46 protein-coding genes, 6 pseudogenes and 1 riboswitch (2 of these 53 cut by a window edge) are annotated in these 56455 nt (G+C 65.8%); of the genes and pseudogenes, 20 read left to right on the forward strand and 32 right to left on the reverse strand.

Annotated features, from left to right (window positions below; all coding sequences use genetic code 11):
• Together CBP34_RS08515 and CBP34_RS08520 are read left to right on the forward strand one after the other, a co-directional pair.
• Positions 1-357: the end of an adenylate/guanylate cyclase domain-containing protein gene (locus CBP34_RS08515; protein WP_094097776.1), read on the forward strand. 573 nt of this gene lie to the left of the window's left edge; only the last 357 of its 930 coding nucleotides appear in the window; its start codon lies off the left edge, out of view; it ends in the stop codon at positions 355-357.
• A gap of 100 nt (positions 358-457) precedes the next feature.
• On the forward strand, positions 458-2998 hold the full coding sequence (locus CBP34_RS08520; RefSeq protein ID WP_094097777.1) for a penicillin acylase family protein: 2541 nt from the start codon (positions 458-460) through the stop codon (positions 2996-2998).
• A gap of 87 nt (positions 2999-3085) precedes the next feature.
• Here the strand turns inward: CBP34_RS08520 and CBP34_RS08525 are convergent, their stop codons facing one another.
• The 6 genes from CBP34_RS08525 to CBP34_RS08550 all read right to left on the reverse strand — a co-directional run bounded on the left by CBP34_RS08525 (position 3086) and on the right by CBP34_RS08550 (position 9565).
• On the reverse strand, positions 3086-3652 hold the full coding sequence (locus tag CBP34_RS08525; RefSeq protein ID WP_094099115.1) for a hypothetical protein: 567 nt from the start codon (positions 3650-3652) through the stop codon (positions 3086-3088).
• 176 nt (positions 3653-3828) lie between these two features.
• Complete coding sequence (locus tag CBP34_RS08530) at positions 3829-5103, reverse strand: acyl-CoA dehydrogenase family protein (protein ID WP_094097778.1); 1275 nt, start codon at positions 5101-5103, stop codon at positions 3829-3831.
• 48 nt (positions 5104-5151) lie between these two features.
• On the reverse strand, positions 5152-6237 hold the full coding sequence (locus CBP34_RS08535; protein WP_094097779.1) for a phosphotransferase: 1086 nt from the start codon (positions 6235-6237) through the stop codon (positions 5152-5154).
• 106 nt (positions 6238-6343) lie between these two features.
• A complete protein-coding gene (locus CBP34_RS08540; RefSeq protein WP_086912239.1) occupies positions 6344-7063 on the reverse strand; it encodes a Crp/Fnr family transcriptional regulator in 720 nt (239 codons plus the stop codon).
• A 165-nt stretch (positions 7064-7228) separates the two neighbouring features.
• Complete coding sequence (locus CBP34_RS08545; protein WP_094097780.1) at positions 7229-8008, reverse strand: oxepin-CoA hydrolase, alternative type; 780 nt, start codon at positions 8006-8008, stop codon at positions 7229-7231.
• Positions 8009-8041: 33 nt separating this feature from the next.
• Positions 8042-9565, reverse strand: a complete 1524-nt coding sequence (locus tag CBP34_RS08550; protein ID WP_094097781.1) for a 3-hydroxyacyl-CoA dehydrogenase — start codon at positions 9563-9565, stop codon at positions 8042-8044.
• A gap of 110 nt (positions 9566-9675) precedes the next feature.
• Between CBP34_RS08550 and CBP34_RS08555 the strand changes: the two genes are divergently transcribed.
• Positions 9676-11844: a hypothetical protein gene (locus tag CBP34_RS08555; RefSeq protein ID WP_094097782.1), complete on the forward strand. Its 2169-nt coding sequence runs from the start codon at positions 9676-9678 to the stop codon at positions 11842-11844.
• 113 nt (positions 11845-11957) lie between these two features.
• On the opposite strand, the gene CBP34_RS08560 is transcribed toward CBP34_RS08555, so the two are convergent.
• From CBP34_RS08560 to CBP34_RS08575, 4 genes are read right to left on the reverse strand one after another with little or no spacing between them, the layout of a single operon-like run.
• Positions 11958-12887, reverse strand: a complete 930-nt coding sequence (locus tag CBP34_RS08560) for a thiamine phosphate synthase (protein ID WP_094097783.1) — start codon at positions 12885-12887, stop codon at positions 11958-11960.
• A gap of 5 nt (positions 12888-12892) precedes the next feature.
• A complete protein-coding gene (locus CBP34_RS08565; RefSeq protein WP_094097784.1) occupies positions 12893-13702 on the reverse strand; it encodes a thiazole synthase in 810 nt (269 codons plus the stop codon).
• A 14-nt stretch (positions 13703-13716) separates the two neighbouring features.
• Positions 13717-13914: a sulfur carrier protein ThiS gene (thiS, locus tag CBP34_RS08570; protein WP_086912244.1), complete on the reverse strand. Its 198-nt coding sequence runs from the start codon at positions 13912-13914 to the stop codon at positions 13717-13719.
• Entirely contained in the window at positions 13911-15020 is a 1110-nt protein-coding gene (locus CBP34_RS08575; protein WP_094097785.1) for an FAD-dependent oxidoreductase, read from the reverse strand. The genes thiS and CBP34_RS08575 overlap by 4 nt, the downstream gene beginning before the upstream one ends.
• 256 nt (positions 15021-15276) lie before the next feature.
• Here CBP34_RS08575 and thiD point away from each other — a divergent pair, with 256 nt between their 5' ends.
• Positions 15277-16131, forward strand: coding sequence for a bifunctional hydroxymethylpyrimidine kinase/phosphomethylpyrimidine kinase (thiD, locus tag CBP34_RS08580; protein ID WP_094097786.1), 855 nt, complete (start codon positions 15277-15279; stop codon positions 16129-16131).
• A gap of 106 nt (positions 16132-16237) precedes the next feature.
• Here the strand turns inward: thiD and CBP34_RS08585 are convergent, their stop codons facing one another.
• The 13 genes and pseudogenes from CBP34_RS08585 to CBP34_RS08645 form a co-directional block, all read right to left on the reverse strand.
• On the reverse strand, positions 16238-17512 hold the full coding sequence (locus tag CBP34_RS08585; protein ID WP_086927495.1) for a purine-cytosine permease family protein: 1275 nt from the start codon (positions 17510-17512) through the stop codon (positions 16238-16240).
• A 68-nt stretch (positions 17513-17580) separates the two neighbouring features.
• Positions 17581-17686: riboswitch (TPP riboswitch) on the reverse strand.
• Between the two features lie 202 nt (positions 17687-17888).
• Positions 17889-18800 (reverse strand): bifunctional GNAT family N-acetyltransferase/nucleoside diphosphate kinase regulator, encoded by a 912-nt coding sequence (locus CBP34_RS08590; RefSeq protein WP_094097787.1) that lies wholly within the window; start codon positions 18798-18800, stop codon positions 17889-17891.
• Positions 18801-19098: 298 nt separating this feature from the next.
• Positions 19099-20169: an NAD(P)/FAD-dependent oxidoreductase gene (locus CBP34_RS08595; protein WP_236748543.1), complete on the reverse strand. Its 1071-nt coding sequence runs from the start codon at positions 20167-20169 to the stop codon at positions 19099-19101.
• A 35-nt stretch (positions 20170-20204) separates the two neighbouring features.
• Positions 20205-20534, reverse strand: coding sequence for a ferredoxin FdxA (gene fdxA, locus CBP34_RS08600; protein WP_086912250.1), 330 nt, complete (start codon positions 20532-20534; stop codon positions 20205-20207).
• Between the two features lie 104 nt (positions 20535-20638).
• On the reverse strand, positions 20639-22009 hold the full coding sequence (locus CBP34_RS08605; protein ID WP_094097788.1) for a sulfate adenylyltransferase subunit 1: 1371 nt from the start codon (positions 22007-22009) through the stop codon (positions 20639-20641).
• Positions 22009-22971 carry a sulfate adenylyltransferase subunit CysD gene (cysD, locus tag CBP34_RS08610; protein ID WP_086912252.1) on the reverse strand — a complete coding sequence of 321 codons (963 nt, stop codon included), beginning with the start codon at positions 22969-22971 and terminating at the stop codon, positions 22009-22011. Before cysD ends, CBP34_RS08605 begins: the two co-directional genes overlap by 1 nt.
• 19 nt (positions 22972-22990) lie before the next feature.
• Complete coding sequence (locus CBP34_RS08615) at positions 22991-23614, reverse strand: phosphoadenosine phosphosulfate reductase domain-containing protein (protein ID WP_094097789.1); 624 nt, start codon at positions 23612-23614, stop codon at positions 22991-22993.
• A complete protein-coding gene (locus tag CBP34_RS08620) occupies positions 23611-24018 on the reverse strand; it encodes a DUF934 domain-containing protein (protein ID WP_094097790.1) in 408 nt (135 codons plus the stop codon). Before CBP34_RS08620 ends, CBP34_RS08615 begins: the two co-directional genes overlap by 4 nt.
• Positions 24019-24023: 5 nt before the next feature.
• A pseudogene (locus CBP34_RS08625) lies at positions 24024-25828 on the reverse strand (nitrite/sulfite reductase).
• A gap of 15 nt (positions 25829-25843) precedes the next feature.
• Positions 25844-26647: a sulfite exporter TauE/SafE family protein gene (locus CBP34_RS08630; protein ID WP_094097791.1), complete on the reverse strand. Its 804-nt coding sequence runs from the start codon at positions 26645-26647 to the stop codon at positions 25844-25846.
• A gap of 147 nt (positions 26648-26794) precedes the next feature.
• Entirely contained in the window at positions 26795-28756 is a 1962-nt protein-coding gene (gene mnmC / locus CBP34_RS08635) for a bifunctional tRNA (5-methylaminomethyl-2-thiouridine)(34)-methyltransferase MnmC2/FAD-dependent 5-carboxymethylaminomethyl-2-thiouridine(34) oxidoreductase MnmC1 (RefSeq protein ID WP_094097792.1), read from the reverse strand.
• Positions 28757-28792: 36 nt separating this feature from the next.
• The gene (locus CBP34_RS08640) at positions 28793-29458 is read right to left on the reverse strand and encodes a trimeric intracellular cation channel family protein (protein WP_086914052.1); all 666 of its coding nucleotides are present in this window, start codon (positions 29456-29458) and stop codon (positions 28793-28795) included.
• A gap of 316 nt (positions 29459-29774) precedes the next feature.
• Positions 29775-30047: an oxidative damage protection protein gene (locus tag CBP34_RS08645; RefSeq protein WP_086912258.1), complete on the reverse strand. Its 273-nt coding sequence runs from the start codon at positions 30045-30047 to the stop codon at positions 29775-29777.
• 157 nt (positions 30048-30204) lie between these two features.
• On the opposite strand from CBP34_RS08645, the pseudogene CBP34_RS08650 reads away from it, so the two are divergent.
• The 11 genes and pseudogenes from CBP34_RS08650 to CBP34_RS08690 all read left to right on the forward strand — a co-directional run bounded on the left by CBP34_RS08650 (position 30205) and on the right by CBP34_RS08690 (position 38067).
• Positions 30205-31226, forward strand: a pseudogene (locus CBP34_RS08650) (sulfate ABC transporter substrate-binding protein).
• A 70-nt stretch (positions 31227-31296) separates the two neighbouring features.
• Positions 31297-31885 (forward strand): annotated as a pseudogene (ssuE, locus tag CBP34_RS08655) (NADPH-dependent FMN reductase).
• A gap of 131 nt (positions 31886-32016) precedes the next feature.
• Entirely contained in the window at positions 32017-32193 is a 177-nt protein-coding gene (locus CBP34_RS19405) for a hypothetical protein (protein ID WP_157896451.1), read from the forward strand.
• A 55-nt stretch (positions 32194-32248) separates the two neighbouring features.
• Positions 32249-33212, forward strand: a pseudogene (locus CBP34_RS08660) (sulfonate ABC transporter substrate-binding protein).
• Positions 33213-33236: 24 nt separating this feature from the next.
• Positions 33237-33377 carry a hypothetical protein gene (locus CBP34_RS19650; RefSeq protein WP_167372732.1) on the forward strand — a complete coding sequence of 47 codons (141 nt, stop codon included), beginning with the start codon at positions 33237-33239 and terminating at the stop codon, positions 33375-33377.
• 12 nt (positions 33378-33389) lie between these two features.
• Positions 33390-34552 (forward strand): annotated as a pseudogene (gene ssuD, locus CBP34_RS08665) (FMNH2-dependent alkanesulfonate monooxygenase).
• A gap of 23 nt (positions 34553-34575) precedes the next feature.
• A complete protein-coding gene (locus CBP34_RS08670; protein ID WP_094097793.1) occupies positions 34576-34950 on the forward strand; it encodes a VOC family protein in 375 nt (124 codons plus the stop codon).
• The gene (gene ssuC / locus CBP34_RS08675; protein WP_094097794.1) at positions 34947-35813 is read left to right on the forward strand and encodes an aliphatic sulfonate ABC transporter permease SsuC; all 867 of its coding nucleotides are present in this window, start codon (positions 34947-34949) and stop codon (positions 35811-35813) included. The genes CBP34_RS08670 and ssuC overlap by 4 nt, the downstream gene beginning before the upstream one ends.
• Positions 35814-35923: 110 nt before the next feature.
• Positions 35924-36733, forward strand: a complete 810-nt coding sequence (locus CBP34_RS08680; protein WP_094097795.1) for an ATP-binding cassette domain-containing protein — start codon at positions 35924-35926, stop codon at positions 36731-36733.
• A 60-nt stretch (positions 36734-36793) separates the two neighbouring features.
• Positions 36794-37009 carry a TOBE domain-containing protein gene (locus CBP34_RS08685; protein ID WP_094097796.1) on the forward strand — a complete coding sequence of 72 codons (216 nt, stop codon included), beginning with the start codon at positions 36794-36796 and terminating at the stop codon, positions 37007-37009.
• A 104-nt stretch (positions 37010-37113) separates the two neighbouring features.
• A complete protein-coding gene (locus CBP34_RS08690; protein ID WP_094097797.1) occupies positions 37114-38067 on the forward strand; it encodes a CysB family HTH-type transcriptional regulator in 954 nt (317 codons plus the stop codon).
• A 150-nt stretch (positions 38068-38217) separates the two neighbouring features.
• Here CBP34_RS08690 and CBP34_RS08695 read toward each other — a convergent pair whose 3' ends face one another.
• The 3 genes and pseudogenes from CBP34_RS08695 to CBP34_RS19990 form a co-directional block, all read right to left on the reverse strand.
• Complete coding sequence (locus CBP34_RS08695; RefSeq protein ID WP_094097798.1) at positions 38218-40605, reverse strand: ATP-dependent DNA helicase; 2388 nt, start codon at positions 40603-40605, stop codon at positions 38218-38220.
• Complete coding sequence (locus tag CBP34_RS08700) at positions 40602-41420, reverse strand: hypothetical protein (RefSeq protein WP_094099117.1); 819 nt, start codon at positions 41418-41420, stop codon at positions 40602-40604. The genes CBP34_RS08695 and CBP34_RS08700 overlap by 4 nt, the downstream gene beginning before the upstream one ends.
• Positions 41421-41639: 219 nt before the next feature.
• A pseudogene (locus CBP34_RS19990) lies at positions 41640-41790 on the reverse strand (rhodanese-like domain-containing protein); the annotation flags it as partial.
• Positions 41791-41964: 174 nt separating this feature from the next.
• On the opposite strand from CBP34_RS19990, the gene CBP34_RS08710 reads away from it, so the two are divergent.
• Entirely contained in the window at positions 41965-43314 is a 1350-nt protein-coding gene (locus tag CBP34_RS08710) for an LLM class flavin-dependent oxidoreductase (RefSeq protein WP_086912268.1), read from the forward strand.
• A gap of 46 nt (positions 43315-43360) precedes the next feature.
• Here the strand turns inward: CBP34_RS08710 and CBP34_RS08715 are convergent, their stop codons facing one another.
• The 6 genes from CBP34_RS08715 to CBP34_RS08740 all read right to left on the reverse strand — a co-directional run bounded on the left by CBP34_RS08715 (position 43361) and on the right by CBP34_RS08740 (position 49548).
• Positions 43361-44512: an acyl-CoA dehydrogenase family protein gene (locus CBP34_RS08715; protein WP_086912269.1), complete on the reverse strand. Its 1152-nt coding sequence runs from the start codon at positions 44510-44512 to the stop codon at positions 43361-43363.
• Between the two features lie 50 nt (positions 44513-44562).
• Positions 44563-45507 carry a transporter substrate-binding domain-containing protein gene (locus CBP34_RS08720; RefSeq protein WP_086912270.1) on the reverse strand — a complete coding sequence of 315 codons (945 nt, stop codon included), beginning with the start codon at positions 45505-45507 and terminating at the stop codon, positions 44563-44565.
• Positions 45500-46339, reverse strand: a complete 840-nt coding sequence (locus CBP34_RS08725; RefSeq protein WP_157896452.1) for an ABC transporter permease — start codon at positions 46337-46339, stop codon at positions 45500-45502. The genes CBP34_RS08720 and CBP34_RS08725 overlap by 8 nt, the downstream gene beginning before the upstream one ends.
• A complete protein-coding gene (locus CBP34_RS08730) occupies positions 46336-47205 on the reverse strand; it encodes an ABC transporter ATP-binding protein (protein WP_086912271.1) in 870 nt (289 codons plus the stop codon). Before CBP34_RS08730 ends, CBP34_RS08725 begins: the two co-directional genes overlap by 4 nt.
• 4 nt (positions 47206-47209) lie before the next feature.
• Entirely contained in the window at positions 47210-48238 is a 1029-nt protein-coding gene (locus CBP34_RS08735) for an ABC transporter substrate-binding protein (RefSeq protein ID WP_094097799.1), read from the reverse strand.
• Between the two features lie 236 nt (positions 48239-48474).
• Positions 48475-49548 carry an AI-2E family transporter gene (locus CBP34_RS08740; protein ID WP_094097800.1) on the reverse strand — a complete coding sequence of 358 codons (1074 nt, stop codon included), beginning with the start codon at positions 49546-49548 and terminating at the stop codon, positions 48475-48477.
• Between the two features lie 250 nt (positions 49549-49798).
• On the opposite strand from CBP34_RS08740, the gene CBP34_RS08745 reads away from it, so the two are divergent.
• From CBP34_RS08745 to zapE, 4 genes are all read left to right on the forward strand, one after another.
• The gene (locus CBP34_RS08745; protein WP_086912274.1) at positions 49799-52675 is read left to right on the forward strand and encodes a 2-oxoglutarate dehydrogenase E1 component; all 2877 of its coding nucleotides are present in this window, start codon (positions 49799-49801) and stop codon (positions 52673-52675) included.
• A 48-nt stretch (positions 52676-52723) separates the two neighbouring features.
• Positions 52724-53995, forward strand: coding sequence for a 2-oxoglutarate dehydrogenase complex dihydrolipoyllysine-residue succinyltransferase (gene odhB, locus CBP34_RS08750; protein ID WP_094097801.1), 1272 nt, complete (start codon positions 52724-52726; stop codon positions 53993-53995).
• A gap of 97 nt (positions 53996-54092) precedes the next feature.
• Positions 54093-55523 carry a dihydrolipoyl dehydrogenase gene (gene lpdA / locus CBP34_RS08755; RefSeq protein WP_094097802.1) on the forward strand — a complete coding sequence of 477 codons (1431 nt, stop codon included), beginning with the start codon at positions 54093-54095 and terminating at the stop codon, positions 55521-55523.
• 90 nt (positions 55524-55613) lie between these two features.
• A protein-coding gene (gene zapE, locus CBP34_RS08760; protein ID WP_086912277.1) for a cell division protein ZapE crosses the window boundary here: on the forward strand, positions 55614-56455 show its 5' portion. The gene runs 256 nt beyond the window's last position; only the first 842 of its 1098 coding nucleotides appear in the window; its start codon is at positions 55614-55616; the stop codon falls past the right edge of the window.

The following is a 56455-nucleotide window of genomic DNA, read 5'->3' on the forward strand; positions in this document are numbered from 1 at the left end:
GACTCGATCCTGGGGCAGATTCAGTTTTCGTGGCACGGAATCGACCTGTCCTTTACCTCAACCGACGTTCCTGTACATATCGGCCGTGCGACCGATGCCCGGTTGTGCATCAACGACCCGCGCGTTTCGCGCCTGCATGCGCGCATCGATTGGCGCAACACGGGCTTCGTGCTGACCGACATGAGCAGTTTTGGCACCTGGGTGCGCTTCGAGGGCAGTGATGTCCCCGTGCAGTTGCGTCGCGATGCCTGCATCCTGCATGGCATCGGCGAGATGGCTCTGGGGGTCTCATTCGCTGATTCGAGTGCGCCCGTCGTCAAATTCCAGGTGGCCGGAGGCAACGCGCACCTGGGTTGAGCATTCATGCCCACTGCGCCCAGCGGGGGCCAACGTGTCAGGCAATGCCGCACGCAACGGAGCGTGGCCCCCATCACCAGAGCTTGAGGAGACAGACACCATGGCGTGGGTACAGCGTGCGATCGTTGGATTGGTGGCGGCGGCCTTGCTGGCGGGTGCGGGGGGCGCGCTGTATGTGCAGCGTACATTCCCGGCGCTGGATGGGCAGATTGTGGTGGGCGGATTGCGCGATGGGGTGCGCGTGCAGCGCGATGCCGCCGATGTCACCCACATCCGGGCGCAGTCTGCGCGCGATGCGTGGTTCGCCATGGGTTACGTGCACGCGCAAGAGCGCACCTGGCAACTGGAATTCAACCGCCGGGTAATGCATGGCGAGCTGTCCGAAGTCTTCGGCCCCGCCACGCTCGAGACCGACAAACTGATGCGTGCGCTCGACATCATGGGCCATGCCCGCAAGCAGTATGCCGGCCTGCCTGCCCACGCCCGCGAGGCGCTGCAGGCCTACAGCCAGGGCATTCATGCGTTCCACAAAAACCTGCCGCAGGCGTTGCCGCCCGAGTTTCATGTTCTGGGGGTGAAGCCTGGCGGCGCAACCGGCGCCGTCTGGGAGCCCGAGGACAGTGTGGCCTGGGCGCTGATGATGGCGCTGGACCTGGGCGGCAACTGGGGCAACGAGTTTGCCCGCCTTTCCATGGCCAGAACGCTGGACACGGGGCGCCTGTGGCAACTGATGCCGCCCTATCCGGGCGAGACTCCCGCGGCATCGGCCGATCTGGCGGCACTGTACCGGCAACTGGGCATCTACCGTGATCCGGCGACGCCGCCAGCACCCGCCAACACCGAGGGAGACAAGCCTGTGGCAACGAGCGCCGGGCCGCAAGAAGCCGCAGGCATGCTTTCACGCCAGGTCAGCCAGGGCATGCTGGCCTGGGCTGAAGACCTCACGCGCAATGCCGGAACCCCGGAAGGCAAGGGCAGCAACAACTGGGTGCTGGCAGGCACGCGCACGGTCAGCGGCAAACCCTTGCTGGCCAACGACCCGCACCTGGGCCTGAGCGCGCCGGCCATCTGGTATTTCGCGCGGTTGCAGGCACCGGCCGGCGTTGCTGCCGACGGCACCGCCATAGGGGCCATGGATGCCATCGGCGCCACCTTGCCGGGGCTGCCCTTTGTGGTGCTGGGCCGCACGGACAGCGTGGCCTGGGGCTTCACCAACACCGGCCCTGATGTGCAAGACCTTTACCTGGAGCAGATCAATCCCGCCGACCCCAGCCAATATCGCACGCCGCAGGGCTGGATGCCGTTTGCGCTGCGCACAGAGGTTATTCGCGTCAAGGGGCAGCCCGATGTGGTGCTGGCGCTGCGCGCAACCCGCCACGGCCCGGTGCTGAGCGATGTGCAAAAGTCGCATGCCCAGGTGCTGGACCTGCGCAAATACGTGCTGGCGCTGCGCTGGAGCGCGCTCGATGCCGACAACCAGACCGTGCTTGCCGGTCTGCAGACCAACCAGGCGAAGTCGGTGCAGGAGCTATTTGAGGCACTGGAGCCTTACCACTCGCCCATGCAGAGCGTGGTGGCCGCCGATGTGCAGGGAAACATCCGCTTCAAGGCCATGGGCAAGGTGCCCGTGCGCCACGCAGGCAATGACATTCGCGGTGTGGCGCCGTCGCCCGGCTGGGATGCGCGCTACGACTGGCAAGGCTGGCTGCCCTTGGGCGAGACGCCCGAGGATGACGGTGGCAGCGGCTGGGTGGCAACCGCCAACCAACGCGTCACCGCGCCCGGCTATGCGCACTACCTCGCGCAAGACTGGGTTGTGCCCTACCGCCATGACCGGATAGCCCAGCTGATTGAGGCGACGCCCCGGCACGACAGGGCCAGCATGCAGGCGATCCAGGCCGATACCCTGTCGCTGGCCACGCAGCGGCTGCTGCCGCACTTGCGCAAGGCCGCGCCGCAGCACCCGCTGGCGGCGGCCGTGCAGGCGCTGCTGCGCGATTTTGATGGTGTGATGGATGCCGAGCGGGCCGCACCGCTGGTGTTTGCGGCCTGGACGGACGAACTGGCAAAAGGCGTGATCGCCTCGCGCGTGGGCCAGGACCGCTTCAAAGCCACCTACGGCAAACGCGACTACCGCGCGGCCCTGGAAGGCATTCTGGAGCGCGACGACGCCTGGTGGTGCCAGCCGCTGTCGTGCGCGGACCAGTCGGCCGCGGCGCTGGCGCGTGCTCTCGATCGCCTGCAGGCCGCCTATGGCGCCGACCCGGCACGGTGGCGCTGGGGTGACGCCCACCCCGCGCTCAGCAGCCACAGGCCTCTGGGCAACGTGGCCTTGCTGGCGCCGTATTTTGATGTCAGCGTAGCCTCGCCCGGCGACGCCTACACGGTGAACGTGGGCCAGTACAACGCGGGCGACGCGAAAGGCCCGTTTGTCAATCGCCATGCGGCTTCGCTGCGGGCTGTGTATGACCTGGCCGATCTGGAGCAGTCGCGGTTCATCTACCAGACGGGCCAGAGCGGGCTGGTGTTCTCACCGCGCTACCGCGACATGCACTCCAACTGGGTGCAGGCGGGCTACCGCCCCTTGCAGCGTGAGCCCGCACTCATGCGCCACGACTTGCGGCTGGTGCCCGCGCCATAGTGTCTCGCATGGCAATGTGCGCCTGCCCAGCGACACGATTCCGATGCCGCAGACACATGAATATGAGTCAATATTGCCGCTAGCGCTTCAGGGATAAGCGCTTGCAGCTATGAATATCGAAGCAAATGGCTCCGTGTCTGGTAGCACGTAAACCACGCCGCTGGTGCGACCCAGCAAGGGATCAATCCATCGGTTGTAGAAAGCCACGGGCGCGTTGATGCAGCCGTAGCTGATGCGCTTGTCTTGTGTGCCGCTGCTGGCCAGGCGCTGCAGGCGCCGCTCGGCCGCGCTGACGCTGCGCACGCGGTGCAGTGAAACCGCAGCGTCATAGTCAATCCACACGATGTCTTCGCCGCGCAGGTTGCGGCCGGGCTCGGTCACAAAACGGCCGGCCGGGGTGGTGCGCTCTTCGGGCCGGACCTGGGCCAGCGGGCGCTGGCCAATGCCGGGCACCGAATGGTCGCCGCGTGCCGCACCCAGCAGCACGGGGGCGGTGCCCAGCCACTGGGCCTGGGCGGAAAACACATGGATGCGGGCGGCCAGCTTGTCCACCACGGCAAACGCCAGGCCCTGGTTGTCGCCCGTGCCTTCGATCCAGCGCACCAGCTGGCGGGCATCCGGGCTGAGGCCGGCAGCAGACCGGGCGCTCGCCACAGCGCTTGCGTCTGCAGTTTGATCTGATGGCGAAGCCTGCGCCGCCGGCCACGCGGCGCCAGCCAGCCACGCCCCTGCACCGCACAGCATGGCGCGGCGGTTGAGGGCGGTGGGTTGAAGAATGGGCGCATGGTGCCTTCCATCCTAATGGCTTGCCCCGTGGCGGGCTCTCGTGCTCAGCAGCCGCGCGTGACGGGTGGGTGCAACTCGTGCTTTGGCGCCGCGTATTTGCCCAGTTCCCATTTGGCGATGGCATTGCGGTGCACTTCGTCCGGACCGTCGGCAAAGCGCAGCGTGCGCGCGCCGGCGTAGGCGTAGGCCAGCGGGAAGTCGTCGCACATGCCGCCGCCGCCATGCACTTGCATGGCCCAGTCGATCACCTGGCAGGCCATGCTGGGCGCCACCACCTTGATCATGGCGATTTCGGTGCGCGCGACCTTGTTGCCGGCGTTGTCCATCAGCCACGCAGCCTTGAGGGTGAGCAGGCGGGCCATGTCGATCTTGCAGCGGGCCTCGGCAATGCGCTCTTGCGTCACCGTTTGTTGGGCCACGGTCTTGCCGAAGGCCGTGCGGGAGCTGGCGCGCTTGCACATCAGCTCGAGTGCGCGCTCGGCCAGGCCGATCAGTCGCATGCAGTGGTGGATGCGTCCGGGGCCCAGGCGCCCTTGTGCGATCTCAAAGCCGCGGCCCTCGCCCAGCAGGATGTTGCTGACCGGCACGCGCACGTTGTCGAACGTCATCTCGACGTGGCCGTGCGGCGCATCGTCGTAGCCGAACACATTGAGCGGGCGGATGATGGTGATGCCCTTGGTGTCGGCGGGCACCAGCACCATGCTCTGCTGCGAGTGCCTTGGGGCATCAGGGTCGGTTTTGCCCATGGTCACGAAGACGGCGCAGCGGGGGTCGGCGGCGCCAGAGATCCACCACTTGCGACCGTTGATGACGTAGTCGTCGCCCTCGCGCGTGATGCGGGTTTCGATGTTGGTGGCGTCGCTCGATGCCACGTCGGGTTCCGTCATGGCGAAGGCCGAGCGGATCTTGCCCTCCAGCAGGGGCTTGAGCCAGCGGGCCTTGTTGGTGTCGTCGCCGTAGCGGGCGATGGTTTCCATGTTGCCCGTATCAGGGGCCGAGCAATTGAACACCTCGCTGGCCCATGGCACACGGCCCATGATTTCAGCCAGGGGGGCGTACTCTTGGTTGGTCAGGCCAGCACCGTCGTAGCCCGACGCGGCCGCGCTATCGACCGGCAGGAACAGGTTCCACAAACCGGCGGCCTGTGCCTTGGGCTTGAGCTTTTCGATGGTGTGGAGTGCACTCCAGCGCTTGCCTGCGGCGGTGTTGGCCGCCAGTTCGGCGCTGTATTCGGCCTCGGCTGGGTAGATGTGCTCGTCCATGAAACGGAGCAGTTTGGCCTGCAGTTCCTTGGTCTTGGGGGAGTAGTCAAAGTCCATGGGGATCTCCGTCAAAAAATGCGGGGGTGGGTGAGTGGGGCCTGGTGGTTAGCTGCGCTGGGCAAACGACCAGGCCAGCTGGGCCATGGGGCGCGCCGTGTCGCCCGAGGCCTTGGCTTGGGCGCTGGAGGCCGTGCCGGCTTCCACCCGCTTGGCAATGCCCTGCAGGATGGCGGCAATGCGGAACATGTTGTAGGCGAGGTAGAAGTTCCAGTCGGCACGCAGCGCTTCGGGTGTGGCAATGCCCGTGCGCTCGCAGTACAGGCGGATGTAGCTGTCTTCGTCGGGAATGCCCAGCGCCGCAATGTCCTGGCCGGCAATGCCGCGGCCCAGGGCTGCCGGGATATGCCAGCTCATGCAGTGGTAGCTGAAATCCGCCAGCGGGTGGCCGAGCGTGGACAGCTCCCAGTCGAGCACGGCGATCACGCGGGGCTCGGTCGGATGGAACATGAGGTTGTCGAGCCGGTAGTCGCCGTGCACGATGGAAACCTTGCTTTCATCGCGCGCGCTGGCCGGCATGTGCGCGGGAAGCCATTCCATCAGGCGGTCCATCTCGTCGATGGGCTGGGTGATGGAGGCCACGTACTGCTTGCTCCAGCGGCCAATCTGGCGGTCAAAGTAGTTGCCGGGCTTGCCGTAGCCTGCCAGCCCCCTGTCCGCAAATTTCACGGTGTGCAGGGCCGCGATCACGCGGTTCATCTCGTTGTAGATGGCGCCGCGCTCGGCGGGTGTCATGCCGGGCAGGGACTGGTCCCACAGCACGCGGCCCTGCATGCACTCCATGACATAAAAGGCGCGGCCGATCACCGATTCGTCCTCGCACAGCACATGCATGCGCGGCACGGGAACGTCGGTGCCGTACAGGCCGCTCATCACGGCAAATTCGCGCTCGATGGCATGGGCCGAAGGCAGCAGCTTGGCGACCGGGCCAGGCTTGGCGCGCATCACGTAGCTGGCGCCGGGGGTGATGAGTTTGTAGGTGGGGTTGGATTGCCCACCCTTGAACATCTCGACTGTCATGGGGCCGGTGAAGCCCTGCATGTTGCGGGTGAGCCAGGCGGTCAGGGTGTCGATGTCGAACGCGTGCTGCTCCGAGACCGGGCGCGTGCCGACGAAGTGGTCAAAGTTGTTCATTGGGTTTGGGGAGTTGTCACGCGGGTGAGTGCATGTCGGCCGCGCTGCCAGAGGGGGCGGGGCAGCGGGCGTAAAAAGATCCGGGAAGGGCGGTGCCCAAGAGACGTCAGTTGTCGGTTTCGGCAATGCGCATCAGGGCTGCGCGGTCGCGCACCACCAGGCCACCCGGCTCGATGCGAATGGCGTCCTCGCGTTCCATGGCCTTGAGTTCCTGGTTCACACGCTGGCGCGATGCGCCCAGCAGCTGTGCCAGTTCTTCCTGCGCCAATTGCAGGCCGATGCGCATTTCGCTTCCGTCCGACAGGCTGGGCACCCCATAGCTGCGCACCAGGTGCACCAGCTGCTTGGCCAGGCGCGATCGCAAGGGCAGGGTGTTGAGGTCTTCCACCAGCCCGAACAGCTGGCGAATGCGCCGCGCATGCAGGCGCAACATGGCTTCGTACAGCTCGGTGTGCGCAGCCAGGATCTTCTTGAAGTCGGCCTTGGCCACACACAGGATGGTGGTGTCGCCATGTGCATAGGCGTCGTGCGTGCGCCGGTCGCCGTCGAAAATCGCCACGTCGCCGAACCAGATGCCCGGCTCGACATAGGTCAGCGTGATCTGCTTGCCGGAAATGGAGGTGGAGCTCACCCGCACCGCACCGCGCGCGCACGCAATCCACTCCTCGGGCGGATCGCCGCGGGCGGCTATGAGGCCGCCATCCTTGAAGCGTTTGACGTAGGCACATCGCAGGATGTCGTGTCGAAGGGATGGTGAGAGGGATGAAAACCAGCGACCTGAGTTGATCGCTTCACGTTCTTCGATAGTAAGAATCGGGTCGTCCATGGTCTGTCTTGTGTGTGACTAGAAACACGGCCATTGTCGCGTCAGGGACGGGTGCCAACTGTCAGGGTTGTCACCTGCGTGTCTGCCGTTCGCGCAGAACAAAAAAACCCCGAAGCCTTGCGGGCGTCGGGGTGTGCAGGGATGTATGTGCAATGGGCGAGGGCGCTATTCGTAAACTGGCATGCGCTTGTCCAGAAAGGCCGCAATGCCGACCCCAGCGTTGACATGGTGCAGGTTTTTCACGAAATGGTCCCGCTCGCTTGCCAGGTGCGTGGCGAGCTGGTTGTGGGGCGCGTCGCCCACCAGTTCCTTGATGCTGGCCAGCACGTTGGGTGCCCGCGCGTTGAGTTGCTCTGCCAGCGCCAGGGCCATCGTCAAGGCGCCGCCGGGTTCGGCCAGGCGGTTGACGACACCCAGGGCGTGCAGGCGCTCTGCCGCAATGCGGTCGCCGCACATGAGGATCTCGGTGGCCAGCTGGCGCGGCAGCGACTGCGCCAGGCTCCAGCTGGCACCGCCATCGGGCGACAGGGCCACATTGCTGTCAGCCATCATGAACACCGTATTGCGGGCCGCCACCACCATGTCGCAGGCAAGGGCCAGCGAAAATCCGGCTCCAGCCGCTGTGCCTTCGACCGCTGCAATGACGGGCTTGGGAAAGGTGCGAATGGTCTCGATCCAGCTGTGCAGGCCTTCGATGTTCTGCGCCTGCACCTGCGGATCGGCCTGCCGGTGGGCTTGCAGGCGCATCAGATCGCTGCCCGAGCAGAACATGCCCGCCGCGCCGGTGATGACGACGCTGCGCACGTCGGTGCTGCTCTCGGCGACGTTGAGCGCTTCGATGCCCGCGGCGTACATGACGGGGTCGATGGCGTTGCGCTGCTCCGCGTTGCTGAGGGTCAGAACCAGAGTCTGGCCCTCGCGGGAGGCTTGAAGTTGTGCGGGCATGGGGTTTTGCAGGCGGTGGGGTTAAGGGCGGCCTCAGTGCTCTTCAACATGTGCCAGGCTCAGGCCAATCGCACCGCGCCGGCGCAGCCAGGGGCTGGGGCGATACCGTGGATCGCCATAAACCGTCTGCATGTTGAACAGCACTTCCAGGATGTTGGTCGGCCCCCAGCGGTCCCCCATGGCCAGCGGCCCGAGCGGATAGCCCAGCCCCAGCGTGACCGCGGTTTCCAGGTCACGCGGGCTGCAGATCTGCTGCTGGCAGATATCACTGGCAATGTTCACGATGGTGGCCACCACGCGCTGGGTGACGAAGCCACCGCTGTCACGGATCACGCTCACCGCCTTGCCATCACGGGCGAAGAGGGCATGGGCTGCGTCACGAATATCCACGCGGGTGGCCGGGTTGGTGGCAAGCACGCGCCGCCGCGTTGCGGCGTCGTCGATCAGCATGTCGATGCCGATGGTGCGCGCGGGATCGAGCCGCTCCACCACGGCCACCGTGGTGATGTCGAAACCCAGCGGTGCCACCAGCGAGATGGCCGTCTGCGAGGGTGAAGCGCCCGTTTCGATGGTGGCGCCCAGGTCCTTGAGCAGTTGGTAAAGCTCTGCACGGCGCGCTGCGCGCGTCGATACCCACACTGGCGGAATGCTGGCCACCTCGGGAGTGGCCGGCTCGGCGGGGACCTGCGCCACGCCGCTCTCATAGCGATAAAACCCTTCGCCAACTTTTTTACCAACCAATCCGCCCGCCAGACGCTGCGCGGTGATGACGCTGGGGCGAAAACGTGGTTCTTCGTAATACTGGTGGTAGATGGATTCCATCACGGGGTGGGACACATCCAGTGCCGTCAGGTCCATGAGCTCGAACGGGCCGAGCTTGAAGCCCACCTGGTCACGCAGGATGCGGTCGATGGTGGCGAAGTCGGCCACGCCCTCGCTGACGATGCGCAAGGCCTCGGTGCCGAATCCCCGTCCGGCATGGTTGACGATGAATCCCGGAGTGTCTTGCGCCTGCACCGGGGTGTGGCCCATCTGGCGTGCGTACTGGGCAAGTGCTTCGCACACTGCCGGGGCGGTCTTGAGTCCGGCGATCACCTCCACCACCTTCATCAACGGCACCGGGTTGAAGAAGTGAAAGCCTGCCAGCTGTTGGGGCCGCTGCAACGCGGCACCGATGGCGGTAACCGCCAGCGACGAGGTGTTGGTTGCCAGAACGGCCTGCGGCCCCACCACGGCCTCCAGCTGCTTGATGAGTGCCTGCTTGGCATCCAGGCGCTCCACGATGGCTTCGATGACCAGGTCGCATGAAGCCAGGTCGTTTAAGGCGGCAACCGGCTGAAGTCGATTGCCCCAGTCAGCGGCCTGCTCAACGGAAATGCGTCCTTTTTCCAGCAGGCGTTGCCATTGGGCCAGGATGCTGCTGCGCGCCGATTCGGCGGCATTCGGTTGCATGTCCAGCAAAAGAACCTGGCTGCCGGCCTGGGCAGCGATCTGAGCAATGCCACGGCCCATGGCGCCCGCGCCTACGATGCCGACAATGGGAAACTGATTTTTCATGGCGGCATTATGGCGTTGGTGTTTCAATGCACTTGTGTGCAAAAATGATCACGGCAAAAAAAGAAATTGTTGTGAATATACGTAACGTAATTTTTGGGGTCGGTTGTTGGATGGCGGTCGGTGGTGCCGCTGCCATCTCGCTCGGGCAGAGCCGGGGATCCGTCATCCTTGGTGCACCGGTCGACCTCGCATTCGATGTGCAGCCCGATGCGGGATCCGACATCGCCTCGTCCTGCATTACGGCAGATGTGGCTTTCGGCGACGCCCCTGTCGGTGACGCCAGAGTCCGGGTGTCACCGCTTCCCGTGATGCCGGGGCGCTCGCCATCTGTGCGGGTTCAAGTGGTCGGCTCGGTGAATGAACCGGTCATCACCGTCACGTTGTCGGCTGGTTGCTCGGGCAAAGTTACGCGCACCTACACTTTCCTGGCCGACCTTCCCGTCGCACATGTTCCTGGCCGCGTGGTGAATATTGACCAGCTGGCGTCGGTTCCCGCTGCAGGGGCCCGTGGTTCCGAGGCGGGTGTCGACCGCCCGGTGTCGCCATCCGCCATGCGCCGCCGCGTTGTGCAGGCACCTGCCGATCCCCTGGAACAGCGTGAAGCAGCAGCTTCGGTCCCCATCAGACCGCAGGCCGCAAGGCCAACCGCCCGCATGGCACCACCGCGCGCGCCGCGGGAGGTTGTGCGCAAAGCACCTGAACGCGAAGAGCGCACCGCCAAGGTGACCACGCCGCCGCTTCCGCCAGTGCGAGAGCGCTCGAGGCTGGTCATGGAGCCGCTGGATGCCCTGGCTGAACCGTCGCTTGGCCTGCGGCCTTCCGCCGACATGGGTGCCGTGCCTTCGCAGGCGTCGGCCTCACAGCGGCAGGAGGCGGCAGCAGCCTGGAAGGCCATGAATGCGCCCCTGGACGGGGTGCCGCAAGACGACGAGCGTGTTCGTGCGCTGGAGGCCGAGATGGCTGCTATGCGTGCCAAATCGACCGCCGAGCGCGCCTCGATGGCCGAGCTCCAGCAGCGACTTGCGTTGATCGAGGACCAGCGCTTTTCCTCCGGGCTGGTCTATGCCTTGATGGCTGCGTTGGCGCTGGCTCTGGGCGTGCTGGCCTGGGTCTGGACCCGGGCGCGCCGTGATTCCCTCCTGGCCATCCAGGCCTGGCGAGATTCGGTGGCGTTGAGCGCCAGACACACCGATGCAGGACGGCACGACGCCCATGACCCTCATGGCCTGACGCCGCATCCCCATGACACCTGGGTGCCAGAAGACTCGTCTCCGTTTGGCGACGATACCTACCTCCTCCATTCGGAAAAGCCGACCTTCCATGCAACGGTAGTTTCGGCGGCATCCACGCCAGAGCGCACGCCGCAGCCAGTATCGGTGCCAGAAACCGGTCCTCGCCTCGAAACCCCCTCCCAAATCGTCAACCCGGAAGAGCTATTTGACATTCAGCAGCAGGCGGAGTTTTTTGTTTCTGTGGGAGAGCACGATCAGGCCGTGGATGTGCTGAAAAAGCACATTGCCGCGCATCAGCAAACCTCGCCGTCGGCCTATCGGGAACTCCTGCGGCTCTATCACAAGCTCGGTCGCGCCGATGACTTTGCCCAGCTTCGTGAGCAGTTCTGCCGCCACTTCAATGCGCAAGTCCCCGAGTTTCCCGCGTTCAGCAACAAGGGCCGAGCCCTGGAGGACTACATCGACGAACTGGCCGCCATCGAGGCAGTGTGGACCTCGTCTTCGGTGCTGCAGTTGCTCGAAAAGTTTCTGTTCCTGAAGGACGGCCGCGCCACTGTTGCTCCGTTTGACCTGGCTGCGTTTGACGACCTGCTATTGCTGCGGGCCATTGCCCAGACCACCCCGGCCAGCGCGCGCGGGGCTCCCCCTCCACGCATGCGCACCACACCGCTGGCGTTGCCGTTTGACCGCCCGGGGGTGTCAGCGCCTGCCGGCCGCAAGCCTGTGGCTTCTGCGGTGGCTGCTGTCGATCTGCCCCTGGATTCGCTGGCAGCCAGCCTGGAGTTTGATTTTGGCCAGCATGTACCCTCGGCAGGTGATCCTGGGAACGTGGCCTCGCAAGCCAGCGCACGCCCGGATTCGCCCAGGTTGGAGTTGGAACTGGACCTGGATCTGTCCGATCCTCCGCATCTGACGCTGAGCGACCTGCCACCCGCACCGGTCACTGCGCCGCCGCCGCCAGGCCAGCCCATCGGTTTTGGCATCGCCAACGATCTGGTGGAAGCGCGCCTCGAACTCGACCAACCCAAAACAGAACCCAAGGCGTGAGGTGCTGTTGCCCTGCGCGGCCCGGCGCGATGGGTTGGTGTTGCCATGCGCGGGATACATCCGCTGTCATCTGGCGTGGCAGCGCCCCCGACTTACCGCGCTGCATGGTTAACTCATGGCGCTGATTCTGGCTGAATGCGCTGCGGCGCGGCCAGGCGAGCCATCAACGCACGGGCCGCCGCTTCCGGATCGGGTGCGTTGACCAGCGCCCGTACCACAGCGATGGAGCCCACGCCGGTGCCCAGCACTTCGCCAAACTGCTCGGCGCCAATGCCTCCAATGGCGACCAGCGGATATCCCCCCATGAGGCGCGCGTAAGCCGCCAGGCGCCCCACGCCTTGCGGCGCAGTGGCCATCTTCTTGAGCGTGGTGGGAAACACCGCTCCCAATGCGACATAGCTGGGCCCCACAGCGTCAGCGCGCACCATTTCGGCGTAGCCATGCGTGCTGATCCCCAGCCGCAGACCCGATGCCTGGAGCTCCTGAAGGTCGCTGGGGTGCAGGGCGTCGAGATCTTCCTGCCCCAGATGCACGCCATAGGCGCCGGCCTCAATGGCTTGGCGCCAGTGGTCGTTGATGAACAGCAGCGCGGGCGTGCCTTGCACCGCCTGCACGGCCGCTGCCACCTCGCGCGCCACGGCGGCCGGGTCGTCCGACTTGAAGCGCAACTGCACGGTGGGTACGCCCGCCCGGGCCATGCGCCCCACCCACGCGGCATCGGGCAGCACGGCATACAGCCCCAACTGCCGCGGACACGGCGCAAAAGCAATGCGCCGTGGGGCAGGCTGCAGGCCGAAATCCTGGGGCTCATCAGGCCAGGGCGTTGGTGCGAAGCGGCCGGTGCGCACGCTGCGTGCCTGCCAGGCGCGGGCCACGCACTCTGCATCGTGGGCAATGAACCCGAGGGCGCTGCATGCCTGCAAGGCCGCTTGGTACACCGGATCTGGCGATGTGGACGCTGGCGTGGGCTGGGCAGGAAAGCCGGGAAACGCGGCGGCATGGTTCTGCAAAATCTGTTGCAGCATGGCGTGGACATCACTCATGGGTGTCATTCGTGGGCGTGGTGCCAGAAGGGAGTGCCAAGCACCGGGGTGCTGGCCTGTGCGGTGTCTTGGGCCGCCATGGCGCCTGCCTTGCGGGCGGACCGCCCCGCCCGCACGGCATCGGCAAAAGCCCCTGCCATGGTGACGGGGTCTTGCGCCAGTGCAACGGCAGTGTTCAGCAGCACGCCGTCGTAACCCCATTCCATGACCTGGCAAGCGTGCGAGGGCAGGCCCAGGCCGGCGTCCACCAGCAGCGGCACCTCCAGGCGCTCGCGCAGCAGCTGCAGCGCATAGGGATTGACCGGTCCGCGCCCGGTGCCAATGGGGGCGGCCCAGGGCATCACGGCCTGGCAGCCCACATCCACCAGGCGCTGGCACAGCACGAGGTCCTCGGTGCAATAGGGCAGCACCTGAAAGCCGTCCTTGATGAGCTGCGCGGCGGCTTCCACAAGGTTGAGCGTGTCGGGCTGCAGCGTGTAGTCGTCGCCAATCAGCTCCAGCTTGATCCAGGGGGTGTTGAACACCTCGCGCGCCATGTGCGCTGTCGTGATGGCCTCTTGAACGCTGTGGCAGCCGGCGGTGTTGGGCAGGATGGGCACGTTCATGCGGCGCAGCAGCTCCCAGAAGCTGGTGCCTGCCTCGGCGCCATGGCTGCCCTGGCGGCGCAGCGATGCCGTGAGCATGGCCGGGCGTGCGCGCTGCACCGCGGCCTCCAGCACGCTCGGTGATGGATAGCGGGCCGTGCCCAGCAGCAGGCGGCTGGTAAAAGACTGGCCATAAAGGACCAGGGTGTCATCGGAGTTAGAAGGGGTCATGGCAAGCGGTGGCGTCAGCCACCCGTCACAGGAGAGATGATTTCCACGCGGTCGCCCGCCTGCAGCAGTTGCTGGGCGTAGCGGGTGTTGGGCACGAAAACGGTGTTGACCGCAACCGCGAAGGGCGGCCGCGCCGCCACGGTGGCGATGGCATCGGCCAGCGTGGCGCCGTCAGGCAGTTCGTGGGGCGTCTGGTTGATCAGAATGTTCATGGCAACGCGCGCGTGTCGTCTCCGGTGGGCAAGGCAAGATCAAAGCGGGAGGCCAGCGGCGACTGGCCCGTGGCCATGAGTTGCAGCACCACATCGAGCATGGCCGGGGCGATCATGAAGCCGTGGCGGTACAGGCCGTTGACTTCCAGCACCTGGGGGCGCGGCTGGCGCACGGCAGGCAGATTGTCGGGCAAGGTGGGGCGGCACTGGGTGGCGATTTCCACAATGCGGGCTTCGGCAAAGCCTGTGTGCACGGCGTAGGCAGCGCTCAGCAGCTCCAGGGTCGACCGCACGCTGGCTGGCGACAGATCGTCGGACTCGATTTCCGTGGCGCCGATCACAAACAGGTGGTCTTCCTTGGGCGCAATGTAGATTGGGTAGCGCGGGTGCACCACCCGGGTGGGGCGCCGCAGCGTGACTTCGGGCGCGTGCAGGCGCACCACTTCGCCGCGCACGCCGCGCAGGGCACGCCATTGGCCGCGCGCGCCCAGGCCGCGGCAGTCGAGCAGCCAGTCGGCCTGCCCGGGTGTGCCGGGCGAGAATTCACCGGGGTCGCGCGGCGTGTGCCAGTGGCAGCGCACCTGCAGGCGGTCCATCTCGTGCGCCAGGGCGGCCAGCAACTGGCGGTTGTCGAGCTGGCCTTCGCCGGGCAGATAAAGCCCCTGCGTAAAGCGGTGTGCCAGGGTGGGTTCCGCCGCCGTCACGCCCGCGCCATCAAGCACCTGCATCGCGGGCAGATCGGGAATAGTGGTCTGGGTGGCCTCCAGCAGGCGCTTCAGGCGCTGCGCCTCGGCGGCGTCCTGGCGGTGCCAGACGATCAGCGTGCCTTCTTGCTGAAAGAACACCGGTTGCGCCAGCGCGGCCAGCATCTCGCGCCAGCGCGGCAGGGAATACTGGCCCATGCGCACGACACCCGGCTCGGTCACGGCCGATTCGGCCAGCGGCGCCAGCATGGCGGCGGCAACGGGCGCTGCGGCATGTTCGGCCGCGGGCCCGCCGCTATCGAAAACCTCGACCGCGTGGCCCTGGCGGGCCAGCTCAACAGCCAGCAGCCGACCCATGAGGCCGGCACCCAGAATGACAATGGAGGAAGGTTGGAGATTCATGCGTCCTTCTGTGGGCAACAGGAGGACAAAACGGGGCTGTGCCGTTGCTGGAAACTCCCCACGCCAGCATGACCTGGATCGGGTAGCGGAGCCCAGCACCTGCAGGCGCTGTGAGAACTTGTCGTCTCGTGGCTCCAGGGTCTTTCTCAGTCGCGCGCCACACTGGCGGGACACCCCTGTTTCGTCCGTAAGCGGGAATTACAGCATATCCCTCTGCGCGCCGAATTGACCTGGCGCATAGGCCATAATTTTTGCCATGACAATTCCAACGACCCCCGTTTTGGCGCAGCCGCGCTACGTGCGCGTGCTGTCCATCGCCGGCTCTGACAGCGGCGGCGGCGCGGGCATCCAGGCCGACCTCAAGACCTTCAGCGCCCTGGGCTGCTACGGCATGACGGCCATCACGGCCATCACCGCGCAGAACACGCTGGGCGTGACGGGCATTCATGGAGTTCCGCCCGACATGCTGCGCGCACAGATCGACGCCGTGGCGCAGGACATTGGGGTGGACGCGGTCAAGATCGGCATGTTGGCGACGCCCGAAGTGGTGCGCGTGGTGGCGCAGGCCATCCGCGCTCACCGCCTTCCCCACGTGGTGCTTGACCCGGTGATGGTGGCCACCAGCGGCGACCGGCTGATCGCCAGTGAAACCGTGGAGGTGCTGGTGAACGAGCTGTTTCCGCTGGCCACCGTGGTCACGCCCAATCTTGACGAAGCCGCGCTGCTGCTGGGCCGTGAGATCGAAGGCATCGGTGCGCTCGACGACGCCGCGCAAGACCTGCTGGCCCTCGGAGCACCCGCTGTGCTGCTCAAGGGCGGGCACCTGAAAGGCGAGCTTGTGGTGGACCTGCTGGCCACGCGGGGTGGCCTGCGCAAGCGCCTCGAAAGCGCCCGCATCGCCACGCACAACGGTCACGGCACGGGTTGCACGCTGTCGTCGGCCATTGCGGCATTTTTGGCACAGGGCCACGAACTGCCGCAGGCGGTGGAAAAGGCCCGCGCCTACATCCTGGGCGCCATTGCCGCCGGTGCCGACGTACACACCGGCCAGGGCCACGGGCCGCTGAACCACGGGTATGCGCCGGTGGTGCAGCTGGTTTTGCGCGGCTGAAGGCTGGTTTTGGGTGTTTTATGCCTCTAGCGCTTTTGGAATAAGCGCTAGCAGCTATCAAAAATGTAGTGAACTTGCGCAGACCCAGGCGAGCTGCCAGGGCTTCTCATGCCTGCCGTGGACGCGTCACCCAGGCCAGCAGAAAGCTCAGCACCAACGTCGGCAAGGCGGAACCCAACCCGGGCACCAGTTTGGGCGCCAGGTGATACATCGCAATGCCCTGCAACCACAGCACCACGGGGGTCGAATGGATGGGGCGGGCCCTTGCCAGCAACGCCGGTGCATTGGCGCCAAAAGCCAGGCGCCCCAGAATGACGCCGAACAAGGGCACGAACACCGAGCTCAGCAGCAGTAAAAACGGCTCCAGGCTGTGCATGGGCAACACCAGCGCCAGGGCAGTGCACAACGCCGTCACGGCCAGGCCCCAGCGGCGCACGCTCCAGCGCGGCAGCAGGCTGTGGGCTGACACGGCGCCCGAATAGGTGTCGCCATAGGCGTTGTCCACTTCGTCAATCAATATCAGCGACAGCGCAATCAGCCCGCCCTGGGCCAGCAGCAAGGCCTGCACCAGGTCCTTGCTGGGCAAGGTCAGCGCCACCAGCACACCGAGGCCATAGCACCACATGTTGGCCAGCGCATAGCCCAGCCAGGTGCCGCGCAGGGCGGCGCCGCCGCTTTTGCCATGGCGGGCGTAGTCGGCCACCAGCGGCAGCCACGAGATCGGCATGGCAATTACCAGATCGAGCGCGGGCAGCACGCCCATGCCGCCGTCACCCTTGCGGTTCCACAGCGCTTCAAAACCGTGGGCCTGCGCCAGCGACACAAACTGCCAGCTCAGCCACAGCAGCGACAGCACCACCAGCGGCAGCGCCACGCGCGCGATCACCTTGCGCACCAGTTGCACCATCGAGCCGCTGATCAGCAGCATCACCACGCCGCCCCACAGCAGCGTGGCCAGCACCGGCCAATGTTCGCCCGCCATGGTGCCCGACTGCTGACCGATGGCCACCGTGGCATCGCGCATCACCACCAGCTCGAACGTGCCCCAGCCCACCAGTTGCACGATGTTCAGGATGATGGGCAGCCCCGCAAAGGTGCGGCCATACACCGCGTGCATCAGGCCCGCGCTGGCCAGTCCGCTGTCGCAGCCCAGCCTGGCCACCCAGCCCAGCAAGCCAGCTCCCAGAATGGAGCCAGCCACGATGGCCCACAGGGCCTCCCTGGTTCCGAGGGCGGGCATGAGATAGGCGCCCACCTGCATCACCAGCAGGCCCACGCCCAGGCTGAACCACAGCGAGGCGTGGTCGTGCCAGCCAAAGACGCGCCGCTCGCTGGAAACGGGTGTCAGCGCCTCGTTGGCGGATGGGGTGCGGGTGCTCATGCGGATTCCTTGGCAGTGCCGTGCGTTGCAGCGCAAGGAAGACCCCGGCCACGCGCGGTCAAGGGCGTGAAATGAGGGGCGGGCTTCCCTGCGCGAGGATGATCTCAATCAGGTTCAAAGGGACTGTCTCAGCCCGTGCAGCATTGGCGCTGCCGGGCACCCCCAGCGGTGCAGCGCCTTGCGGCGGTGCGGGGCGCATTCTATCGGGGCGGGGAAATATGCTGTGGAGGGTGGCCAGCTATCGGCCAGGAGTCATTTACCCCGCTGCACTCCGTGACGGCGCTGTGCGTGCGTCCGGCACAATCCACTTGACCGCTGAATCTCAAGCTGCCCACGCGCCCACGCGCGATCTGCGGCAGTGGCGCAGTGTGCAGACTTACAGGTGGAAATCGCCGGCAGCTTCCGGCTGGTAAAGCACTTTCGCAATCCGGATATGGCAGGTTCGGTTCGGAATACGCCAGCTGAATGCATCGCCCGCCTTGTAGCCCAGGATCGCGGTGCCGATGCCGGAGCAAACCGACAGTTTCCCGGCTCGGTCGTCTGCATCCTCCGGGTACACCAGCGCCACTTCCATTTCCTGGTTGTCCACCTGCAGCAAGGCCTTGGAGTTCATCGTGACGACATCCTGCGCCACTTGCCGTGGATCGACGACGATGGCCCGCTCGATCTCATGCTCCAGTTCAAAAATATCCGAACCCCGTTCGAGCTCGACCAGACTCCTGAGCCGGGCCTGGTCGATCTCCGTGATGTAGATGTCGGAGGTGTGCGCCGCCGGGCTTTCGCGCAAGAGCCGGAAGTAGCGCTCCGAGTTCATGACGAGAGAATTCATCGCAGGCGTTTCGCCTTGCAGCAAGAAGCCGCTGTGCAGGAAGGCCTTCAGCGATCGCGCATTGTCGGGGTGAATTTTTGCGATGAGCTTCTCGGCACGCATGTCGAAGAACGCGAGCTTCATGCCTTCGCGGATGGCGCTGGCGCCGAGCTTGCGGCCCCAGTTGTCGCGGTTGCCAATGACCAGAACCATTTCGCAGTCCGGGCCTGCCTTGACGAGGCGCACGAAGCCAACCGGCACGTCCTGCTGGTCGTAGGCCATGAAGAACCGGCCACCCTGGTTGAACAAATGGGTCAGGATCGGTAGCTGGACCCGGCCGATGACCTGCTCGATGAACCGGGAGACGTGGCGCGAATCGCTCAGGTAGCGGGTGACGTCCTCGTCTTCCAGCCAGTCCATCAGAGTCAGCGCGTTGGCCCGGGTGATCTCGGGGCACAGAGAAATGAAAGGCTTGTTCATCTTCACCACCTTTGGTTTCAAGAATGAAAGCCTTCCATGGCCGCGGCCATGACGGTTCTTTCGCTAACCATTCATTTTACAGCGGTGCGCGAGCGGGGTAGTTCGACGCCATGCAAAGCACGTACTTTGCGTGCCGCAGATGGGCCTGTTGCGCCGAAAACCGTCATGCGTTGCACAGACCGAATTCACCGGCAGGCGACGGCGTGGGCCTTTGGTGTGAATTGCTGCAACGGGTCGAAACCCGCCATCGACCATGAAACCCGCACCCCGCACCCCCGCAACGGGCAAAACCCCGTTGTCAGTTCCCCGGTTTCCACACCCCCAACAACCCCTGCAATCTCTCGCTGCTCGTCGTGTACTCCAGCGGCAGCTTGTGCCCCGCCAGCCATTCGGCGGCGGCGAAGGCGGCGAGGGTGGCTTCGTGAAAACCGCTCAGGATGAGCTTGCGCTTGCCGGGATAGGTGATGGCGTCGCCCACGGCGTGGATGCCGGGCGTGCTGGTGGCGAAGGTGGCGGGGTCCACCACGAGCTGTTTGCGCTCTAGTTGCAGGCCCCATTCGGTAATGGGGCCCAGGCGCGGCACCAGGCCCAGGCGCACCAGCAGCAGGTCCAGCGGCAGGCGCAGCGGCTGGCCCTCGGGCGTGGTCAGCTCCAGCGCTGTGAGGCGCCCCTGTTCTTCGACGATGCCGCTGGCCACGCCGATGGCGACCTCGATGCGGCCCGCGGCGCGCAGGGTTTGCAGTTGCTCCAGCAGGGCGGGCGGTGCGTCGAATACGTCGCGGCGGTGTTGCAGCGTGGTGCGGGCGGGGCGTTGTGCCTCGGGGGCGGTGGCGCAGGCAATGGCTTGCTGCACGGCGGGTTCGTCGCCCCCGTGCACCACCACGCGCTGGCCGGCGAGGCTGGTGCCTTCGTCCACGCGGTAGCGCAGCTGGCCACCCTCGTAAGCCTCCAGGCCGGGCAGCTTGAGGGCGCGCGGCATGAAGGCGCCCACGCCAGCGGCGATGAACACGGTGCGCGCCAGCAGCTGGGTGCCTTGCGCGGTGCCGACGAGGAAGCCGCCGCCCGGCTGGGCCTGCACGGTGTTCACCTGCTGGTCGAGGTGGAACGTGGGGGCAAAGGGCTCGATCTGCGCGTACAAGCGTTGCACCAGCTCGTTACCGGTGCAGACCTGAATGGCGGGAATGTCGTAGATGGGTTTGTCGCCGTACAGCTCGGCGCACTGGCCGCCGGGGTGGTGCAGCGCGTCGATGACGTGGGCGCGCAGGCCGTGCAGGCCCAGCTGGAAAACCTGAAAAAGCCCGACAGGCCCCGCGCCGATGACGACGGCGTCAGCAGCAGTGGGGGCCAGATGGGAGGTGGCGGTGTTCAAGCGGTGGGGCGCAGGTATGGGCGCCGCGGGCGCAATCAGCGGATCAGGTCGTTGACCTTGCCGGGCTTGCCATTCCACTCGTCGGCGTCGGGCAGGGCGGGCTTGCGCTTGGTGATGCTCTTCCAGCCGTCGGCAAAAGCCAGGTCGGCGTTGAGCTTGATGAAGGCGAGCTGGTCGGCCGGCAGGTCTTCTTCGGCAAAGATGGCGTTGGCCGGGCACTCGGGGATGCACACGGCGCAATCGATGCACTCATCGGGATCGATGACGAGCATGTTCGGGCCTTCGCGGAAGCAGTCCACGGGGCACACGTCCACACAATCGGTGTACTTGCACTTGATGCAGTTTTCGGAAACGACGTGGGTCATGGCAGAAGTTGTGTGGGTCGGTGAAAACCCTTTATTTTAGAAGCTTTCACCGACGAGATTAGAGGGGCCTTGCGGCCAGTGTGGGTTCAGTGGATTGATGCAGGTCAGTTGATCAGCACCGCTCCGGCCGTCTTGTGGCTGGCGGTGTCCACCAGGATCAGCGAGCCGAGGACACGCGCCTTGCTGAATGCGGCTGCGGGAATGGCCTCTTGCAGCACGAGCTGAACATGGCCGATGGCGTTGGGGTCGAGCTGCGTGGCCGATTCCTCGGCCAGCGTGTTGATGTTGAGCTTGTGCACCACGGCTTTCACCTTGGCCTTGACCCAGCGGTGGCCATGCAGTGCCCAGTACACGCGGCCTGCGACCAGGGGCTCGTCGTCCATCCAGGCCACGGTGGTGCGCAGCTCGCGGCTGGCGGGCCATGCGGGCACGGCCGCTGGGGTGTCGCCAAAGTCGTCCTCGGCAGGGGTTGCTGCGGCGGTGGGCGCGGCCAGAATCCAGTCGCCGCGCGATACGTCCACCTCGCGGTCGAGGATGATGCCTGCGCTGGTGCCTGCGGGCACGTCCTTGGGGCGGCGGGCGTGGTCCAGCACCTGGGCCACCGTGGCGAGCTGGCCGCTGGGGAAGATCTGCACCGCCGTGCCGGGCGCAAAACTGCCGGCGGCCACGCGGCCCCAGAAAATACGACGACCCTGAGAGGTGTCGGACGAGGATGAGAACTTTTCGACCCACTGCACAGGGAAGGCCGGTGCCAGCGCTGTGTCGGCGGGGGTGTTGGGCAGTTCTTCCAATACTTGCAGCAGGGTAGGACCGTCATAGCCGCACCAGCCAGCGTGGGCGTTCACCACGTTCCAGCCCTTGAGGGCCGACACGGGCACCGTCGCGCGCACGGCAATGCCTGCGGCCTGGGCAAACGCCGCCAGTGCGCCCTGAATGTGTTTGAAGGCCAGCACGGGGTCTTGCACCGCATCGAGCTTGTTCACGGCAAACACCAGCGAGTGCACGCGCAGCAGGTGGGCCAGCAGGCTGTGGCGGCGGGTTTGGGGCAGCAGGGCGAGCTCGGGGTTTTTCCAGTCGAGCTTGGTGGCATCGACCAGTACCACGGCCGCATCGGCGCTGCTGGCGGCCGTGACCATGTTGCGGGTGTACTGCTCGTGGCCGGGCGCGTCGCCGATGATGAACTTGCGCGTTTCGGTGGCGAAGTAGCGGTAGGCCACGTCGATGGTGATGCCTTGCTCGCGCTCGGCGCTGAGGCCGTCGGTCAGCAGGGCCAGGTCGGTTTCACCGCCGCGCTGCACGCCGGCCAGGTGGTCTTGCAGCACGGCCTTGCTGTCCACCAGCAGGCGGCCGATCAGCGTGCTCTTGCCATCGTCCACGCTGCCGCAGGTGATGAACTTCAGCGCAGAAATATGGTCGTTTTGGCCAATAGCGCTTGATGGATAAGCGCTGGCAGCTATCGAATTGTTAGTGGTCATCAGAAATACCCGTCTTTCTTGCGCTTTTCCATCGACGCGTCGCTGGTCTTGTCGTCCATGCGGGTGGCGCCGCGTTCGCTCACGTCGGCGGCCAGGGTCTCGATGACGATCTCGGCCGGGGTGGCGGCGGTGCTCTCCACCGGTGCGGTGCAGGTGATGTCGCCCACGGTGCGGAAGCGCACGTCGCGTGTTTCCACCACGTCGCCTTCCCGTGGTGGGGTCAGCTCGGTCACGGGCATCAAGAGGCCCTTTTTGTCCACCACCTGGCGCTTGTGCGTGTAGTAGATGCTGGGCAGGCCGATCTGCTCGCGGTCGATGTACTGCCACACGTCCAGCTCGGTCCAGTTGCTGATGGGGAACACGCGAAAGTGCTCGCCGGGCTGCAGGCGGGTGTTGAACAGTGTCCACAACTCGGGGCGCTGGGCCTTGGGCTGCCATTGGCCGAAGCTGTCGCGGTGCGAAAAGATGCGCTCCTTGGCGCGGGCCTTTTCTTCGTCGCGGCGGGCGCCGCCGATCAGGGCGTCAAAGCGGAATTCTTCAATCGCTTCGAGCAGCGTGACCGACTGGTGCACGTTGCGCGATTCGCCGGGGTGCGCCAGGCGCACGGTGCCGCGCGCCATCGAATCTTCCACACTGCGCACGATGAGTTCCGCGCCCAGCTCCTGCGCCCGGAAGTCGCGGAAGTCCGTCACTTCGGGGAAGTTGTGACCCGTGTCGATCATGAGCAGCGGATAAGGGATGCCGCCACCGCTGGCCTTGGTGCCAAAGGCTTTTTCGGCGCACTTGAGCATGACCAGCGAATCCTTGCCGCCCGAAAACAGCAGGGCGGGGCGCTCGAAGGCGGCGGCCACTTCGCGCAGGATGAAGATGGTTTCTTCCTCCAGGGCATCGAGGTGCGAGTTGTTGAGGTGGTAGCTCATGTGGTTGTTCTGCAGCAGCGCAGCATCGGTGCGGGCGTTCATGGTGAGACGAGCGTTGGGGTTAGTGGGCGAGGTGCAGGCCGCACTCGCGGTTGTCTTCGCCCTTGGTCGGGTCCACGTAGTCGAAGTTGTTGGGCAGGCCGTGTTGCACGCAGTATTCGTGCAGGTCCTTGGACGACCAGTGCAGCAGCGGCGCGACCTTGATCAGGCCATCGGGGTTGATGCTCACGGGGTCCATCTGCGCGCGCACGGCGGTGTCGGTGGCGCGCAGCGCGGTGAACCACACCCTGGGCGCGGTTTCGCGCAGCGCGCGGGCGAAGGGTTCCAGCTTCACTTCAGCGGTGAACGCCGCGTGCCGCGGGTCATCGAGCGCGGGCGTGGGGCCGTCCACCGCCTCGCGGTGTGCGCGCGAGCGGCGCGGCAGGTAGATCTGCAGATTCAGGCCCAACTGCTTCGTCACCGCGTCGGCATAGCGGTAGGTGGCCTCGGTGTTGTAGCCGTTGTCCATCCACACCACGGGCACATGGGGGCTCACCTGCGTGACCATGTGCAGGATCACCGCCTCGAACGGGCGGAAGTTGGTGGTGACTATGGAAGTCTGGTCCAGGCCGAGTGCCCACTTCACCAGGCCGGGGGCGTCGTGGCCGAGCGTGGCGTTGATGTCCGCGAGATCGTGCTGGATCATGCGGCCTCCCGCGCAACCGTCCGCGCAAACAGGGGGCGCGGCTCCAGCGCGTCGCCCTGGTAGAAGGCACGGTAGCGCGCGAACTGGCGCTCGGCCGCCTCGGGGTTCTGGCCTTCGGCCAGCACGGCGCTGGTGAAGCCGCTGCGCGCCATCTGCACCAGTTGGTCGATCAGCACGTCGCCCGTGGCGCGGATGTCGCCCGCAAAGCCGTAGCGGCGGCGCAGCAGCACGGCCTGACTGAAAGCGCGGCCGTCGGTGAACTTGGGGAAGCTCAGGTCGATGCGCTCCACGCCCTGCAGGGCGCCGCTGGCGGCCAGCGCGGCCAGGTCGGCATCGTTGGCGATTTGCAGCAATTTTTCGGTTTCTGCGCTGGTGGGTATTGCGCTGGAAGCTATTATTTTCATAGTAATTACTCGCTTGCGTGCTCGGTAACGGTTTCTTCCTGGGCCTGCTTGGGGTGGCGTGCGCCGTTGGCGGCGGCCTTGAATGGCTCGTGGCCGATGCGGCGCAGCGCGTCGATGAAGAACTCGCCGGGCTTGCGCAGTTCGCGGAAGGTGGTGAGCACGGCTTCGATCACGTCGGGCACTTCGGAGGCCGAGAACGAGGGCCCCACCGCCTTGCCCGCCAGGGCCGGGCCGGACAGCTGGCTGCCGTCTGCGCCGCCCAGCGTGATCTGGTACCACTCCTTGCCATCTTTATCCACACCGAGGATGCCGATGTGGCCGCTGTGGTGGTGGCCGCAGGAGTTGATGCAGCCGCTGATGTGCAGGTCGATGGGACCCAGGTCGAAGACCTCGTCCAGGTCCTGGTAGCGCTCGGTCAGTGCCGCCGCGATGGGCAGCGAGCGCGCGTTGGCCAGCGAGCAGAAGTCGCCGCCGGGCAGGCGATCAGGTCGGTCAGCAGGCCGATGTTGGGCTGGGCCAGGCCCAGCTTGCGAGCGGCCTCGTACAGCGCGGGCAGGTCGCTCTCGAAGACCCAGGGCAGCATCAGGTTCTGCTCGTGCGTGAGACGCGCCTCACCGGCTGAAAACTGGTCGGCCAGCTGCGCCAGGGCGGCGATGGTGTCGGCATCGGCATCGCCAGGCGCGAAGCCCACGCGCTTGAACGACAGCGTGACCGCCTTCATGCCGGGCAGGCGGTGGCCGCGCACGTTCTGCTGCAGCCAGCGCTGGTAGAGCTGGCCGGAGGTGGCAACGCTCGACGGCAGGTTGGCGGGTTTCAGTTCGGGCACCACGAAGAAGGCCTGCACGCGGTCGAGTTCGGCCTGGGTGATGGTGTGCGGGGCGCCGTCCTGCTCCACGATGGCCTTGTATTCGGCCTCCACCGCGTCGATGAACTGCTGGCCCTCGGCCTTCACCAGGATCTTGATGCGGGCCTTCCACTTGTTGTCGCGGCGGCCGTAGCCGTTGTAGACGCGGATCACGGCCTCGATGAAGTTGAGCAGCTGGTCCCAGGGCAGAAACTCGCGCACCACGCTGCCAATGATGGGCGTGCGGCCCATGCCGCCGCCCACCTTGACGGTGAAGCCCACCTCGCCCGCTGCATTTTTGGTGGCCTGCACGCCGATGTCGTACCAGCCGGTGGCGGCGCGGTCCTCAGAGGAGCCGTTGAAGGCGATCTTGAACTTGCGCGGCAGGAAGGCGAACTCGGGGTGCAGCGTGCTCCACTGGCGCGCAATCTCGGCGAAGGGGCGCGTATCGACGATGCCGTCCTCGGCAATGCCTTCATACGCCTCGGTGGTGATGTTGCGGATGGTGTTGCCGCTGGTCTGGATGCCGTGCATGCCCACGCTGGCCAGCAGGTCCATCACGTCGGCGGCCTGGGTGATCGGAATCCAGTTGAACTGCACATTGGTGCGGGTGGTGAAGTGGCCGTATCCGTACTGCAGCGGCGCGGCGTGCAGCGTGAGGCCGGGCTGGGCGGCCTGCAGCTCGTCCTGGGTGGCCTGGGCGTGTGCCAGCAGCTCAGGGCTGGGCTTGTCGTAGTCGCGGGCGATGCGCGCCAGCATGCGCAATTGCGTGCTGCTGATCTCGCCATAGGGCACGGCGATGCGTGCCATGGGTGCGTAGCGCTGGATGTACCAGCCGTTTTGCAGACGCAGCGGCAAAAGCTGTTCGTCGGTCAGCTCGCCGCGCTGCCAGCGTTCGATCTGGTCGCGGAACTGCTGGGCGCGCAGCTGGACGAATTGCTTGTCGAAGTGGGTGTATTGGTACATGGGGCAATGAGCCTCTTAAATCAAAACGAGTTTGGCGCCCGCCCAGGCGAGCAGCAGTGAAAGGGCCGAGCGGATCAGGCGCTCCGGCGTGCGGGAAACCAGGCGCGAGCCCAGCCAGATGCCGGGCAGCGAGCCGGCCAGCAGTTGCGCCAGCAGTGGCCAATCGACCGAGCCCAGCGACGCGTGGCCCAGGCCCGCCACCAGCGTGAGCGGCACGGCGTAGGCGATGTCGGCGGCGATGATACGCGGCAGCGGCAGGTGCGGAAACACCAGCAGCAGCACGGTGACGCCGATGGCCCCCGCGCCCACCGAGGTGAAGGTGACCAGCGTGCCGATCACCGCACCCAGCAGCACCGGCAGGCTCCAATGGCGCGGCTCCGCGGCATTGGCTGCGTTGGCACGGCGCGCGGCCAGTTCTGCGGCCTGGCGTTGGGGCGAGAACGCCAGCACCTTGTAGGCCGTTGCAGCAGCCGTGAGCAACAGTGCGATGCCCAGCGTGCTGGTCATGAGATTTTGTGCCTGCGCCGTGGCCGGCCCCATGCGGTGCAGCAGCCACAGCGCCGCCAGCGCCGCCGGAATGCTGCCCGCGCACAACAGGCCCACCACGCGCCAGGGCACCAGACGCTGGCGCGCCATGCTCACGGTGCCGCCCATCTTGGTGAAGGCGGCGAACAGCAGGTCGGTGCCAATGGCCAGATGGGGTTTCACACCAAAGAAGAAAATCAGTACAGGCGTCATCAGCGAGCCGCCGCCCACGCCGGTCAGACCCACAATCAGCCCAACGGCAAAGCCCGCAAAAACAAACGCGAAATCATGCATGGCTGCGAATGTAGGGTGCAGGCTTATGAATGCAAACTATTGTTTTGTCCTGCCAATATGCTTTTTTGTTTATAAGCAAGGCTTGGCGCGGGTTTGCGAGCGTTTTGGGCTGGTGCAGGGTTTGTGGCAAGCCTGACACCTGCCTGCCTATTGCAGACGCTCGGTGCCCAGCGCTTTGGCAAGCTTTGCGTCCAGCGGCAGCGGCTCGCCCTGCAGGCGGGCTGCCAGCAGTTCGCCGCACAAGAGGGCCAACGAAAGCCCACGGGCCCCCATGGCCGTGCAGACCCACAGGCCCGGCAGGTTGGAGGCGTCGACCGGGCCCACGATGGGCAAGCGGTCTGGCGCAGTGCAGCGCACGGCAGCCCAGGACTGAACAGCGGTCTGTGCCAGGGGCCTGTCCGCAGGCGATGGGTCGGCGCCCGGGGTGGGCAGCACGGGGGCGAACGCGGGCTCCAGCTGCGGCGCTATCCGGGGCAGCAAGGCCTGCAACTTGGCCCAGTTGGTGGCGTGGGCCGCCCGTACATCGGCCGCGGCGGGCGGCAGGGCTTCCACATCACGTTCAAAGGTCGAGCCCATCACCCAGGCGGTGCGACCGCCGGGGCTGTCTTCCAGCGGAAACCGGGGAACCAGGTTGCCATGGCCATTGACCGGGAACGGCAGCAGCGGCGCGGCGGGGTGCGCGTGCAGGCCCCAGGACACCTGCCCCCGCACCGGCTGCAGGGGCCAGCGGTGGTCCAGCAGCTCCAGGCTGCCGGCGCCCGCCGCGATGACGAGGGTGGGCGCCTCGGCGAGCACCTGGCCCTGGGCGTCCAGCGCCTGCCACGCCAGGGGTGCACAACCCTCGGCGGCAGCCTGCTCGATGCGCCGCAACCGGGCCACGCGGCAATCCCCTTGCCAGCGGATACCGGGTTGTGACAGCAGGGCCTTGGCCAAACGGGCTGGGCGCACCCAGCCGGCCTGGTGGTGCCAGCAGGCCGTGGCATCGGGCGGCAATTGGGCCTCCGCCAGGGCTGCGGGCGGTGCGGGCTGGCTCCAGGCGGCACCGGGCCCGTCCATCCAGTCGGGGGCGAGCCCTGGCGTGCCATCGGTGCGGTGCTCCAGCACGCCGCAACGGGCCCAGTCCACGCCCTCGGTCAGCAGCCAGTCGGCCTGCTGCAGCGTGGTGCGTATGCCGCTGCGCGACAGGCGCGACAGCACGCTGTCGTCGGGCGACACATGGGGTGCAAACACACCGGCGGGCAGGGCCGATGCGCCCGCTGCTGGCTCGGTGGCCTGGTCCAGCACCACCACCTGCCAGCCGCGCCGGGCCAGGCTGGCGGCGGTGGCGGCCCCGGCAATACCGCCACCGATGATGATGCAGGGGCCGGGGGCCACCGGTGCCGGGGTGGCCTCGGTCTGGCGCGTGGTGCGCGGTTCCCAGCGCGGGTTGTAGATGGCATGCAGGTTGTCGCGCTTGGGCGGCACGCCCGGCACGCGCGTCACCTCGAACCCGCATTGCGCCAGGGCGTCGCGCACGGCGCGGGCAATGGTCCAGGTGGCCAGACTTGTGCCGCGCCGGCAGCAGCGCGCCACGGCCTTGAGCGTCTGCAGATCCCAGATCTCGGGATTGCGCTGGGGGCTGAAGCCGTCGAGGTAGATCGAATCCACGGTCAGGCTCTGCTGGCGCAGCAGGGCCTGTGTGTCGCCCACGCAGAGCGTGAGCAGCACGCGGCCTTCGTCAAACCGCAGCCGGTGCACGCCGGGCAGCAGGCCCCACCACTGGCGGTGCAACGCTTCGGCCATTGGCGCGAGTTCGGGATGGGCGCTGGTAGCCCGCAGCAGATCGGCCGCGCTGACGGGCCAGGCCTCGGTGGAGGCAAAGTGCAGCAGCGTGGGCCGCTGCGGATCGGCCCGCCAGGCCGCCCAGGTCACCAGAAAGTTCAGGCCAAAGCCAAAGCCGGTCTCCAGAATGCGCCATTGCGGTTGCCCCGCCCAGGCTTCGGGAAGGCCGCAGCCATGCAGAAACACGCGGCGGGCCTGGTCGAGGCCGCCGTTTTCGCTGTGGTAGCGGTCGCCAAAGCGCGGGCTGTAGGGGGTGCCGTCCGGCAGCCACTCAATGGGTTCGGACATGGTGCGTGTGGGAGCAGGAGGGTTGCAGAAGCGGCGTCATTCCCAGCGCTGCCGGTAGGAAAAAACGGGCAGGCGCCACTGGTAGTGCAGTGCCAGCAGCCGCATCGCAAGGCCGCCGGCAAAGCACACCAGCGTGCTGAGGTTGTTTTCCACCTCCAGCGTGCGCAGCCCCAGGAACAGCAAACACACGGCCAGCGATACGCTGGCGTACAGCTCGCGCCGGAAGACCACGGGCACCTGGTTGCACAGCACGTCGCGCAGGATGCCGCCGCTGATGCCCGTGATCATGCCGGACATAATCACCACCACGGGTGGGTAGCCCAGTTCCAGGGCCACGTTGCATCCGATCAGCGAGAACGCGATCAGGCCCAGGGCGTCCAGCAGCAGGAACACGCGCTTGAGCCGGTGCAGGGACCGCGCCACCACCGTGGTCAGCAGACCCGCGGAAATCACCAGATAGACATACTCGGGGTGCTGCGTCCAGCCGATCGGGTAGTGGCCCAGCACCATGTCGCGGATGGTTCCGCCCCCCAGCGCCGTGACGAATGCGATCACGCAGACGCCGAAAATGTCCATGTTTCGTCGGCCTGCGGCCAGCGCACCGGACATGGCTTCGGCCGTGATGGCCACGAGGTAAATCACCAGCAAGGTGGTGAATTGGGAGAGCTGGAACGATTCCAGCAATGACACCGACGGCAACATGAACATCTCCTCAAGGAGCCGGGCCTGGGCCGCCACCGGGCGACGCGGGCTCTACAACGACGACGCCCCCGTCACAGTGATGCAACGGGGGCGGCTGCAAAGGGGCGCTGCTGCAGCGCGGTGCTGCGTCAGGCGCTGGGCGGAACTTGGCCCGTCACAGCGTCTGCGCCGCCGCCAAAAAAGTGGTTTTAGCGAATTCTTTTCTTGCAGCGCTGCACTGCGTTATGCGCTGGGCGGGACATAGCCTGCCGCGGCGTCTGCGCCGCCGCCAAAAAAGTGGTTTTGGCGAAACCGCTTATCACAGCGCTGCATTGCATTACGCGCTGGGCGGGACATATCCCGCCGCGGCGTCTGCGCCACCGCCAAAGAAGTGGTTTTCCATCTGCCGGGCCAGGTACTGGCGGGCGCGGGCGTCGGCCAGGTTCAGGCGGTTTTCATTGACCAGCATGGTTTGATGCTTGAGCCAGTCTGCCCAGGCCTGCTTGCTGACGTTTTCCCAGATGCGCTTGCCCAACTCACCGGGGTAGGGCGGGAAGTCGAGGCCTTCTGCTTCCTTGCCGAGCTTGATGCATTGAACGGTGCGTGCCATGGGGTTTCCTTGTGATGGGGTGAGCAAAACGGGTTGCTCAGATGATTTGGATATAAAGAACTGAAATCTCAGTAGTTTCAGTTTTGAAGGGTGTCTCCCAGAATGCGTTTCATCGGTGATTTACACCGGTTCCGCATTCATACAAAGAGGCCCTCCAATGAACTTTCGCCGCGACTTTATCAAGTTTCCCTTTGCCGCTGCCCTGGCCAGCGCTTTGGCCCTGACGGCATTGCCGTCGTTTGCGCAATCCGTGACCTTGCTCAACGTGTCGTACGACCCGACCCGCGAGCTGTATGTCGAGTTCAACCAGGCTTTCGCCAAGCACTGGAAGGCCAAGTCGGGCCAGGATGTGACCATCAAGCAAAGCCATGGTGGCTCGGGCAAGCAGGCGCGCTCCATCATCGACGGGCTGGACGCCGACGTGGCCACCCTGGCGCTGGCTGGCGACACCGATGCACTGCACACCAACGGTGGCTGGATTCCGAAAGACTGGCAAAAGCGCCTGCCGCACAACAGCTCGCCCTACACCTCCACCATCGTGCTGGTGGTGCGCCAGGGTAACCCCAAGGGCATCAAGGACTGGGACGACCTCGTCAAGCCCGGCATCAGCGTGATCACGCCCAACCCCAAGACCTCGGGCGGCGCGCGCTGGAACTACCTGGCCGCCTGGGAATTCGCCAAGCGCAAGCTCGGCAGCGATGCCAAGGCCAAGGAATTCGTAGCCAAGCTCTACGGCAACGTGCCGGTGCTCGACACGGGGGCGCGGGGTCCACCATCACCTTTGCCCAGCGCAACCAGGGTGATGTGCTGATTGCCTGGGAAAACGAAGCCTATCTGCTCGAAAAGGAATTCGGCGCCAAGTTCGATGTGATTGCGCCGTCGATCTCCATCCTGGCCGAGCCGGCGGTGACGGTGGTGGACAAGAACGTGGACAAGAAGGGCACGCGTACCGTGGCCGAGGAATACCTGAAGTTCCTCTACACCGAGGAAGGCCAGGACATCGCGGGCAAGAATTTCTACCGCCCCGCCGTGTCTGAAAAGGCCAAAGCCAAGTATGCCAAGCAGTTCCCCATGCTGAACCTGTTCACCATTGATGCGGCCTTTGGCGGCTGGGACAAGGCGGCCAAGGATCACTTTGCCGACAACGCCAGCTTCGACCAGATCTATACCCGGAAATAAGGGTCAAATTGGCCTCCAGCGCTTATCCATAAAGCGCTGGCAGCTATCAAAATTGAATTGAAAGAACACCATGTCCGCCTTGTTGATCGCTGGTAGCCCCTCGGAGCGTTCGCGCTCTGCCGCCTTGCTGGATGCTGTGGCCCAGCGCCTGTCGGTGCGGGGTGCGCTGGTGAACCGCATCCACATCCGCGACCTGTCGCCCCAGGCGCTGCTGCTGGCCGACACCGGCCACCGCAGCATCAGCCAGGCCATCGGCCAGGTGGCCGAGGCCCGCGTGCTGGTGGTGGCCACGCCGTTTACAAGGCGGCCTACAGCGGTGTGCTCAAGGTGTTCCTGGATCTGTTGTCGCAAACAGCGCTCAAGGACAAAACCGTGTTGCCCTGGCCACGGGCGGCAGCCCGCACCACATGCTGGCGCTCGACTATGCGCTGCGCCCCGTGCTGCAGTCGCTGGGCGCCAAGCACATCCTGCCCGGTATCTACGCCACCGACTCGCAGGTCTCGGTGACGCCCGAAGGCGCCTACGAGGTGCACGCCGACATCGCCGCCCGCCTGGACGATGCCGTGAACGTGCTCATCACCGAAAGCCTGCGGCCCAGCCAGGCCCATGCCGGCCGGTTCGCCCCCATTCCTTTCTCACAGGTGCGATGTAGCGTCTGACGCAGCCGGGGCGCCGCCACCCGCGCGTGTCGCCCCTGCTGCTTTCTTCGTCCTTTCGTCTCGTTCCCTGGTTTTGCCCGATGTGATGGGCAGGGTGGGCTGTTGCCTGCCCGCAAGAAAAGGTGCTCTGTATGTCCCGAACTCCATCCGTTTCATTTGCGCCAGTGCACGCACCGGCAAAACTCCTGGGATTGCGCGATGCCTTGCGCTGGCTGGGCATCGCCCTGCTGGTGGTGGCGTCGCTGGTGGTCATTGGCGCCTTCCTGCTGATGCCGGTGGTGCCCGCCGTGCCTGCCGCCGGGGCCTGACGAAAGCCCACGCCATTCTTCTTCGAATCCCGCCATTGCAGAAAGACACACCACCATGACAACGCATTTCTCTTCCAGCCGCCGCCAGGTTCTTCTTTCCAGCCTGGCCGCCGCAGCCTTGGGTGCCACCGGCGCCACGGCGTATGCCCAGGCGACTGGCCGCGTGTTGCGCGTGGGCCATCAAAAGGGCTGGCTTTCCATCCTCAAGGGCAGGGGCACGCTCGAAAAGCGCCTGGCCCCGCTGGGCGTGAAAGTCACCTGGACAGAGTTCAACGCCGGCCCGTGCAGCTCGAAGCGCTCAACGTAGGCTCCATCGACTTTGGTGACGTGGGCGAGGCGCCGCCCATCTTTGCCCAGGCCGCCGGTGCGCCGCTGGTCTATGCGGGCGCCACGGTGCCGCGCCCCGCGCTGGAGGCCGTGATCGTGCCCAAGGATTCGCCCATCCGCAGCGTGGCCGACCTCAAGGGCAAGCGCGTGGCCTACAACAAGGGCTCGAATGTGCAGTACCTGCTGGTCAAGCTGCTGCAGAAAAACGGCCTGAAGTACAGCGACGTGCAATCCGTTTTCCTGGCCCCGCCGATGCGCGTGCCGCCTTTGAACGGGGCGCGGTGGACGCCTGGATCATCTGGGACCCGTTCCTGGCCGCCGCGCAAAAAACGCTGGACGCGCGCCTGCTGGCTGATGCCACGGGCGTCGTCAACAACCGCCAGTACTACTTCACCTCGCGCGATTTCGCGACCAGGAACACCGATGTGCTGCGCATTGCCATCGAGGAGGTGAATGCCATTGACACCTGGATTTCCAGGAACAAGGCGGCTGCAGCCGCCGAGCTGTCTGCGGTGCTGGGCCTGGACAAGGGCATCACCGAGCTGTACCTGAGCCGCGCCCGCTACGGCACGGCGCCCGTCACCCGCGACATCCTGGCCGAGCAGCAGGCCATTGCCGACACCTTCTTCGACCTCAAGCTCATTCCCAAGAAGCTCAACCTGCTGCACGCCGCGCCGGTCGATCTGCTGTAACCCCCACTGCCCAAGGAGCCCGCCATGCCAGCGCCCATGCCCTTTGCATTGCACGCACAACTGCAGCGTGTTCTGTGTGTGACGGCCGTTGCCTGGGGGCTGAGCGTGCAGCAGCGCCGCCTGGTGCGTCGTGCTCCCCAGTTCGGCTTTGCCATCTCGTACTGAAAGACCTGTTCCATGCAAATTTTCTGGTTCATTCCCACCCACGGCGACAGCCGGTATCTCGGCACCGCCAAGGGCGCGCGCCAGCTCAGCCACGATTACCTCAAGCAGGTGGCGGTGGCTGCCGACAGCCTGGGCTACGAAGGCGTGCTCATCCCCACCGGCCGTTCTTGCGAAGACCCCTGGGTGATCGCATCGAGCCTGATTGCGGTCACGAAGAACCTCAAGTTCCTGGTGGCGGTGCGCCCCGGTCTGCACCAGCCCGCATTGGCGGCGCGCATGGCGGCCAGTTTTGACCGTCTGTCGGGTGGCCGGCTGCTGATCAATCTGGTGACCGGTGGCGACCAGGCGGAGCTGGAGGGCGATGGCGTGTTTCTGGACCATGCCACGCGCTACGAGCAGTCGGCCGAGTTCATCCGCATCTGGCGCGAAATCCTGGCGCGCAGCCACCAGGGTGAATCGCTGGACTACGAAGGCAAGCACCTGTCGGTCAAGGGCGCCAAGCTGCTGTTCCCACCGCTGCAGCATCCGCACCCTCCCGTGTATTTTGGTGGTTCGTCCAATGCGGCCCACGACCTGGCGGCCGAGCAGGTGGAAACCTACCTGACCTGGGGCGAGCCCCCGCCGAAGTGGCCAAGAAGGTGGCCGATGTGCGCGCCCGTGCGGCAAAACACGGCCGCACCGTGAAGTTCGGCATTCGCCTGCACGTCATCGTGCGCGAGACCGACGCGCAGGCCTGGCAGGCGGCCGAAGAGCTCATTAGCCATGTGGACGACGCCACGGTGGCGCACGCCCAGGCCGTGTTTTCGCGCATGGACTCGGAGGGCCAGCGCCGCATGGCTGCGTTGCACGCAGGTGGTGTCAAGCGCAGCCGCAAGGATCTGGAGATCAGCCCCAACCTGTGGGCCGGCGTGGGCCTGGTGCGTGGCGGTGCGGGCACGGCGCTGGTGGGCGACCCGCAGACGGTGGCCGCGCGCATCGAGGAATACGCCGCGCTGGGCCTGGACACCTTTGTGCTGTCGGGCTACCCGCATCTGGAAGAGGCTTATCGCTTTGCCGAGCTCGTGTTCCCGCTGCTGCCGCTCAAGCTGCGCGACAAGCTCACGGGCGGCAATCCGCTGGGCCCCTTTGGCGAGACCGTGGCCAACGACTTTGTGCCGCGCGCATCGCAAAGCTGAAGCAGCACCACAGGAGCCACGCCATGAGCATCCAGTCCATCAACCATGTCCAACTGGCCTTTCCGGCCGGTGCCGAGGCGCCGATCCGGCGCTTTTATGCCAGCCTGCTGGGATTGAGCGAGGTGCGGCTGCATGCGGGCAACACGCTGCGCTTTGCGGCGGGCACCCAGCGCATCGACCTGGTGCCCATTGAGCAGTGGCAGCCCGCGCCCGCGGTGTCGCACCTTGCCTTTGAGGTGCAGGACCTGCCCGCGCTGCGCAACCGCCTGCTGCAGGCCGAGCTGGCGCTGGTGGAAAACCGCGCGCTGCCCGGCTACCTGCGCTTTTACGTCAAGGACCCGGCGGGCAACCAGCTGGAGTTCCTGGAGCCCGATTACGAACAGGAAATATCGCCATGACACAGACCACCCGAGAGCTGCAGATATCACCTGTGGCGGACCCCGTTGAGCTGCCTATCGATGGGCCTTTGCTCCCGGCGCCGCTGGTCCGCTTTATCGCCAATGTCGCGCAGCGCCTCCTGCCCTGGGCCGTGCCCGTGGGGCTCATCGTGCTGTGGCAAATCGCATCGTCGTTGGGCTGGCTTTCCACGCGGGTGCTGCCCGCGCCGGTGGACGTTGTGAAGGCGGCCTGGACACTGACCGCGTCGGGCGAGCTGTGGACGCACGTCCAGGTCAGCGCAGGCCGCGCGCTGGCCGGGCTGGCCATCGGCGGCGGGCTGGGGCTGCTGCTGGGCTTGCTCACCGGCTCGGTCAAGCTGTTCGAGACGCTGCTGGATTCGACCATCCAGATGGTGCGCAACATCCCCGCGCTGGCGCTCATCCCGCTGGTGATCCTGTGGTTCGGCATCGATGAGTCGGCCAAGCTGTTCCTCATCAGCGTGTCGGTGTTCTTCCCGATCTACCTCAACACCTTCCACGGCATCCGCAATGTGGACCCCGGCCTGATCGAGATGGGGCGCACCTACGGCCTGGGCCGCTGGCAGCTCTACCAGCAGATCATCCTGCCCGGCGCGCTCTCCAGCATCCTCGTGGGGCTGCGCTTCTCGCTGGGCCTGATGTGGGTGATCCTGATCGTGGCCGAGACCATCTCTGCGCAGGCCGGCATCGGCTATCTCACGATGAATGCGCGCGAGTTTTTGCAGACCGACATCGTGCTCGTGGGCATCCTGTTGTATGCCCTGCTGGGCAAGCTGGCCGATCTGTTTGCCAAGGGGCTCGAGCGCTATTGGTTGCGCTGGCATCCAGGGTATGGAGCCCCCTGAGCCGCTGCGCGGAGTCCCGCGCATGGGGCAGCGCCCATTGCAATCATTGAGCCTGATAACTCCTATTTTTATAGCTGCTAGCGTTTTATTTATAAGCGCAGGAGGCCATTTTGACCATTCATTCATCTCTGCAGCCCCAAGGCGTGCGCCTGGAAGTGCGCAACGTGGACAAGCGCTATGGCGCCCGCGACGTGCTCAAGAAGGCCGAGCTCACCATCGAACCCGGCCAGTTCGTGGCCATCGTGGGCCGCAGCGGCTGCGGCAAGAGCACGCTGCTGCGCCTGGTGGCGGGGCTTGAATCCGTCTCAGGCGGTGCAATTCGCCTGGACGGCAAAGACATCGCGGGCCTCAGCGAGGACACCCGCATCATGTTCCAGGACTCGCGCCTGCTGCCCTGGAAGCGCGTGGCCGACAACGTGGCCCTGGGGCTGCCGCCCGAGCGGCGCAGCGCGGCCGCTGACGTGCTGGCCCGCGTGGGCCTGGGCGACCGCCTGGGCGAATGGCCGGCGCGCCTGTCGGGCGGCCAGCGCCAGCGCGTGGCCCTGGCCCGTGCGCTGGTGCACAACCCGCGCCTGCTGCTGCTCGATGAACCCCTGGGTGCGCTCGACGCGCTCACCCGCATAGAGATGCACCGCCTCATCGAAGGCCTGTGGCAGGCCAGCGGCTTCACCGCGCTGCTGGTCACCCACGACGTGCAGGAAGCCGTGGCCCTGGCCGACCGCGTGATCCTGATCGAGGACGGCCAGATCGCGCTGGACCAGCGCATCGACCTGCCCCGGCCCCGCTCGCATGGCGACGCGGCGTTTGCCGCCATCGAAAAACGCATTCTCGACCGCGTGCTGCAAAAGCCCGAGGGTGAGCCGGCGCACGAATCGGCATGGCCCGGCGTGCCCGCGCACGGCTTGCGCTGGGCAGTCTGATTTTTCTTTTATTGCTTTCACTGACTGAATTTTTTCAACGGACTTATCAAGGAGAACCCCATGTCCATTCAAGCCATCAACGTACGCAACCAGTTCATGGGCAAAGTGCGCGAGATCATTCGCGGCGATGTCGTCTCCGAAGTCGATGTCGAAACCCCGTGGGGCATCGTCACCTCGGTCATCACCACCCGCTCGGTGGACGATCTGGCCCTGGTGGTGGGCTCGGACGTGGTGGCGCTCGTCAAATCCACCGAGGTGTCGATCGCCAAGCTGTAACACGGTTTGAGTCAAAATGGCTGCTCGCGCTTGATAGGTAAGCGCTGGCAGCTATAAAAATAATAGTAAAGACCCTGCATTGCGGGGCCTCCTCATTGGGACCCATGAATTTTCAGCAACTGCGCTCCGTGCGCGAAACCGTGCGCCGCGGCTTCAACCTGACCGAGGTGGCGGCCATGCTCCACACCTCGCAGCCCGGCGTAAGCCGCCAGATCCGCGAGCTGGAGGAAGAGCTGGGCGTGGAGATCTTTGTGCGCGCCGGCAAGCGGCTCACGGGCCTCACGCCGCCCGGCGAAACCCTGCTGCCCATCGTCGAACGCCTGCTGCTGGAGTCGGACAACCTGCGCCGGGCCGGGCAGGATTTCAGCGCCAGCGCGCAGGGGCGCCTGTCGGTGGCGGCCACGCATTCGCAGGCGCGCTATGCATTGCCGCAGGTGGTGCGCGACTTTCGCACGCTGTTCCCGCAGGTTTCGCTGCACCTGCACCAGGGCTCGCCACGCCAGGTGGCCGAGATGCTGCTCAGCGGTGAGGCCGACATCGGCGTGGCCACCGAGGCGCTGGCAGGCTACGACGCGCTGGTCACGCTGCCTTGCTACCGCTGGACGCACAGCATCGTCGTGCCACCGGGCCATGCGCTGCTGCAGCAGAGCGAACCGGTCACGCTGGAGCAGCTGGCGCAATACCCCATCATCACTTACGAACTCGGCTACACGGGCCGCGCCCATATCGACGAGGCCTTTGCCCGCGAGGGGCTGGCCCCCGACATCGTGCTCACCGCCATGGATGCCGATGTCATCAAGACCTATGTGGAGCTGGACATGGGCGTGGGCATCGTCGCCTCGATTGCCGTGGACCCCGAGCGCGACCGGCATCTGCGCATGATCGATGCCGGCCATCTGTTCGAGGTCAACCTCACGCGGCTGGCCCTGCGCAAAGGGGCATGGCTGCGCGGCTATGCCTATCACTTCATCGAGAGTTTCGTGCCCACGCTCACGCGCGAGGCGGTGGAGAAGGCCGTGCAGCAAAGCCTGAGCAAGGCGGGACATACCGAAACCTGATTTCCTTGGTCGCCAGCGCGGCGTGCTGCGCACCGGGCACGCGGCCTACACCCTGAGCGCCAACGAGGGTTTGCGGGCGCCAGAGAACCGGTTAGAGAACTTCTGAGTCGAAATGGCTGCTGGCGATTTGCAGAAAAGCGCCAGCAGCTATCAAATTGATATTTTCGAGGCGGGGCGCGGCAGGGGTAATGGCGCGTGCCCGTCCAGGTCCTGGCGCGGGACCGGCGTGCCCGCCCGTGGGTGGAGCCCCCACCAGTGCGGCAGCAGCGCCCGCACCTGCGCGTGCCCGAACCGGTCGTCCATCAGGTGCACCACGCCTTCGTCGCTGGGCGTGCGTATCACGCGCCCCGCCGCCTGCACCACCTTTTGCAGGCCGGGATACAGGTAGGTGTAGTCATAGCCCGCGCCAAACAGGGCGTGCATGCGCTCGCGAATCTGTTCGTTGACCGGGTTGATCTGCGGCAGCCCCAGCGTGGCCAGAAAGGCGCCGACGAGCCGCTTTCCGGGCAGGTCGATGCCCTCGGCAAATGCGCCGCCCAGCACGGCAAACGCAATGCCCTGGCTGGTGGGGGTGAAGCGGTCCAGAAACGCGCGCTGCTCGGCCTCCAGCATGCGGCGTGTCTGGCACCAGTGGGGCACCTCGGGGTGACGCTGCGCAAACAGCGCCGCCACCTGCTGCAGGTAGTCGTAGCTGCTGAAAAATGCCAGGTAGTTGCCGGGGCGCGCCTGGAACTGCCGGGCCATCAGCGCCACGATGGGATGCAGCGATGCGGCGCGGTGCGGGAAGCGCGTGGAGATGTGGCGTGCCACCTGCACCTGCAGCTGCGCGGCGTGAAAGGGCGATTCGACGTCAACCCACCAATGGTCTGCCGGCAGCCCCAGCAGGTCTGCGTAGTAGCGCGCGGGCTGCAACGTGGCCGAGAACAGCGTGCTGGTGTGCGCGGCCGCCAGCCGCGGCTGCAGAAACGGCGCGGGCACCACGTTGCGGATGCACAGGGTGGAATCGCCCGGCGTGGTGGCTTTGCCGTTGTAGGAATGGGTGGGTTGGGTGATGTCCACCATCGAATGCGCGCCCAGCAGCTCGGCCATGTGCACCAGGTGCAGGGCGTCGAAGTAGAACGCCTGCAGCGCCGCGTCGGGCTCGGTGGGGTGGTCGGTGAAGTGCTCGGTCAGCGTGCTGCCGCATTGCTGCAGCGCGGCCAGCAGCTTGTCGGGGAAGGTGTCGTGGACCGCGTAGGCGCTGGCCTGCGCCTTGTCGAGTGCCACCCAGCAGCGGCGCACCTTGTCCAGCGCCTTCTTCACCGGGGCATGGCGCGCAGCGGTGGCGCTGCGGCGGGCCTCGGCCAGGGCAGCCGGGCGCAGCTCGGCTGTGTACATCTTGCGGCCGCGCTCGACCAGGTTGTGCGCCTCGTCCACCAGCAATGCGGTGCGCCACTGGTTGGCCTGGGTCAGGCCGTGCAGCAGGCCGCCCAGGTCGAAGTAATAGTTGTAGTCGCCCACCACCACATCGGCCCAGCGCGCGATTTCCTGGCTCAGGTAGTAGGGGCACACCTGGTGCTGCAGCGCCACCTTGCGCACCTGGGCCTGGTGCAGCGCCGCGGTGCCACCGGCTTCTCCATTCGCCACGGCGGCAGCGCGTGCGGCCGGCAACCGGTCGTAAAAGCCCTGGGCCAGCGGGCACGATTCGCCATGGCAGGCGTTGCCCGGGTGCTCACAGGCCTTGTCGCGCGCCACCAGCTCCAGCACCCGCAGCGGCAGGGCGGGGGCGCGGTCGGAAAGGCGCGAGAGGGCGTCGAGCGCCGTCTGCCGCCCCGAGGTCTTGGCCGCCAGAAAAAACACCTTGTCGATCTGCTGCGCAGGCACTGCCTTGAGCAGCGGAAACAGCGTGCCCATGGTCTTGCCAATGCCCGTGGGCGCCTGTGCCAGCAGGCAGCAGCCGGCAGTGGCGGCCTTGTACACGGCTTCGGCCAGTGGGCGCTGGCCGGTGCGAAAGCCGCCGAACGGAAAGGTCAGCGCCGTGAGCGCCGCGTCGCGCGCCGTGCGGTGGGCCATCTGTTGTGCGGCCCAGGCGATAAAGCGCTGGCACTGCGCCTCAAAGTGCTGGCGCAGGTCGTCGGCGGCGCAGCGCTGAGTGAACACGGTCTCCTGCTGGGTGCCCACGTCCAGGTAAACCAGCGCCACGTCGATGTGCGCCAGCTGTTCTTGCTGGCACAGCAGCCAGCCATACACCTTGGCCTGCGCCCAGTGCAGCGCGCGGTGCGATGCCGGCTGGCGGTCTAGCCGGCCCTTGAAGGTCTTGACCTCGTCGATGCGCTGGCGCTCGGGGTCGTAGCCATCGGCCCGGCCGCGCACCTGCAGCGTCTGGTAGCTGCCGCTCAGCGCCACCTCGGCCCGGTAGCCCGCGCCCCGGCGCGCTGCGGCCACGGCGTGGCCCGCCATGCCCTCCAGTGCGGTGGGGGCGGGCGTGAAGCGCAGGTCCAGGTCGCCCTGCTTGGCCGTGAACTCGCACAGCTCGCGCACCGCCACGGTGTAGGTCATGGGGTGTCGGCGCCGGGTGGGCCGCTGTCGTCCGGCGGCAGTTCGCCAGCGGCGGGCCCGCCCAGGTGGGCCTGGGCCCGATCGCGCTCGCTGCGCAGCGGTGTGGCCTTGCACAGGGCCATCCACACGGCAAAGGGCAGGGTGCAACGGGCATGGCGCGCGGGCCGCAGCATCTCGAAATGGCCATCGTCAAGCCCGCCGTGCAGCACCCAGATGCCGAAGTGCTCGGGTATCTCGTGCGCCTCGGCCACGCCGGCCGGGAACACGTAATAGCACTCCTCGCACAGCCACTGGTAGGCCTGGCGCTTTGCGCCGTGGCGCAGGTCCGACAGCAGGTCCGCCCGGCTGTACTTGATCTCGTGCACCATGGGCTGCAGGTAGGCGGGCACCGAGGTATTGCGCACTGAAAAAAGGTCGGGCCGCGCCATGCGCCACACGTTGGCGGCGGTGCGCGAGGCGGGGGTTTCGTCGTCGCTCCACAACGGGGGCATGTCAGGCGCTGCGCCGGGGGGCGCCGCGGTTGTCGTGGCAGGAGACGGGCCTCCTTCAATCACTGCGCGCAGCGACAGCTCGGTCCACACAATGCGCCCGGCCGTCAGCAGCTGTGCTGCAAACTTCTGCGCCAGGCGGTCGTGGGCACTCAGCGCCCGCACGCTGCGCTGGCGTGCCAGGGCCAGCGTGCGGATGCCTTCATCGGTGAGCTTGAGCGTCTCAAACCCCTCGGGCGTCTGGTACGGCGCAATCAGCCCGGCGGCCAGCAGATCGATCTCCAGCCCGTCCTTGCACGGCCAGCCGGCCGAGCGCCAGATCTGCATGAGGCGCGTGCGGTGAAAGCGGGTGAGGGCGATGGGAAGGGGGGTGGGGAGTTGTGCCGTCATGGGGCCGCCTCGGCAAGGCACTGATTTTAATCACAGTGTCTTGTCAAGGGGCGGTGTTCGCCTCGGTCGCAAGGATGCTTCTGCACAGCAGAAAATCAAATGAAATTGACGCTAGCGCATATGGATAAAGCGCGGGCAGCTATCAAAATAAATGCTTCAGATCACCCGGAACCCGTAAGTGCCATCGCGCGCCCAGCCGCTCCACCAGCCCGAACGCCCAGTCCAGGGAGGCCTGCATGGCCTCGCGCGGGTTTTCGATGCCTTCGTAGGAGCGGCGGTAGCGGTCGATGCGTGGGGATGCCAGGCGGCCCGGTGGGGGGGGAGGAATTGTGAATGCAGTGGCGTCCAGTCTGCGCCGTGCGCATATGGTTCCTCGAAATTCTGCGTTCACAGCGCGCGGGGGCTGGGTAACGTGGCAACAGCCGGCCCCCTTTGCAGCGGGCCGGGCTGCCTCAAGACCCTCTTCGCTCAAGGAACCCCGATGACCCAACGCAAGCTGCGCCTCGGCGCTTTCATCATGGCCACCGGCCACCACATCGCTGCGTGGCGCCACCCCGGTGCGCAGGCCGACGCCGGTATCAACATCGACCACTACATCGCGCTGGCCAAGACGGCCGAGCGGGGTCTGTTTGACCAGGTGTTCGTGGCCGACAGCCCCGGCATCAAGCACACGGGCGACGAGGAATCGTTCAGTCGCCAGGGGCGCATGTCGCATTTCGAGCCCGTCACGCTGTGGGCCGCGCTGTCGGCCGTGACGCGGCACATCGGCTTTGTCGCAACGGCCTCGACCACCTACGAAGACCCGTTTCTGCTGGCGCGCAAGTTCGCCTCGCTCGACCACATCAGCAAGGGCCGCGCCGCCTGGAACGTGGTGACCACCAGCGCCGATTCGGTGCACGGCAACTTCGGCCTGGCGGCCCACCCCGACCCCGCCGTGCGCTATGAGCGCGCCCATGAGTTCGTGGACGTGGTCAAGGGCCTGTGGGACAGCTTTGACGACGATGCCTTTGTGCGCGACCGCGCCTCGGGCGTGTATTTCGACCCGCAGAAACTGCACAAGCTCAACCACGTGGGCAAGCATCTCAAGGTGGAGGGGCCGCTGAACATCGAGCGCCCGCCGCAGGGCTACCCGGTGATCGTGCAGGCCGGCTCGTCGGAAGACGGCAAGGAGCTGGCCGCCGCCACGGCCGAGGCCATCTTCACGGCCTGGACCAGCCTGGCCGAAGCGCAGGCTTTCTACAGCGATGTGAAAGGGCGCATGGCCAAGTACGGCCGCCGGCCCGAAGAACTGCTGGTGCTGCCCGGCATCTCGCCGGTGATCGGCCGCACGCAGGAAGAGGCCGAGGCCAAGTGGGCGGAGCTGCAGGCGCTGATTCACCCCTCGGTGGGCCTGGCAACGCTGGCACCATTCTGGCCACTCGACGAGCTGCAGCGCTGGGACCTGGATGCCCCGCCGCCGTATTACCCCGAGCCACCCAAGGGCGTGAACAGCCGCGCACATGTGGTGATCGAGCTGGCGCGGCGCGAGGGCTACACCCTGCGCCAGCTTTATGAATACCTGGCGGGTGCGCGCGGCCACTGGGTGGTGATTGGCACGCCAGAGACCATTGCCGACCGCATGCAGGAGTGGTTTGAAAATGGCGCAGCCGATGGCTTCAATGTGATGCCCCCCGTGCTGCCGCAGTCACTGGACGAGTTCGTGGACCTGGTCATTCCCGAGCTGCAGCGCCGTGGCCTGTTTCGCACCGCCTACGAAGGCAGCACGCTGCGCGAAAATCTTGGGCTGGCCCGGCCCGAGAGTCGCTATACCCATGCGGTGAAGGCGGCCTGAGGACCCGGCGGGCTGGCCCCCGTGCTGTGGGCTGGCCCGCCATTATTCAGCTGTAGTTCGCAGGCTGCGGAAGCTCGCCATTGAGGGCCCAGCGGCCCAAGGTCTGGAGCTTGTAGTCCAGCGGATCGTGCAGGGTGTGCGTGCGCACGTTGCGCCAGAAGCGGTCATACCCCAGGCTGGCGCGGGTGCCCCGCGAGCCCACCACTTCAAACAGTTCCTGGCTGGCAAACAGGCCCGCGCGGTGCGCAATGACCTTGGCTTCGGCCACGGCCAGGGCCACTTCGCCGCGCTGCGCTGCGGTCAGCGACTGGCCGCGCTCCCAGGCGGCCTGCACCGCCTGCGATGCGCGCTCGGCCAGGGCGGTGGCGGCGGCAATCTGGGCTTGCATGTCGCCCATGCGGTTGAGCAGGTAGGGGTCTTCGGTGGCGCGATCCACTGCGGCGGCAATCCAGGGGCGGCCTTCGGCATGGGCGTACTGGCGGGCCTCCTGCTGCGCGCCCTGGGCAATGCCCAGGTACAGGTTTACCAGCACCAGCTGCGCCAGGCAGTTGCGCAGGGTGTGGAACACGGTGGGGGGCGTGTGGTGGTCGCGCATCACATCAGCGCCCGCCAGCAGCACCCGGTCAAAGCGCACCGAGCCGCTGTCGGTCTGCCGCTGGCCGATGGGGTCCCAGTCTTCCTGCACCGAAATGCCTGGCGTCTGCGTGGCGAGGATGCCCAGCACGGGCTGGTCGCCATCGGGGTGGCGGGCCGACACCGTCATGTAGCTCGATCCGCGCGTGCCGGAGCAAAAGCCCTTGGTGCCATCAAGCACAAAGCTCGGCCCCTCGCCCTCGGCCAGCAGCCGGGTGTCGCGCGGGTTCAGGGCATTGCCCCACCAGCCTTGCTCATCGGCCGTGCGGCGCAGCCAGCGGCGCTGCTGCTCGGCATTGCCGTAGATGAGCACGGTGGCCACCTGCAGCTGGTGAAAGGCCAGCAGGTGGGCCAGGGAACTGTCCACTGCGGCCAGCTGGCGCACCAGGCGATAGATGTCTGGCCAGGGCAGCGCGAGGCCACCGTGTTCTTGGGGAATGGCCAGGCGCAGCAGGCCGGCTTCGCGGATCTGCGCCTTTTCGAAGGTGGCGTGGCCGCCCTGGCGGTCGCGTTCAACGGCGGTTTGGCGCAGGGTGTGCAGGAGGTCGGTAAGGTCAAAAGGCATGGTCGAAAAGAAAAGACGGGGGCGGGGAGAAAAAGTGGGGCCAAGGCCCCTCAGTGGCAGATGGCGCCGTCCTGCAGCAGGGCCACTTCGAGCATGACTTCGCTGGTGCGTTGCAGCCGGGCCTGCGCTTGCAGCCCCTGGGCACGCCACTGGTCCAGCAGGGCATCAAGGTGACGGGCCGAATCGGGGTCGGCTTGAGCCAGCAGCACCCGGGCTGAAGGCGCGGGCGCGATGGCATCGTCGAACACGCGGTAAAAGCGCCACTCGGTCTGCGCTAGTAGCCGTTGCAGCAGGCCTTCGTCTTCGGCCAGCGCCGCACATTCGCCGGCCATGAAGGCGCTGACGGCATGCACGGCAGAGCGGAAATGCACCGGGCGTGCGCCCAGTCGCTCGCGCAGGGGCTGGGCGTAGGGGCTGCCCAGGGCAACGCATACGTTCTGACCGGCCAACTGGGCCGGGCGCTCCAGCGGGCTCTTGCGCAGCACGACGATGCGGCCCGGCCCCTTCACATAGGGCACCGTGCCGCGCAAGGTGGCCGGCGCGGCTGCCTGGCCATTCGGGCTGCCCGCCAGCACCAGATCCACCTGCCCTGCCGCCGTGGCCGCTGCCACCTGTTGGGGGGCCAGGCCCACCAGTTGCACCGCCACGCCCAGCTGCTGCGCAATGTGCCGGGCCAGGCCCGCGTCGTAGTTGTCGGGCTCAGCGGGCTGCGGATCGCCGGGCGGGGACGGGCGTGGATATTCGCGCACGCCTACGCGCAGCACACCGCGCTCGCGCGCCTGCAGCAGCAAGGGGCCGGGTGCGGGCAGCGTGAAGGCGGTTGGCGCCAAGGCATGCAGCCACCGGTGTGCGGCCGCTGGTGGGCTGGACAGGCCCACCCATCCGGCCACACCCAATGCGATCAGCGCTGCCAGCCACCCGTGCGCTTGCGCCCGGCGCCACGGTGTGCGCGGCCGCGTGGCTTTGTCTGGCGGCAATGCACCGGCCTCAGCCATGGAACTCCAGCCCTTTGCGCCAGCCGGTGAGCCTGGCTTCGATCAGGGCCAGCGCATAGTTCAGGCCCAGCCCAAGCAAGGCCAGCAGCAGGATGCCCGCGTACATGGTGGGGATCTGGAAGATTTCCTGCGCGTTCAGGGTGAGAAAGCCCAGCCCGGCATGGGCGCCAATCATTTCTGCCGCGACCAGCGCCGTGATCGAGTAGGCACCCGCGAGCCGGATGCCCGTGAAGATCGAGGGCGAGGCCGCCGGCAGCACCACCCTGAAAAAGATGTAGCTGCGCGAAGCCCCCATCGACAGCGCCGAATGCACCAGCAGCTTGTCCACCTGCTTGACGCCACCGATGGTGTTAAGCAGCACCGGCCAGAATGCGGCCCAGAAGATGATGGCCACCTTGGACGACTCGCCAATGCCCAGGAACAGCAGGAACACCGGAAACAGCGCAAACGCCGACACCTGGCGAAACAGTTGCAGCAGCGGATCCACAAAGGCTTCAAATCGCTGGATGGCGCCCATCAGCAGCCCCAGGCCCACGCCGCTGGTGATGGCCAGCAGCAGGCCGACCAGCGAGCGTTGCAGGCTGGCGGTGACATGTTTCCAGAGCTGGCCGTTGTCCACCAGGGTGGCGATGGCGCGCACCACGTCGGAGGGCGGGCTCAGAAACGCCGGGTTCACCCAGCCCGCGCGGGGCAGTAGCTCCCACACGGCGAGAAACAGCACGATGCAGGCGCTGCGTTCCAGGCCGCGCCGCAGGGTGTGCAGCAGGCCGGTGTGCGGGGCAGGGCGTTGTGCCGGGGCCGGCCCGGCGGTCGAAATGGCAGAAGTGTTCATACGGCAAATCCGGTGAGGGCCAGGCGAAAGTCCGGCGCGGTGGGCACCAGCGGGGCCAGGGGCTCTTGCCGGTGGTTGCTGGCAAAGGCCACCTCGTCGCGCAGGATTTCCCAGGCTTGCTGGCGCAACTGCACAAATGCGGTGGAGTTGCGGATTTCCGGGGCGCGCGGGCGCGGCAGCGGCACGTCGAGGATGGCCTTGATGCGGCCGGGCCGGTGCGTCATCACGGCGATGCGGTCCGACAGGTAGATCGCCTCGTCGAGACTGTGCGTGATGAAGACGATGGTTTTCTTGTGCAGCTCCCAGATGCGCAGCAGCTCGGACTGCAGGATTTCGCGGGTCTGCGCATCGAGCGCGGCAAAGGGCTCGTCCATCAGCAGCAGGTCGGGGTTGTAGGCCAGCGAGCGCGCAATGGCCACGCGCTGGCGCATGCCGCCCGACAGCTCGTGCGGGTAGCGGTGGCCGAAGCCTTCCAGCCCCACCAGTTCCAGAAACTCCTGCGCGGTGCGCCGGCGCTCGGCCTTGGGCAGCTTGCGGATCTCCAGCCCCACCTCGATGTTGCGCAGCACCGTGCGCCACGGAAACAGCGCGTAGCCCTGGAACACCACGCCCTGGTGCTGGTTGATGCCCTCGGCGGGGCGGCCGTCGATGGTGATGCTGCCGCCGGTCTTGCGCGACAGGCCAGCCAGCATGCTGAGAAAGGTGGATTTCCCGCAGCCCGAAGGCCCGAGGATGGTGAAGAACTCGCCGGGGCGCACGTCCAGGTCGAAGTTCTTCAGCGCGGAAATGGTCTTTTTCTGGCCGAGCTCGTCGCGGACCTGAAAGTCCATCTGCACGCCGCGCGCCACGATCTTGGCATCACTCATGGGGTCAGCCCTTGGCGTGCGGGTTGAATTCGTTGGTGTACACGTCGGCCACCTTGACCTTGCCGGGGGCCAGCTTGCCCTCGGCCTGCAGGATGTCGATGTAGTACTGGATCGGCGGCTCGGTGATGAGCTGGTTGTCCACATAGGCGTAGCGCTCCACATGCTTGAGGTCCATTCCGATGCGCTCGGCCGTGTATTTGCGGGCCTCCTCGGGGTTGGCGTTGACCCAGTTGCCTGCCTTGGCCAGGGCGGCCACCACGTCGCGCACGGCCTGCGGGTTTTCGCGCGCAAATTGGCCGTTCACGCTGTAGGGCGACATGCCGCCGAGGCCTCCGTCCAGGTCGAAATCGCTCCACAGGCGCAGCAGGTCGGTGTTGGCTTCGGCGCCGCCCGAGTGCGGCGGGTGGATGATGGCCAGGTCCACATTGCCGGTGGCCACGGCCTGCTCGTTCTGGTTGTCGGGCACCACGATGAAGTTGATCTTGTTCACGTCCACGCCGTGCTCGCGCAGGTATTTCTTGGTGACGAACTCGGCGCAGGCGCCAAAGCTGTTGAAGCCGATGGTCTTGCCTTCGAGGTCCTTGGGCTGGCGGATGCCCGAGCTCTTTTTCACGAAGTACTTCATGTGGGGCGCTTCCTGCAGCGTTTTGCCGCCTGCGGCCACCACCTTCATGTCGGCGCCACTGGCAATGGCCGAGATCACCAGCGGCACCATGCGCGCGCCAAAGTGGATGTCGCCCGTGCCCACGAGCGGAATGATCTGCGGCGCGGCCACCTTGCCCACGTACTTGGGCCGGGTGCTGGTGCCCTCGAAATAGCCCAGGCGGTCGGCCAGGTAGATCAGGTCGAACGAGGGGTTGTCGGGATAGAGGAATTCGACGATCTTGCTGCTGCTGGCCGCCGCCGGTGCGGTGGCGCCAGCGGTGGATGCGGCCTGCTCATCGGGGCGCGAGCAGGCGGCGAGGCCCCAGCTGGCGGCGGTCAGGGCGGTGAGGGTTTTCAGCGCCGAGCGGCGGCTGGTGGCTAAGGTCATGGTGCGCAGTCCTTCGAAGGGGAAACAGGTCGAAGGCTGCAGCGTAGGTTTGGATGCGCACCAAGCCAACGAAGGTTTGCGCATATGGTTAGGCGGTGCATCGCGCATGAGCGGCCTGCAACCAATTTTTCAAGTAAAAATGGCCTGCAGCGCTTATGGGTAAAGCGGTAAAAGCTATCTAATTCATAGCTTTATTCAGCGCAATTTCTGGAGAAAACCGCAGTGCCCGGCCCGGTTCAGCGCTTCGGACCGGGCGGGATGGCCGGCGAATTGGGCGGAGCGAACAAGTCCCAGCTGGCAATGAACAATGCCGCAATGGCAGGGCCGATGACAAACCCGGTCAGCCCGAACAGCGCCATGCCGCCCAGTGTGGAGATCAGCACCACATAGTCGGGCATCTTGGTGTCCTTGCCCACGAGAATGGGGCGCAGCACGTTGTCCACAAGCCCGATCACGCCAACGCCATACAAGGTGAGTACCACGCCCTGCGCGACGGCGCCGGTGGCCAGAAAGTAGAGCGCCACCGGCCCCCAGACAAGACCTGCGCCCACGGCGGGCAGCAGCGACAGAAACGCCATGGCCACGCCCCACAGCACGGGCCCCTGAATGCCCAGAATCCAGAAAATCAGGCCGCCCAGCGCCCCTTGCGAGGCTGCCACCACGATGTTGCCCTTGACGGTGGCCCGGATGACGGTGGTGAACTTGTCGGCCAGCTGGCGCTTGTGCTCGTGGTCGAGCGGCATGGCGTGGCCGATGCGTTTGGCCAGCGCGGCGCCGTCGCGCAGCAGAAAGAACAGCAGGTACAGCATGACGCCGAAGCCCACCACGAACTCCAGCGTGTTCTGCCCGATGTTCAGCGCCTTGGTCGCAACAAACTGGCTGGCCTGCACCGCGAAGGACGACAGCTTTTCCTGCAGCTCGCCCAGGGTGGTGAGGTTGAACCGGTCCAGCAGGCCGGCGGCCCAGGCGGGCAGGGCGGCAATGATCTGCTGCAGATACTGGCCAAAATTCAGCTGGCCTGATTTGAGGCGGTCATAGATGCCGGTGGCTTCCTGGACCAGCGATGCAGCGATCAGGGTCATGGGCAAAATGACAACCACCAGGCACAGCCCCAGGGTGGCGAGGGCCGCCAGGTTGGGGCTGCCGGGCATGCGCCGCAGCAGCCGGCGGTGCAGTGGCGCAAACAGGATCGCCAGCACCACGCCCCAGAAAACCGCACCATGAAACTGCCACAGGATCGCGCCGAAGGCGAGCGTGACCAGTGTCAGGAGAATCAGGAACACGCGGTTCTCAAAGGAGGATGGTTGCATGGGCGTTGTCGGGCGGCAGATGGAATGCCCGCACTGTACGCGAGTGAATGACGGGCCCATGACAGAGGTGCCGCCAGGCGGGTATCCCCCGGGGCTGCCGGCTGGAGCACCCGGGCGTTCGGTGGCACAATACGCCCCGTACAAAGGCCCTTCCCCAGCCACAGTCGCATCCGCCAATCGGTCCAGCCGTGTCGCGGAAGGTTTCTCAACCAGCTAATGCTTCCCGAAGGGAAGCGGAGGTCAGCGGAATATGAGCGATACGACATCCGTCTATCAAGCCTACCAAGGCAACACCTATCTCTTCGGCGGCAATGCGCCCTACGTCGAAGAGATGTATGAAAACTATCTTGCCAATCCTGGCAGCGTGCCCGACACCTGGCGCGAATATTTTGATGCGTTGCAGCATGTTCCCGCTGTCGACGGTTCCAACGCCAGGGACGTTCCGCACCTCCCCGTGATCAACGCTTTTGCGGAGCGCGCAAAGCAAGGCGGCACCAAAGTGGTCGTTGCGAGTGCCGACGCCGAAATGGGCCGCAAGCGCACCGCCGTGCAACAGCTGATTGCCGCCTACCGCAATGTGGGCCAGCGCTGGGCCGATCTGGACCCCCTGAAGCGCACCGAGCGCCCCGCCATTCCCGAGCTGGAGCCGTCGTTCTATGGCTTCACCGACGCCGACCAGGAAACGGTGTTCGACACGAGCAACACTTTCTTCGGCAAGGACAAGATGCCGCTGCGCGAGTTGCTCAATGCGCTGCATGAAACCTATTGCGGCACCCTTGGCGCCGAGTACATGTACACCACCAACCAGGCGCAAAAGCGCTGGTGGCAGCAAAAGCTTGAAAGCATCCGCAGCAAGCCCCAGTTCAACGCTGATCGCAAACGCCAGATCCTCGATCGCCTGACGGCCGCCGAAGGGCTGGAGCGCTTTTTGCACACCAAGTATGTCGGCCAGAAGCGCTTCTCGCTCGAAGGCGGCGAGAGCTTCATTGCTGCCATGGACGAACTGATCCAGTCGGCTGGCGCCAAGGGCGTGCAGGAAATCGTGATCGGCATGGCCCACCGCGGCCGTCTGAACGTGCTGGTGAACTCGCTGGGCAAGATGCCCAAGGACCTGTTTGCCGAATTCGACCACACCGCACCCGAAGACCTGCCCGCGGGCGATGTGAAATACCACCAGGGCTTCAGCTCCGACGTGTCCACTGCTGGGGGCCCGGTGCACCTGTCGCTCGCGTTCAACCCCTCGCACCTTGAAATCGTGAACCCGGTCGTGGAGGGTTCGGTGCGCGCCCGCATGGACCGCCGAGCCGATCCCAAGGGCAGCCAGGTTCTGCCCGTGCTGGTGCACGGTGATGCCGCCTTTGGCGGCCAGGGCGTCAACCAGGAAACCCTGGCATTGGCCCAGACCCGTGGCTACACCACGGGTGGCACGGTGCACATCATCATCAACAACCAGATCGGTTTCACCACCTCCGATCCGCGCGACATGCGCTCCACCGTCTATTGCACCGACATCGTGAAGATGGTTGAGGCGCCGGTGCTGCACGTCAACGGCGACGATCCCGAAGCCGTGGTGCTGGCCACGCAACTCGCGCTGGAGTTCCGCATGGAGTTCCGCCAGGACGTGGTGGTGGACATCACCTGTTTCCGCAAGCTGGGCCACAACGAGCAGGACACGCCTGCTCTGACCCAGCCGCTGATGTACAAGAAGATCGCCGCCCATCCCGGCACGCGCAAGCTGTATGCCGACAAGCTGGCGGCCCAGGGCCTGGGTGCGACGTTGGGCGACGACATGGTCAAGGCCTATCGCGCCGCCATGGACGCTGGCAAGCACACCGTTGATCCCGTGCTGACCAACTTCAAGAGCAAGTACGCGGTGGACTGGTCGCCCTTCCTGGGCAAGAAGTGGACCGATGCCGGAGACACCGCCATTCCGCTGACCGAATGGAAGCGTCTGGCGGAAAAGCTCACCACCATTCCGGACAGCGTTGCGCCGCACCAGCTGGTCAAGAAGGTGTATGACGACCGCGCCGCCATGGGCCGTGGCGAAGTCAATGTGGACTGGGGCATGGGCGAGAGCATGGCTTTTGCCTCGCTGGTGGCCAGCGGCTACCCGGTGCGCCTGTCGGGCGAAGACTCGGGCCGTGGCACCTTCACGCACCGCCATGCCGTCATTCACGACCAGAACCGCGAGAAGTGGGACACCGGCACCTATGTGCCGCTGCAGAACGTGGCCGAGAACCAGGCGCCGTTCGTCGTGATCGACTCCATCCTGTCCGAAGAAGCCGTGCTGGGCTTCGAATATGGCTACGCGGGCTCCGACCCCAACACGCTCGTTGTCTGGGAAGCCCAGTTCGGTGACTTTGCCAATGGCGCGCAGGTGGTGATCGACCAGTTCATCGCCTCCGGCGAGGTGAAGTGGGGCCGTGCCAACGGCCTGACACTGATGCTGCCGCACGGTTACGAAGGCCAGGGGCCCGAGCACAGCTCCGCGCGTCTGGAGCGTTTCATGCAGCTGGCGGCCGACGCCAACATGCAGATCGTGCAGCCCACCACGGCCAGCCAGATCTTTCATGTGCTGCGCCGCCAGATGGTGCGCGACCTGCGCAAGCCGCTGATCATCTTCACGCCCAAGTCGCTGCTGCGCAACAAGGATGCCACCTCGCCGCTGGCCGAGTTCACCAAGGGCAGCTTCCAGACGGTGATCCCCGAGCAGAACGAGGCCATCGACAAGAAGGCCGACAAGGTCAAGCGCGTGATTGCCTGCTCGGGCAAGGTCTATTACGACCTGGTGAAAAAGCGCACCGAGAACGAGGTGACCGATGTGGCGATCATCCGCGTTGAACAGGTCTATCCGTTCCCGCACAAGGCGTTTGCCGCGGCGATCAAGAAGTACCCCAACGCCACGGACATCGTCTGGTGCCAGGATGAGCCGCAGAACCAGGGCGCCTGGTTCTTCATCCAGCACAACATCCACGAGAACATGCTCGATGGCCAGAAGCTGGGCTACTCCGGCCGTGCAGCGTCTGCTTCGCCTGCCGTGGGCTATTCGCACCTGCACCAGGAACAGCAAAAGGCGCTGGTCGAAGGCGCGTTTGCCAAGCTCAAGGGTTTTGTCCTGACCAAGTAAGGCCGGCAAACCCTCTCCAGAACAAAACCCCATTCCGAAAGAATTGATATGGCTATCGTAGAAGTCAAAGTACCGCAACTGTCCGAATCCGTGGCTGAGGCCACCATGCTGACCTGGAAAAAGAAGGCCGGCGACGCGGTGGCTGTGGACGAGATCCTGATCGAGATCGAAACCGACAAGGTCGTGCTGGAAGTGCCCGCACCCGCTGCAGGCGTGCTGGCAGAAATCGTCCAGGGCGACGGCGCCACCGTGGTGGCCGAACAGCTGATCGCGAAGATCGACACCGAAGGCAAGGCCGGGGCCGCCGCGCCTGCTGCCGCTGCAGCGCCCGCCGCGGCTGCGGCACCTGCAGCCGCTGTGGCCGTGGCCGCTGCTGCCACCGGCGGTTCGAAGGCCGACGTGGCCATGCCCGCCGCTGCCAAGCTGCTGGCCGACAACAACCTGTCGGTGTCGGCCGTGGCCGGCACGGGCAAGGATGGCCGCGTGACCAAGGGCGACGTGCTCGGGGCTGTGGCTGCGGGGGCTGCAAAATCTGTAGCTGCCAGCGCAATTCCCACGGGCGTTCCAACCAAATCTTTGCCCCAGGTTTCGGCACCTTCGTCGGCTCAGAACCTGGGTGACCGCCCTGAGCAGCGCGTGCCCATGAGCCGCCTGCGTGCCCGTGTGGCCGAGCGTCTGCTGCAGTCGCAATCGACCAACGCCATCCTCACCACGTTCAACGAAGTGAACATGGCCCCGGTGATGGACATGCGCAAGAAGTTCCAGGATGCGTTCACCAAGGAACACGGCGTGAAGATCGGGTTCATGAGCTTCTTCGTGAAGGCCGCCGTGCATGCGCTCAAGAAGTACCCGGTGCTGAACGCCTCGGTCGATGGCAACGACATCGTCTACCACGGCTATTTCGACATCGGCATTGCCGTGGGCTCGCCCCGTGGCCTTGTTGTGCCCATCCTGCGCAACGCCGACCAGATGAGCTTTGCCGAAATCGAGAAGAAGATCGCTGAATTCGGCAAGAAGGCCGCTGAAGGCAAGCTGGGCATCGAAGAAATGACCGGTGGCACGTTCTCGATCTCCAATGGCGGCACCTTCGGCTCGATGATGTCCACCCCCATCATCAACCCGCCGCAGTCGGCCATTCTGGGCGTGCACGCCACCAAGGACCGCGCCGTGGTCGAAAACGGCCAGGTCGTGGTGCGCCCGATGAACTACCTGGCCATGTCGTACGACCACCGCATCATCGACGGCCGCGAAGCCGTGCTGGGCCTGGTGGCCATGAAGGACGCGCTGGAGGACCCCTCGCGCCTGCTGTTCGACATCTAAGCGCTGAGCGCTGAAAGCATCGACCCACCCATGTGGCCTGGCCTGTGCTGGAGCCCGTCGGTGGGTCTTTCACCAACTGACCGAGTGAGATTTCCCCATGAGCAAACAATTTGATGTCGTCGTGATCGGCGGCGGCCCCGGCGGCTACATTGCTGCCATCCGTGCAGCGCAGCTGGGCATGAACGTGGCCTGTATCGACGAGTGGAAGAACGACAAGGGCGGCCCGGCTCCCGGCGGCACCTGCACCAACGTGGGTTGCATTCCGTCGAAGGCGCTGTTGCAGTCGTCCGAGCATTTCGAGCACGCCAACAAGCACTTTGCCGACCACGGGATCACCGCCACGGGCGTGAAGATGGACGTGGCCAAGATGGTGGCCCGCAAGGACAGCGTCGTGAAGCAGAACAACGACGGCATCCTGTACCTGTTCAAGAAGAACAAGGTCAGCTTCTTCCACGGCCGTGGCTCGTTTGTGAAGGCTGCCGATGGCGGCGGCTACGAGATCAAGGTGGCCGGCGCTGCCGAAGAGACCCTGGTGGGCAAGCAGATCATCATTGCCACCGGCTCCAATGCGCGTGCGCTGCCCGGCGCGGCATTTGATGAAGTGAACATCCTGTCCAACGACGGTGCGCTGCGCATGGGCGCCGTGCCCAAGAAGCTGGCCCTGATCGGTTCGGGCGTGATCGGCCTGGAGATGGGTTCGGTCTGGCGCCGCCTGGGCGCGGAAGTGACCGTGCTCGAAGGCCTGCCAACCTTCCTGGGTGCCGTGGACGAACAAATCGCCAAGGAAGCCAAGAAGGCGTTTGACAAGCAGGGGCTCAAGATCGAACTCGGCGTGACAGTCGGCGAGATCAAGAACAGCAAGAAGGGCGTCAGCATCGCCTACACCAACAGCAAGGGTGAAGCCCAGACACTGGATGCAGACAAGCTCATCATCTCGATCGGCCGCGTTCCCAACACCATCGGCCTGAATGCCGAAGCCGTGGGTCTGCAGCTCGACGAGCGCGGCGCCATCGCCGTGGACGGCGATTGCAAGACCAACCTGCCCGGCGTGTGGGCCGTGGGCGACGTGGTGCGTGGCCCGATGCTGGCGCACAAGGCCGAGGAAGAGGGCGTGGCCGTTGCCGAGCGCATGGCCGGCCAGCACGGGCATGTCAACTTCAACACCATTCCCTGGGTGATTTACACCAGCCCCGAAATCGCCTGGGTGGGCCGCACCGAGCAGCAGCTCAAGGCCGATGGCGTCAAGTACAAGGCCGGCACCTTCCCGTTCCTGGCCAATGGCCGCGCGCGCGCATTGGGCGACACGACGGGCATGGTCAAGTTCCTGGCCGATGCGCAAACGGACGAAATCCTTGGCGTGCACATGGTGGGGCCACAGGTCAGCGAGCTGATTTCCGAGGCCGTGGTGGCCATGGAGTTCAAGGCCAGCGCGGAAGACATCGCCCGCATCTGCCACGCGCACCCCAGCTTGAGCGAAGCGACCAAGGAAGCCGCCCTGGCGGTGGACAAACGCACGCTGAACTTCTGATTCTTTGCGTCAAATTGGCTGCTAGCGCTTATGTATAAAGCGCTAGCAGCTATTTATTTAATAGCTGCATAGTTTCAGGGCAACTTCAACGTGACTGTCAAACAGACCTATCTCAGAGAGCTTGCCGCCAAGGGCTTTCAGAGCGATCCGGCACAGCTGCGTGCGGTGGACGCCTTGCAGCGCTGCGCCCGGGACTGGGCCGCATACAAGTCGCGCCGCTCCAACGCCCTCAAGAAGATCATCAACCACCCTGAAGTTCCGCGCGGCGTTTACATGTACGGCGGGGTGGGGCGCGGCAAGAGCTTTCTCATGGATTGCTTTTTCAATGCCGTGCCGCTCAAGCGCAAGGTGCGCCTGCATTTTCACGAGTTCATGCGCGAGGTGCACCGCGAGCTGGCTGGCCTGCAGGGCACGGTGAACCCGCTGGATGTGCTGGGTGCGCGCATCGCCAAGCGCTACAAGCTGATCTGCTTCGACGAGTTCCATGTGGCCGACATCACCGACGCGATGATCCTGCACCGCTTGCTGGCCGCGCTGTTTGACAACGGGGTGGGCTTTGTCACCACCTCCAATTTCAAGCCCGATGAGCTCTACCCTGATGGCTTGCACCGTGACCGCATCCTGCCGGCCATTGCGTTGCTGAACGAAAAGCTGGAGGTGGTGAACGTGGACAACGGCACCGACTACCGGCGCCGCACGCTCGAGCAGGTGAAGCTGTACCACACGCCGCTCGGGCCCGAGGCCGACGCTGAAATGAACACGGCCTTCGACCAGCTGGCCGAGGTGCATGACGAAGACCCGGTGCTGCACATCGAGGCCCGCGAGATCCGGGCGCGGCGCAAGGCCGGTGGCGTGGTGTGGTTTGACTTCAAAACGCTGTGCGGTGGCCCCCGGTCGCAGAATGATTACCTGGAGATCGCCACGCAGTTCCA

The organism is Acidovorax carolinensis (genome assembly GCF_002157145.1).
Taxonomy (GTDB): Bacteria; Pseudomonadota; Gammaproteobacteria; order Burkholderiales; family Burkholderiaceae_C; genus Acidovorax; species Acidovorax carolinensis.

Excerpts from the sequence above, each read along its gene's own strand:
- mnmC (WP_094097792.1), bottom strand. The coding sequence starts at position 28,756 with ATGTCCGAACCCATTGAGTGGCTGCCGGACGGCACCCCCTACAGCCCG.
- CBP34_RS08710 (WP_086912268.1), top strand. The coding sequence starts at position 41,965 with ATGACCCAACGCAAGCTGCGCCTCGGCGCTTTCATCATGGCCACCGGC.
- thiS (WP_086912244.1), bottom strand. The coding sequence starts at position 13,914 with ATGAACATTCTGATCAACCAGACGCCCCACGAACTGCCTGACGGCGCC.
- ssuC (WP_094097794.1), top strand. The coding sequence starts at position 34,947 with ATGACACAGACCACCCGAGAGCTGCAGATATCACCTGTGGCGGACCCC.
- CBP34_RS08735 (WP_094097799.1), bottom strand. The coding sequence starts at position 48,238 with ATGACCTTAGCCACCAGCCGCCGCTCGGCGCTGAAAACCCTCACCGCC.
- CBP34_RS19650 (WP_167372732.1), top strand. The coding sequence starts at position 33,237 with ATGCCAGCGCCCATGCCCTTTGCATTGCACGCACAACTGCAGCGTGTT.
- CBP34_RS08560 (WP_094097783.1), bottom strand. The coding sequence starts at position 12,887 with ATGAGTGATGTCCACGCCATGCTGCAACAGATTTTGCAGAACCATGCC.
- CBP34_RS08575 (WP_094097785.1), bottom strand. The coding sequence starts at position 15,020 with ATGAATCTCCAACCTTCCTCCATTGTCATTCTGGGTGCCGGCCTCATG.
- CBP34_RS08720 (WP_086912270.1), bottom strand. The coding sequence starts at position 45,507 with ATGGCTGAGGCCGGTGCATTGCCGCCAGACAAAGCCACGCGGCCGCGC.
- CBP34_RS08685 (WP_094097796.1), top strand. The coding sequence starts at position 36,794 with ATGTCCATTCAAGCCATCAACGTACGCAACCAGTTCATGGGCAAAGTG.
- CBP34_RS08565 (WP_094097784.1), bottom strand. The coding sequence starts at position 13,702 with ATGACCCCTTCTAACTCCGATGACACCCTGGTCCTTTATGGCCAGTCT.
- CBP34_RS08590 (WP_094097787.1), bottom strand. The coding sequence starts at position 18,800 with ATGAACAAGCCTTTCATTTCTCTGTGCCCCGAGATCACCCGGGCCAAC.
- CBP34_RS08540 (WP_086912239.1), bottom strand. The coding sequence starts at position 7,063 with ATGGACGACCCGATTCTTACTATCGAAGAACGTGAAGCGATCAACTCA.
- CBP34_RS08640 (WP_086914052.1), bottom strand. The coding sequence starts at position 29,458 with ATGTTGCCGTCGGTGTCATTGCTGGAATCGTTCCAGCTCTCCCAATTC.
- CBP34_RS08690 (WP_094097797.1), top strand. The coding sequence starts at position 37,114 with ATGAATTTTCAGCAACTGCGCTCCGTGCGCGAAACCGTGCGCCGCGGC.
- CBP34_RS08545 (WP_094097780.1), bottom strand. The coding sequence starts at position 8,008 with ATGCCCGCACAACTTCAAGCCTCCCGCGAGGGCCAGACTCTGGTTCTG.
- CBP34_RS08645 (WP_086912258.1), bottom strand. The coding sequence starts at position 30,047 with ATGGCACGCACCGTTCAATGCATCAAGCTCGGCAAGGAAGCAGAAGGC.
- CBP34_RS08730 (WP_086912271.1), bottom strand. The coding sequence starts at position 47,205 with ATGAGTGATGCCAAGATCGTGGCGCGCGGCGTGCAGATGGACTTTCAG.
- CBP34_RS08740 (WP_094097800.1), bottom strand. The coding sequence starts at position 49,548 with ATGCAACCATCCTCCTTTGAGAACCGCGTGTTCCTGATTCTCCTGACA.
- CBP34_RS08620 (WP_094097790.1), bottom strand. The coding sequence starts at position 24,018 with ATGAAAATAATAGCTTCCAGCGCAATACCCACCAGCGCAGAAACCGAA.
- CBP34_RS08550 (WP_094097781.1), bottom strand. The coding sequence starts at position 9,565 with ATGAAAAATCAGTTTCCCATTGTCGGCATCGTAGGCGCGGGCGCCATG.
- CBP34_RS08585 (WP_086927495.1), bottom strand. The coding sequence starts at position 17,512 with ATGAGCACCCGCACCCCATCCGCCAACGAGGCGCTGACACCCGTTTCC.
- lpdA (WP_094097802.1), top strand. The coding sequence starts at position 54,093 with ATGAGCAAACAATTTGATGTCGTCGTGATCGGCGGCGGCCCCGGCGGC.
- CBP34_RS08605 (WP_094097788.1), bottom strand. The coding sequence starts at position 22,009 with ATGACCACTAACAATTCGATAGCTGCCAGCGCTTATCCATCAAGCGCT.
- CBP34_RS19405 (WP_157896451.1), top strand. The coding sequence starts at position 32,017 with ATGTCCCGAACTCCATCCGTTTCATTTGCGCCAGTGCACGCACCGGCA.
- cysD (WP_086912252.1), bottom strand. The coding sequence starts at position 22,971 with ATGAACGCCCGCACCGATGCTGCGCTGCTGCAGAACAACCACATGAGC.
- fdxA (WP_086912250.1), bottom strand. The coding sequence starts at position 20,534 with ATGACCCACGTCGTTTCCGAAAACTGCATCAAGTGCAAGTACACCGAT.
- CBP34_RS08670 (WP_094097793.1), top strand. The coding sequence starts at position 34,576 with ATGAGCATCCAGTCCATCAACCATGTCCAACTGGCCTTTCCGGCCGGT.
- CBP34_RS08555 (WP_094097782.1), top strand. The coding sequence starts at position 9,676 with ATGGCGGTCGGTGGTGCCGCTGCCATCTCGCTCGGGCAGAGCCGGGGA.
- CBP34_RS08630 (WP_094097791.1), bottom strand. The coding sequence starts at position 26,647 with ATGCATGATTTCGCGTTTGTTTTTGCGGGCTTTGCCGTTGGGCTGATT.
- odhB (WP_094097801.1), top strand. The coding sequence starts at position 52,724 with ATGGCTATCGTAGAAGTCAAAGTACCGCAACTGTCCGAATCCGTGGCT.
- CBP34_RS08615 (WP_094097789.1), bottom strand. The coding sequence starts at position 23,614 with ATGATCCAGCACGATCTCGCGGACATCAACGCCACGCTCGGCCACGAC.
- thiD (WP_094097786.1), top strand. The coding sequence starts at position 15,277 with ATGACAATTCCAACGACCCCCGTTTTGGCGCAGCCGCGCTACGTGCGC.
- CBP34_RS08520 (WP_094097777.1), top strand. The coding sequence starts at position 458 with ATGGCGTGGGTACAGCGTGCGATCGTTGGATTGGTGGCGGCGGCCTTG.
- CBP34_RS08700 (WP_094099117.1), bottom strand. The coding sequence starts at position 41,420 with ATGCAGATCTGGCGCTCGGCCGGCTGGCCGTGCAAGGACGGGCTGGAG.
- CBP34_RS08745 (WP_086912274.1), top strand. The coding sequence starts at position 49,799 with ATGAGCGATACGACATCCGTCTATCAAGCCTACCAAGGCAACACCTAT.
- CBP34_RS08535 (WP_094097779.1), bottom strand. The coding sequence starts at position 6,237 with ATGAACAACTTTGACCACTTCGTCGGCACGCGCCCGGTCTCGGAGCAG.
- CBP34_RS08530 (WP_094097778.1), bottom strand. The coding sequence starts at position 5,103 with ATGGACTTTGACTACTCCCCCAAGACCAAGGAACTGCAGGCCAAACTG.
- CBP34_RS08695 (WP_094097798.1), bottom strand. The coding sequence starts at position 40,605 with ATGACCTACACCGTGGCGGTGCGCGAGCTGTGCGAGTTCACGGCCAAG.
- CBP34_RS08715 (WP_086912269.1), bottom strand. The coding sequence starts at position 44,512 with ATGCCTTTTGACCTTACCGACCTCCTGCACACCCTGCGCCAAACCGCC.
- CBP34_RS08725 (WP_157896452.1), bottom strand. The coding sequence starts at position 46,339 with ATGAACACTTCTGCCATTTCGACCGCCGGGCCGGCCCCGGCACAACGC.